Origin of the sequence: Arthrobacter pascens (genome assembly GCF_030815585.1) — a bacterium.
Lineage (GTDB): Bacteria > Actinomycetota > Actinomycetes > Actinomycetales > Micrococcaceae > Arthrobacter > Arthrobacter pascens_A.
In genome coordinates this window covers 2,170,833-2,228,503 of record NZ_JAUSWY010000001.1, presented here as the reverse complement: position 1 = coordinate 2,228,503, position 57,671 = coordinate 2,170,833, and the positions used below count along the sequence as shown (strand labels likewise).

Genomic DNA, 57,671 nt, shown 5'->3' with positions numbered 1-57,671 from the left:
CACCCCCTTTGATGGACCTTGAGCCGGCCGACAAATCGTCGGTAAGACAGTGCCGCCAGGCACGTCAGTTTTTTGCTGAGTCACGCCGGCTCAAGACCTTTTCCAGTATTACCGTCTTTTGGTTGCTGTCCTTATGTTGTTACCGGGCTCAGTTCCGCGGCCGTTGTAGGGTCGTGGCTACCCAGGGGAGGCGGGTATGGCTTTGGTTGCTGTGCCGGACGGTCTCGTGACGGCTTCGAAGGATTGGCCGCCCGCCACCCCGCGATGACCCGACCGCTAATTGAGAGACGCGACATGATCGCCGGATAAGGACACGACGGCGCGGTTATCTGCTGGGCCCTTTCCATCCAACAGACTGGAGGCTGTTCTTGGTGCAAATATGGGCCGGCATCGACGCCGGCAAAGCCCATCACCACTGCGTCGTGATCGACGCCGCCGGAAACCGGCTGCTCTCACAAAAAATCCCCAACGACGAACCAGCCCTGCTCCAACTCCTCGCCACCGTCCTCGAGATGGCAAACGGCGATGACGTGGTGTGGGCGACCGACCTGAATCACGGCGGAGCTGCACTGCTGATCGCACTGCTCATCGGCCACGGGCAGAATATTCTGTATATCCCCGGCCGTACCGTTCACCATGCCTCGCGTATCTACCGCGGTGATGGGAAAACCGATGCCAAAGACGCCGCCGTCATCGCAGACCAGGCCCGGATGCGCCGCGACCTGCAACCCCTGCGTGCCGGGGATGAGATCAGCACCGGCCTGCGGCTCCTCACTGCTCGGCGAGCCGACAAGTCCGCGGACCGGGTCCGGGCGATCAACCGTCTGCAGGCCCAACTGCTGGAATATTTCCCCGCGCTGGAAGGGGCCTTCGAGTACAGCCGATCCAGAGCCGCGCTGTTGCTGCTGACAAAACACCGCACGCCGGACGGGATCCGCCGAGCCGGCCAAGCCAGGATCCACGCCTGGCTAAAGAAGCACGGTGTCCGCTCCTCGGCAGCCGTCGCCGCAGCTGCCGTAGAGGCCGCAAAAACCCAGCACACCACCGTCCCTGCCCAGCACATGGGGGAGGAGATCGTCGCCGCACTCGCCCAGGAAATCCTCACCCTGAACGAGGAGCTCGCCAAACTCGATGCGCTAATCAGCGAGAAAGTAGCCGAACACCAGCACACCGAGGTGCTGTTGAGCATGCCAGGGTTCGGCCCAGTCCTCGCCGCCGAATTCCTTGGCGCCACCGGCGGTGACCTCACCGTCTTCCAGACCGCCGACCGGTTCGCCGGTGTTGTGGGTCTGGCCCCGGCACCCCGGGACTCAGGAAGGATCAGCGGCAACCACCACAGGCCCAGACGCTACGATCGACGGCTCCTCCGCGTCTTCTACCTCTCCGGGCTCTCCGCCTTGAAGTCATGCTCCGCCTCGCGCGGCTATTATGACCGCAAACGCGTGGAAGGGAAATCCCACGTCCAGGCGATGCTCTCGCTTGCCCGACGCCGGCTCAATGTCCTCTGGGCGATGCTCCGCGACGGCACAACCTACCCCGGCGCCTGCCATGGCATCGCCATTGGCAGCGTGAGCCTTCAATGACCCCCGTGGCAGAAGGTATGTTCCGTGGACCTACTCATCACAAGAAGAGTTAGGCGGTGCCAGGAGTCCCTAGTCCGAAAGTCTGATACCCCGTATGGCCGAGGCTACGGAATTGGCCCCGCGTGGGGTGCAAGCTGACCTCGCCACCCGAGCTCGAAGCCACCGATTCCCGCTCTTCTTTTGCAGTGGCGGTAAGGCCATCATGGAAGTCACAGATCTGCGGTCCAGATCGGAGTTGGTCATGATCCAAGCTCTGCTGTGCAAATTGAGTATCCGCCACGATTGGCACGTTGAACACGCCGACGACGGCGGCCTGTATAAACGTTGTCGGCGCTGCGGTAAGGACGACTCCAGCGGGGGTGGCGCAACTGACGCCTGGGCGCTGAGAAAATGGTGGTAGCTCACCCGCTTTCTCATTTCCTATGCAGCGCATCCTGTCCCTGCTGATCCGCGTTGTCCATCGCGCAGAAAGGGAATCAAGGACTTGTCATGACGCCGCCAGAGGATGAAATGAGTTTGAAGGGGCGGGCCGCAAACTACGCCGCCCCCGGTCACGGGATCCCCGGCGCATCAGTCCCAGTACTTCAAACTGAAGAGAGGCCCCGGACCATGTGCTGTAACCGCCTGAGGCCACCCGCTTAGACCTGCAACGCAGGAGAAGGGCAGGATGCACCCGTCCCAGGAAGGTCAACCAATTGGATGACCGTGGCTGCAGGTAGTTTCTCCTGGTAAAAGGTCGTGACCCTGAAGGCAGGTAGCCGACGGAGGGGGAGGGGTATCGTGTGCCACGAAGATATCGTGTGCCAGGAAGAAGAGGCTGCTGTGGCCGTGGGCTACAGCCGCATCCTCGCGCTTAAGCCAAGATGCGTGATGAACACCGGCCTTTACCCCATCATTTTGTGCACTGTGGTTGTTTCTAAATGGATTACTGACCACGGCTGACCGCGACCTTCCCGCACGACCCGTCCCTGCGTTGCAGTGATTTCCGGTACCACGAGTATAGGCTCACACCCCTCCTGGCGACAGGTAAAGTCTGGCTGGTGCTCGATCAGACTGGATGAGCTTGTCTTCGTTTGGCGACGGACTTTTGGGTAGTAGCGCTACGACTTATGTCTTGAGACGAACAGCTTTTCAAGACACCAACTCCAGAGCTCGGATAAGCCGGTGGAGTCGGCCGGAAAGCAGGGCTCCCTGCATCTCGAAAACGCGTCTCACCACCAATCGTCTCGCCGAGGGTGCATCCGGGACTTTTCGAGTCAAAATGGCCTAGAGAGGCAACTGGGCTACACGCGTGTCAGTACTTTCAGTCAGGATGCTCAGCTGCAGCTGGACGCGCTGGTAGCCGCGGGCGTGCAGAAACGCGACGTCTTCGCCGACGTCACCTCGGGCAGCAAAACGGCCATCGAGCGGCCGGGAATGAAAAAACTCCTCGAGTACGCCGAGGAGGGCGACACCGTCGTTGTCTGGCGGGTCGACCGTTTGGGCCGATCGCTGATCGACGTGCTCAACACCGTGACTCTGCTGCGTGACCGCGGCATCCACGTCCTATCCATCTCAGACGGCATCGACCCCGCGACCTCAACGGGCCGGCTGATGCTGAACATGCTCGCCACCCTCGCCGAGTATGAGCGCGAGCTGATCGTCGAGCGGGTCAATGCCGGCATCGCCGCCGCTAGGCAGAACCGGACACGATTCGGCCCGCCGGTGTCCGACCCGGCCGTCATCGCGGACAAGCTGGCGATCGCCCAGGACGCCCGGGCGAAGGGGCGTACAGCCGAAGACGCCGCCCGGCTCGTGGGCTGGAGCCGCGCCACGCTCTACCGCCACCAGCAAGCCCTCGCTGCACGCCAAGACAGCACCCTGTAGGTGCTGCTGAACGGCGGGTGACGGCGGGCGCCGTTTCCCAGCCTCGCCTGTCCAACACTTGGGTTAGGTGATCGGTCCTCGCTTCGCTCGGGCTGTAGAAGCGTCTTTCTGTTTTTTGCTGCTGTCCTGCGGATCGTACGTGCCCGCTCCACCGGCTCAACCGTCCTGCGGACGGCTGCACAACGGATGCCTTGTATCGGCGCTTCGCCTATTTCCTCCCACAATCCATCCGCTGCTTGCCCTTCGGGTTGCCCCGGCTCCGTCGGGCACAGCTACGCGTTGCTCCGCCAGCAGGCAAAAAACAACGGGGGAGAGGGAAGCTGGCCGGTCACCACGAGCCGCCCCACCCACCTGGAAGGAACACAACCATGAGCGAAAAGAAGTCCCGCGAGCCCTACTCGGGAACGCCGACCGAGAGGGGACCGCCCCCTAAACCACCCGCAGGAGTCCGTTGACAACATCATTGAGATTCCTTCGGATTCTAGGCGTCCGCTCCACCCCGTCTAGCCCCTCCTTCGTCGGGGCCTGCGGCGTGCGAATTTCCCTCCGGCGCTCCTTGAGAATGGCCCATTCATCTGCTGAAAGCTGATGGGCCTCGGTCCTCGAACCATTGAGATGTGCACGAGCGGCATAATGCTTTCCCCCCACAACCTGGCCAAAGCGTCCAGCCTTCTGTGGATTCCGGCGTGAACGACTGGCTTACCAACCTAATTGCAGACAGTGTGACACCTGCCGCTGACAGAATTATGGATGCGGGGGCCAACGTCATCGTCCCAGTCTCAAGGAAACGGGACACCCCTGAGACCGAGCGGACAGGTCAGCCGGCAACAGGAATGCTATTCCCGGTGCGGTCAACGGCCGGATATACATACTTCCGGTAGTATCCCTTCCCTGGGACAAAAACTGACGATCCTTGGCTATCAGCCTGAGAGGAACGCATGCCTGAATTCGCTGTACTGATCTACGCCAACGACTCCTTGCACGCACCTAACGCCACGAAAGAGGAGCTCAAGGAGTGCGACGAGCACTTCGACTCTCTCGTCGCCACCGGTCGCATGCACATCGCGTATGCCCTCACGCCGCGGGACCAGGCGCGCACGATCCGAACGGCCGGCCCCGCAGACGGCCCTTATGGCGCGGGCGGTGACGTCGTCGCCGGGTTCTACATCCTGAATGCGACGGATATCGACGAAGCGCTAGACCTGGCCCGCAAAGATCCTTCCATCCTCACCGGCGGTGGAGTGGAGGTCCGTCCTGTGCACAGCGGCGGAGTCGTCGCCCGTACCTGAGGGAACGCTGTCGAAATCCACCCATGCCGTTCGTTGCAAAGGTGACTTGACCGCCAGGACCGCGGGGGAGTGTCCCAATGGGAGGTCCCGTTTCCAAGGAACTGGGACGTTCTCCGGCCGCACCCTAATTGCAGGTGTGCAGTACCTTCACAGCTGCGTCTGTGAGTGCGGGAATGGCCTGACACCAGATGGGGGCCCCGGGCGTAGGTTACATGGTTGCCAAGTCACGCTGAGCGTAGAATTTAAGCGGTCGTGGGAGCGTCCGCCTCAGTACTGACCTGCCTCTATAGAGGGGTTCCATCATGCTCAATACGCTGCTTTGCAAGTTGAACCTAGGGCACCACTGGTTGACCGAGACGGGCCAGAATGGGACCTTTCGCCGGCGCTGCACGAAGTGCGGAAAACTTGATCGTCGTACTTCCACGTGGTCGGGACACCTTGCCGAGGGGGACCGTCATCCCCACCAGGACAGCCGGAAATACTTCTGACAAGCCGGATGCGATACTTTGCCAGTGACATCGCTGCTGGAAACCATTGGCCCGTTATGAGATGACGGCGTCATGGGCGGTGTGGCCTCCGTCCGCGTCGTATGTCCGGATGAGCGACATTTCCTTCCCTTTTGGGGACCTTGACGGGGTTCTCCACGCTCGCTCGGTCATCCTTGCGCTAAGTCCTGGATTCTTAAAACACGCCTGGTGCAGAGGAGTACCGAGCGGCGAGTGTTCACAAGTCATCTGCACAAGCCCCGAAACCACGGGAAGGTTTATGCAGTCAGCTTCTGAAAGTGACAATCCCGACCGAGGGGGGTGTCCCACTGGAACTGTCCCGGTTCTAAGGAAATGGGACAAAATTGCCGGAAGTGGGCCAGGATGCTGCAATCCATACCAGCCGGTTGCTCGTCAGTAGGCTGAGCTATCAGGTATTCTCCAGGAGACGGGAGTTCTCGCATCCACTTCTACTCCCGTGCTTTTAACGCCGATAATGGACGTTATGACCCTCTGACCAGAAGTCATCTAGGCGGTTACGTCAACCTACTCTTGACTTCCGACTTCCGACAGCGGAAATTCCAGGCCCAGAGGCCCGCCTGGTGACGTAATGTACTGGTCTTTCCAAGCCGGGTCTATGATGACGAGAGTCTTGTCATTACTCTCAAACTCTTCGCTGTAGTAATGCTGAATCGCCTTCTTTTCCAGCTCACTTAGGGAAGTGGACGAATCAAGTACATCTATCAGTTCATTGACTGCCCTGAATCCAAAGCTCGACGGTCGCCCACGGAGCACTCTGTATGCCTTGGTTGTGAAGGATTGACCCTTATACCTATCATCGGCTGTGGTCGGCAGTGGATTTATAACTGGGACAGTTAGGGCTTTATCGAAGTCCCGGACTACTGCAAGCAACTCATCTATCTTCTCGGAATCAGTTCTGTCAGGGGTTTTTACACTTGACCTCGCACGTGCCTTAAGGTTTTCAATGGCGGTGGCCAAATCATCCCATTCGTTGTCGATCCGAGCGTCGAGGGTATCCTGGCGGATATTGGGCCCATATTCGTTCAAGGACTTCATGAGCGACTTAAAACCTTCTTTGTCTGCCATTTTCATTTGAAAACTCTTGAAGGGACCAACTACTTGGTTGGTGTCATCGAAGTTGAGCAGGAGAACTCCGAGACGCTTCCTTCGGTCACCGACTTGGCGCGATAGTGCGCCAGCCTCATAGTTAAGCCATTGCTCCATCTGGTTCTCCTTCGAGACGCAAATGATCCCGAAGTCTGTATCCGTCAATTCTTCTTCGATTTGAGCTAGCCACTGCTCGCCCGCAGGTATTTCAGGGCTATAGAACGTGGTGACTGTGTCGAACAGCCGGCCGATGACCTCATTGAGGACACCGGCAAAGTCGCACGTGTTCTTAGACCAGCTAATAAAGACTTTCAAATTCCCCCACTAATGCTTGAGTACTCTGCCAAGGATATCAATCGACCGTCCCTTCATGGCGGCGAAGAGGTGAGAGGTTACCTAGCCTTCGGCCGTCGTGGTATTGATGAAGCCTTCAGGGATGCTTGTACGATCCCATGGTGGATGATTTTTGGGAATGGATCAGTGCCGCATCGTAGGGCTCAGAGAAGGTATCTGGTTATACTATCTAGCACGGCGCCCCAAGCGATTTGGTTGGTAGCTGATGAAGCAGACGCACCTATTCGGTGTCGGTTCGACTGGCAACTTGCCCTGCGGCTGTTGCTGTGAAGTGGCGACCGCTATCGGCTGGAACCGTTCTTGGATTTATGCGACCCGAGTGCGGCGCCCCCGCTTGTCGTCCGCGCCCTTGCCGCGCCTTCGTTGGGTGTGAGTGCCGTGCTGGGGTGCGTACCTTCATTCCGTGCTGCCGCTATTCTGCCTTTCACTAGTTCGTCGCTGGCGGTGCCGGCCAGGGTTGCTGCGGACGCCTGGTGATGGCCGGCCGATCCGTACTCTGCGGCCGAGCTAGTCTCGGCCTTTTCGCCCCGGTCTTTGAGTTGTTTGCTGTCGTCACCGGTGACACGGTTTTCTAGTTCGCGGCCCATCCTTCGATCCGGGCGAATGGTTCCACCTCCGTGCGTTCGTAGCGCTGCTCAATTCGAGAAGACACGGGAGTTCCCGCATCCAATGCAACTCCCGTGCTTTAAGCGCCGATAACGGATCTTTTGTCGTTCGGGGCTCAGCCCGCTCACCCGCATTTCTTACCGTTCGGGGTCATCAGTTTTACGAGTACGCTCCTCATCTTTCGGCCAGCGCCGGCTTGGCCCGTGGCTGGTCACGTCACGAACCAGCCTCGATCCATGAGATGTAGTGGAAGGAGGAATTCCTCATGACGCTCATCGATCTCAAGCCTCTGGCTTGTCCCGTCCACGCAACTTCGGGCGCCGTCGGCAGCGCCCGGTTCCAGGACCTCATGGGCGATACTTCGGGTCAGAAACGCATTGGCCACAAGACAGAGCCGAACCGTTCGTGATTTGTCAGGAAGGGCGTGTTGACAATGTCAACACGTTTGCTTTCGGACTGGGTCGTACATCGGCCGGACTGGCTCGGATTCGGTATGTTTTCTGGAGTTCCCAGTGTTGGCAGGGGCTGGAATGCGGTTCGAGTCCCACTCGGGCACAGTGTTTCCGCAGGTCAGGGGGGTTTTGGGCCTCTGACCTGTTGACAGTGTCAACAGCTTGTCCGCGGGATCGTTTTTGACGGGTGTAGGTCGCGCGGTATGAAGTTGTCGATGGCCTTCTTGTGGCCCGGGGGTCCCCTCTCTTGGATTGGTCGATCTTTTTGTGGTCCCTACTTCTTCATTACGGTGACTGGTCCGGGCTACATGACCTGGCTGCTTTTGGGGAGCAGGTATGTGCTGGCTTGTCGTCTGTTTCTTTGCTCATACCTGTTCATGGTGATGCCACAGGGCTTACTGCATGACCAATGGATTCCGTTTTTCCTCAATCTCCAGGCGGTGAGGCAGATTTCCAGGGACCATAAACCACCGGAGGCGTAACTGTGGGTGGCCCTCGCTGCCCCCATTTACGTATTCGAAGCCAAGATGCTCAGCCCTTTTCGTCCTTTCGGCCGATACCGGCTGTGCTTGGCCGGGTCGATTCTTAGGGGAAGCATCATCCCGAAGACACCAGCAGGTAACCTTGCGTCGACACAATGAGGTAGGGGAACCTATAGGAAAAGTCGAAGGGTCAGATCATGACGGGCACTGATGGCGTTGTAATGTCCTCTTACCAAGAGCTCGTACCGGGGGACGCAGTCGAAGCGTTCTTCAGGAGCACCTTGGTCCACCGCGGGCCTGTTACCGACACCGCCCCGGACCACGGACTGTTCTGGATCCTGGACACATTGACGGGAAGCAGGCGTCTTCTGGACATGTCCGAACTTGAGATCGTTCGACTGCCAGCACACTACCGTGAAGTCCGGGTAAACGCACCTGGCCGGTAGAAGCGAATACGGCCTGTCACGTGCCGTATTTCGGGGTAGCCCGTTTGTTCAAGAGTTCGAGTCGATGGATCCGCATTCAAAGGATGCACGCCCCATTCACCTGCTTATCCCTGGCGCTTAATCTGCCCCGCGGCCTGCAAGACCTCGGCGACCATAAATCCATGGATGTCACCGCTGTTCACTCGCCGTCTAGGCATCATCATCGGTACGGCTCCAGCCGCGGCCGCCCTTCGAAACCCTCACCATCCGGCGACAGGCACTGCCATCTTGCCGGAGGCTCCGGACTGCCCAACGGGGGGGGGGCACCGCGGAGCGCTGTTCCGGGACGAGGCACCTGCAGCTGGTACTTCGTCGCTGTACGGGCCTGGACCCTGCGGGTCCGCCGCGCCGCCCAGGCACCAAGCTCACCGATCGAACCCGAATATCTGGACCACATGACCCAGAGGTTTGCTGACGTCATCCGGTAGCGGAAGCAGTTTTGCGGGTGCTGGATCCCGTACATGGTACGGGGGATACGCGCCTCAGCTTGGTGCTGCGCGCCTGGGGTTCGGTCCGGGCCACTCGAACCTGTATGAGGCCAACAGGGTTGCGGAGTGAACCTGGTTCGGGTTCCGGCCCATGGCGGCATGGACCGGAACCCGGCGGTTGAGATGTGCTCAAGCGCAACCAAGAGCGAGTAGTCCGGGGCTGAAAGACGGGTAGTGCCCGCGAAAAACGAGTACCCGGAAGCCCTCGCCACGCTGGTTGGCCTCTTGTCTCGGACATAGACTGACCGAGTCTCATTCGGCCTCAACAACAATCGGAACATCTCTCGGTCTGGCGCTGGGGACGCCCGCCCTGGCAGAAGGCAGGTCGCCATGTCTGTGCGCAGTCTCCCGAATCGTCATGCTCCGCTCCGCCCGATTCGGGCGCGCAATCCGGAAGACGCCGGACCTCGATGAACCTTGGCCATCATCATGCCGGGCATGGGCCAGTGGCCTCACTGCCACACGCCCAGAATTGCCGCACATGCCCCGGCCGGAATGAACCGGGGGCGACCGAGGTGCAGCCTGCTGACCCCCGCGAAATTTCTTGTCGGTCGCCGGAACTCAGGAAATTCCGGCGAACCAACGTCCGATAACGGCCCGATAGAAGGCTTCGCGCCGTGCTCGAGGGGCACGGCGCACGATCCACCTAAAGTCAGACGCTTGCCGCGACGCCTGACAAGATAAGGGAGAAGAACCATGAACAAACCATCGCCTCGGGAACCAGGGACCACACGAGTTAGTCAGCGGCCCGCTGAGGGAGTGCCCGATGATTACTGAATCCCGAACCTTTGTGGCGTCACTTCTCGCGGCGGTAACGGTTGGCGCCTTTATTTTGTTGGGCCCAGGGGTCAGCGGTGACTCTAGGGCGGTTGCCGCACCCTCAACTGACGGGAATACCGCAGCAGCAGCCCATAACTGGGGGTCCGTCGTGACCGGGGACGAGTTCAACTACGTGGGCGCACCCGACTCGCTGAAATGGAACGTCTACAACAGCGCCGGGCACGCAGGCAACGGCCTCCGCTCACCCACCCAGGTCACCATCGACGGCACCAAGATGGTCATGAACGGGACGCCCAACGGCACAACCGCGGGCATGAGCGCCAAGTTCGCCAACCAGAAGTACGGCCGCTGGGAAGTCCGTGCCGCTGGCTCGGGTGACAACGAGTACCACATGGTCTCCATCCTGTGGCCCGACTCGGAGAACTGGCCCTGCGACGGCGAAATGGACTACGCCGAAACCACGGGTGACTGGAACGTCATCAACTTCTTCCACCACTACTCCTGCTCCAACTCGCAGACGAGCGCCTCGAAGGCACTCGACGTGAGCCAGTTCCACAACTACGCCGTTGACTGGTCACCGGCCGGTATCACCGGGTACGTGGATGGAGTCCAGTGGTTCCAGGACAACACCGTGTCGCACCAGCCCCCGGGTTCCATGCATCAGACCCTCCAGTTGGACTGGTTCCCCGACTCCACCGCTGACGGCGGTGGGGAAATGCGGGTGGACTGGGTCCGGGTATACGCCGCGGCCGGTACGGTCGTTTCCCCGCCTCCGCCCTCCGGTGACTCGTGGGAGTTCGCCGCTGTAGGTGACATGAACCCGGAAGGGAACACGTCCACCTCGTCCGCATCGGGCAAGAACGCTGCCAGCATCACCGCCAGCCTGAACGACGGGTCACTGGACAACTTCATCGGTATCGGTGACTTCCAGTACAACAAGGGCACCTGTTCGGCCCTCGGGGCGTGGAACACCCTATGGGGTGAGGTGAAAGCCAAGACGTTCTGGACGGCCGGGCCGAACCATGACGTGGAACCCGGTGTGAATGATGACTTGGACCGATACATGGACGGCCAGTGCGTGTCCACGACGAAAAGCGCAACGAACACCACTCTTGGACGGTTCCAGGACGCCCTTGAATGGTACTCGTTTGATAAGGGCACCTGGCACGTTGTGGTAGCTCCTACGGCTACGTGGCTGTACAACGCCACAAGGGCACAGGCCATGACCGCCGAGATGGACGCTGATATGAAGGCGGCGAAAGCGGCCGGGAAGCATCTGGCTGTTGTGTACCACGACCCGTACTTCACATCGGACACGTCGGCCCATAGCCGTTTCACTCAGGCCAAGCCGTGGATCGACATGTTCTGGGCGAACCGGGTCAAGGTACTCCTGTCGGGTTCACAGCACAACTATGAGCGAACCTGCCCGGTGAACAACGCGGACCAGTGCGTCCCGGACGGGATGCAGCAGTTCCAGGTGTCCACCGGCGGTATCGTTTTGCGGTCCTTCATCAGCGACCCTGCCTATGTGCAGAAGAAATTCAGCGACACGTGGGGCCATCTGAGGATGAGCCTCAAAGCTGATGGCTCCTACACGTGGGAGTTCCGCCCCGTCCATGGCGGGATGCAGACAGACAGCGGATCGAGGGAGTCGGGTACTACCCCGCCCAGTGATACGACGGCTCCGGTGGTGACGGGTACGTCTCCGGCTGCTGGTGCGACTGGTGTTGCGGTGACGGCGAATGTGACGGGGTCGTTCTCGGAGGCGATGGATGCCTCGACGGTCACGTCGGGCACGTTCACGTTGAACGAGGGGACGACGACGGTGCCGGGCCCTGTAGTGCCCGGCACCGTCGTGACGTACAACAGCACGGACAGGGCTGCGACGTTGAACCCGGGTGCGGATCTGGCGGCGGGTAAGACGTACACGGCGACGATCAGGGGCGGCTCCGGTGGGGTGAAGGATGTGGCCGGTAACGCGTTGGCGGCGGACAAGACGTGGACCTTCACCACGGCTTCCGCGGGCGGCGGCACGTCGGAGACCGTCACTCTCACGGCCACCGCTGACAGCTATGTGTCCAGCGGGGCGACGGGGACGAACTTTGGCACGAGCGTCATGTTGGGTGTGGACAACAGCCCGGTGGAGGTCACGTACTTGAAGTTCGACCTGTCGGCGTATGCGGGCAGGACGTTGCAGAGTGCGACGTTGCAGCTGCGCAGCGCCGGGAGCGGGTCAACGGGTACGCAGAACATCAAGGTCGCGGGTGACAGCTGGACCGAGGGCGGGATCACGTACAGCAACCGTCCGGCGCTCGGCACCAGCATCGGCACGCTCGGCCCGACAACGACCAACACCAGCTACAGTGTTCCGCTGACGGTCGACGGCCGCCTGACCGGTGAGCTCGGCCAACAGCTCTCACTGGGCATGGACTCCAGCAGCAGCGACGGCCTGGACCTCAACTCCAAGGAGGCCGGCAGCACGGTCGCACCCAAGCTGGTGCTCACGGTGAGCGGCGGTGGTGGTGGTGATACGACGGCTCCGACGGTGACGGGTACGTCTCCGGCTGCTGGTGCGACTGGTGTTGCGGTGACGGCGAATGTGACGGGGACGTTTTCGGAAGCGATGAATACCTCGACGGTCACGCCCAGCACGTTCACGTTGAAGGCGGGGGCGACGACGGTGCCGGCCGCTGTGTCGTACAACACCACAACCAGGGTTGCGACGTTGAACCCGGATGCGAATCTGGCGGCGGGAACGACGTACACGGCGACGATCAGGGGCGGTTCCGGTGGGGTGAAGGATGTTGCCGGTAACGCGTTGGCTGCGGATAAAACGTGGACCTTCACCACGGCTGCTGCGGGCAGCGGTGATACGACGGCTCCGACGGTGACGGGTACGTCGCCGGCTGCTACGTCTCCGGCTGCGACTGGTGTTGCGGTGACGGCGAATGTGACGGGGACGTTTTCGGAAGCGATGAATACCTCGACGGTCACGCCCAGCACGTTCACGTTGAAGGCGGGGGCGACGACGGTGCCGGCCGCTGTGTCGTACAACACCACAACCAGGGTTGCGACCTTGAACCCGGATGCGAATCTGGCGGCGGGAACGACGTACACGGCGACGATCACGGTTGGGGTGAAGGATGTTGCCGGTAACGCGTTGGCGGCGCCCAAGACGTGGAACTTCACCACGGCTGCTGCGGGCACGTCGGAGACCGTCACTCTCACGGCCACCGCTGACAGCTATGTGTCCAGCGGGGCGACGGGGACGAACTTTGGCACGAGCGTCATGTTGGGTGTGGACAACAGCCCGGTGGAGGTCACGTACTTGAAGTTCGACCTGTCGGCGTATGCGGGCAGGACGTTGCAGAGTGCGACGTTGCAGCTGCGCAGCGCCGGGAGCGGGTCAACGGGTACGCAGAACATCAAGGTCGCGGGTGACAGCTGGACCGAGGGCGGGATCACGTACAGCAACCGTCCGGCGCTCGGCACCAGCATCGGCACGCTCGGCCCAACAACGACCAACACCAACTACAACGTTCCGCTGACGGTCAGCGGCCTGACCGGTGAGCTCGGCCAACAGCTCTCACTGGGCATGGACGCCAACAGCAGCGACGGCCTGGACCTCAACTCCAAGGAGGCCGGCAGCACGCTCGCACCCAAGCTCATCCTCACGATGACGAAGTAGGCGGACCCCATCGACACGGCCGACACCGTCCACACCAGCAACACCATCTGACCGACGCCGTCCAGACAGAGGGACCATGCGCACCTGGCAGACCAAGACTAAGACCAGTGCGTTGCACTTTGATATCCATGGCCGCGTTAGGATCCGCGTTGACGCGGAGGCGCCGGCTAGGCACCGTACGCGGGAGCTACTGCCTGCGGGGTGTGCCCTCCGTTCGATGCTTCACGCCCGGTTGGAGTCTCGGATTGTTTGTCTGCACAACGAAGGACCGCACCCCGCCAACGTGGGTGCGGTCGGTGGTTGGACAGCCTGAAGCGGCGAATTTGATGGGTGTGTAGAATGCGCACACTTTTCATTTCGGACTGGGCCGTACATCGGTCGGATTGGCTCGGATTGCGTATGTTTTCTGGAGTTCCCAGTGTTTGCAAGGGCTGGAATGCGGTTCGAGTCCCACCTCGGGCACAGTGTTGTCAACAGGTCAGAGGCCCTTTGGGCCTCTGACCTGTTGACAGTGTCAACGCCCTGTCCATGGGGTCTTTTTAACGGGTGGCGGTCATGCCGTGTTTATCGGGGGCCGTGCTTGTGGCCGGATCCTTCCTTTCCTTCTGTCGGCGAATTTTCGGCTTGCTACTCCTTCATTGCGGGGCCGGGTCCTGGCAACATGATTTGTTTCGAGCCGGGGGAGTGACGCTTCGCCGGCTTGTGGTCTCTTTCTCGTCTCACGCATGTTCATGGTGATGGCGTTGGGCTACTGCATGACCAACGGGTTGCATTCGTCTTCTTGTCCAGGCTCGATCGGCAAGCTAGTTGTCCCCTGACCCCAAGCATCGGGATTCCCGCTGGCAGGGCGGCCTGGTACTCGGGCTCTGCCTCCAGGCCTTCCAGTTCGCGGCCATAGGATCGGGGCGTCGTTCTTGTAGCGGAGCTACCGCTTGGGGCCCTGGTTGCGCGCAGGCCCCAGCGACGATGAAGCATCAGAATGACAGGCAGCGATGATTCGTCTGATCACTCGGGACAGTTGGAACAAGGCAGTGTGTGTCGTGCGGTGTAGATTTTTGCAGTGAGAAAGCCATGTGTTAACGGGAGCCAGCCCAGAATGAACCCCTGGTGCTCGTATGAGGCTCGCGGAGTTCTTGAGTCCAGTTGTGGGTTGTCGTCGACTTTCTTGATGCGAAATGGGCTCGATCGCCCGAATTCTGTGCCAGCAAGCCAAAATTCCACCCCTTAGATAGGCTGTCCCAGTGACAGACGAGATAGAGTGGCCCGCCTTGCCAGCTCCTCACGCACGCGGCCAGGGCTGCGGCCGTGACCGTCTCACGCGCTGGCGCTAATCCGCCCACGCGTGCCGAACTCAACTGCATTGAAACCGCCGCAGAGGACGCTCCTGCCGTCGAACTGACGGGTGCGGAGCTTGACAGCAACTGAAAGGCAGCCATGAAAACGCATGATCCATTTGCACCAACATCCGGGATCGAATCCTTCGAAGTCATCAGCGAATCCTTCGAGGATGGACAGGTTCTTCCGGAAGCCCAACGCAGCGCCGTCCTGGGAGCCGGCGGGCGGGACGAATCGCCCCAGCTCACCTGGTCGGGCGCGCCCGAGGGAACCAGGAGCTACGCAGTCACCGTCTTCGACCCCGATGCCCCAGGCGCGGGCTACTGGCATTGGGCTGTGGTGAACATCCCGGCAGACGTCACCTCCCTCCCGGCCGGTGCAGGTTCCCGGGACAACTCCCGGTTACCGTCTGGTGCAGTGCAATTGAAGAACGATGCCGGATTTGTCGGTTTCGTGGGAGCTGCCCCTCCTCCCGGGCACGGTCAGCACCGGTATTTGCTGGTGGTCCACGCCATGGATGTTGAGCGACTGGACCTGCGCACTGATGACACCCCCGCCGCCCTGCAATCCGCGCTCTCCACCCACACCTTGGGCCGGGCGAGGCTGACGGGAACCTTCGAACGCCGCTAGGGTGTGTCTCCCAAGCCCCGAGGCTGTTGTCCGGAATGCTTGATGGGTGTCTCGTATTTCTATGTTTTGACTGCTGGGCAGTGGGCCCTTATTTAGCGTTGCCGTCTTCTATTGGTCGCCGGGGTCGCCCCTTCCGGGACGACCGGCGGGTGGTCGAGGGGCATTATTTACCGATACCGCTGCGGGATCGCTTGGCGGGATGGGCCGGCCGAGTTGGTCCGTGGCAGACGCTTTGGAAGTGGCACCGCCGCTACAGCGGTGACGGAACTTGGGACAGTATCCTGGCCGCGATGTTGACGGTCGCAGATCGGCGTTGCCAACTTAACTGAGACAGGACCCTTGCTGGTACTGTTTTGGTACCATTGGTGGATGGCTATGAATCTGCGTGTTCCCGAAGATCTTAATCGGCGTTTGGACCAGCTGGCCGCAGAGGAACATACGTCGAAGTCTGCGTTGTTGCTCCAGGGTGCAGAGCTGGTCCTGCAGCGTCACCATCGGACCCGTGATATCGGCGAGGGTCTGGATTTCGTGTTGAGCCATGATGCCGAGCTTTTGACGCGCCTTGAGGATGCGTGACCGAGTACCTCGAGATTGAGGACGCTTTGCAGGTCGTTGACCGGTTTGGATTCCATGTCCGTGATATCGGGCTTCTGGCCTCGGCACTGGCGAGGCCGGCAACCACTGTGATGGGGGTGGAAGCCTATCCGCAGTTAGCGATGAAGGCGGCGGCTCTCATGGAGTCGGTTGCGCGGTTTCACCCCCTGATCGATGGCAATAAACGCACGGCCTGGACGCTGATGGTTCTGATGCTCTGGATCAACGGCTACCGGCATGACTTCAGCACTGACGAGGCCTTCAATCTCGTCGTGCGTGTGGCAGCCGGCGACATCACACTGCGGGACAGCGCGGGGACGATTGCGACCCACCTCGTCAGACGGTAGCCGTGCGTTCACGTGCAGTTCGGAGATGCTTCGAAGTGGCAAAAAGAGAGTGTTGACACTGTCAACACATTCGGCGTCGGACTGGGCCATATATCGGCCGGACTGCCTCGGATTGCTTATGTTTTCTGGAGTTCCCAGTGTTTACAAGGTTTGGAATGCGGTTCGAGTCCCACCTCGGGCACAGTGGATCCCCTCGCCAGAGGGGATTTTGTTTTTAACGTGTGTACAAAGCTTGTGGTGGCGTCCCTCTGACGCTAGGTTCGCGGGTTGTGGCCTGGCCGCCGCGGGGCCTGTTTAGGTGTGTGGGGTGGCGGGTTCAAGTCCCTGGCTAGTGGGCCTTGCGCCTGCTGTGGAGCTGTTGAATGGTTCCTCGTTCCTGTTTTTCCTGGTTGGTCGGGGTGGCCAAACACCAGTTCATGGTTCGGGGTTGTGGGCACAACATGACGTCGCCGACTTTGGTGCGAAATTCTTTTTGAAGGGCTCCTCTTACATGTCGCGGGAGCCGTATGTGCTCGTTTTGTCCTGCCAAAGTGTGTGTGGACATTGTCCACACTTACGTCTGCTTTATGGGTCTGCCGGTGGCTAGGGAAGAGCGCCGAAGCGAATACTCTTCCTTCACCGTCGCGCTGGATCCCTTCTCCGGTATGGCGAGGCAAACACGATTCGCGTCGATGCCCGCGTGCACGACGACTCCCGCTGGTATAGCGGCGGGGGTATGTATCGCGACACGCATCTTGGGGCCGGACGGCGTCGTATGCGCGCAGGGAATCGCACCCGTCACGGTCCTGGCCGGAGCGACTCCGTGACCCGGCTGCGGCTGTACGTCCGCTCCGCCGCGCTGTGTGGAGTGGATCATCCGCACCTTTATCGCGCTGTGGTCACTGCGGCACGCGACCACGTAGAAATTGACGAGAAGAGCGCGAGCTTCGGCGGTCGCAAACTTCAACTCGATCCGGTTCAAGGCCTTCGCATCAACGGAGAATCCGTTGTCCTTACCCGCTGGTTAGGGGGTAACGGGCGGCCAGTCGCTCGGCAATGCGGCTGACGATGTAGCGCTGTGGTGCTCGGTTCGGGTTAGGTTGAACAGATCTGAGAGTGGGGGTCGTGCGCCTAGATGGAGCTTTACGTGGTCCGGTAGCCCTTCGACTTCGACGGTGTCAGTGTTCATGTCCACGTCAATTGATAGCCGTGCGTGCCCTGCAAACGGTACGTTGTCCAGGCGGAAGTGGGTGCTTGGCGGTAGTGCGGGAGCAAGCCACAATTCATTCCAGATCAGTATCGGGTCAAACCTCAGCAGCAGTCTGATCAGGTGCACGGGTGCGGCGGAGGCCCAGGCCTGAGGGGAGCAAGAGGCAGGGTAGGGAACGGGCACGGGGTATCTTTCGCGGTCAAGCCCGCAGAACAATTCCGGCAGTCGGCCTCCGAAGTGGTCTGCGGCCTCGAGCAGGGCGTAGGCGAGCCTCTGTGCCTCTTCGACGAAGCCGTATCTCATCAGTCCTGCTGCAACTATCGTGCTGTCGTGCGGCCAGACTGAACCGTTGTGATAGCTTGCGGGGTTGTAGGCACCCATCTCGCTGGACAGCGTACGGATTCCCCAGCCAGTGAACATCTGGGGAGACATGAGGTGCTCAACAACGTCAGCGGCCTTGTCCTGATCGACGATTCCGGTCCAGAGGCAATGACCCATGTTTGAAGCGAGGGCGTCGACTGGTTTCTTGTGCTTATCCAGGGCGACGGCGAAGTAGCCGCGATCCGGTAGCCAGAAGGCTTCATTGAACGCTTGCTTGAGTTTTGCGGCTTTGGCGGCGCAGGTTTCTGCTGTGTCGGTATCTTCGTTGGTGAGCGCGATGAGTGCGCGCCCGAGGTATGCAGAGTACGCGTATGCTTGGACTTCGCAGAGGGCTATTGGGGATTCAGCGAGCGTGCCGTCTGCGAAGTTGATCCCATCCCAAGAGTCCTTCCAGCCCTGGTTGAGCAGCCCTTGGTCCGTGTAGCGCTGGTACTCGATAGAACCGTCGCCGTCCCGGTCGCCGTAGTTTTCCATCCACGCAAGTGCTCTGTCGGCGGCTGGAAGAAGTTCTTGGACTGCTTCGCTTTCCAGTCCCCATCGGTCTAATTCACCCAGGCCGGCGACGAACAGCGGCGTGGCATCGGCCGTGCCGTAGTAGATCCCGTGCCCGGCCAAGGCTTCCCCGGTGCCGACGCCCAGGCGCACTTCGTGGAGTATCCGTCCGGGCTCTTCCTCAGTTAGCGGGTTAACTTCCTTCCCCTGGTAGTCAGCCAGTGTTCTGAGCGTTCCCACGGCAAGCGAAGGATCCAGCAGGAGGGACATGTAGGAGGCGAAAATGCTGTCCCTGCCGAAGAGGGCCATGAACCAGGGTGCCCCGGCAGCGACAACTGCCCGGTCGGGGTGGTCGGGGTTGAAGATCCGCAATGAGCCAAGGTCCTCCTGACTTCGCCGAATCACCTTTTCAACCGCGTCATCACCCAGATCGGCGACCGGCATTGCCGCCCGCCATTCCGTAATCCGGCGAAACGACTCTTCGTGCTCAGGGTACTTTGCCTGCAGGGGGAGCTTATTGTCTAGCTTGCGTTCCCTCGCCGCCGCGGTGCTGGCCCGGTCCGGTAGCGGCACGGCCGTAATTGTCCACATGTATTCGCCGTGAGCGGGGACCGTCGCGGAGGATACAAGGCTGTGGTCTTGAACATGCGCTCCATGGCAGGTCACGAGGACGGCATGGTGATGTCCGTTCCACTCCGATTCCAAGGTCAGATGATCACCGTCAATATGACGCTTCTGTTTCCACAGGCGTGACCGGTGACCCTCCTTAACCTCAAACAGGTCGGCGAAATCGGTGTCGACCACGATGGCCATGCTGCACGGGCAAGGGGTCCGCGAGTAGTTCCGCACCGTAATCGTTTCAGTCAGTCCGGTACCGAGGATTCTTTCCCGTTCAACCAGCAGTGTGCTGTCGGCGCTTTCGTCGCTATGGACTCTGCCGATGAACTGGCCCCGATAGGGCTCCGGCGTGTTGGCTGAGAGCGCCTCGATAGCTCGCCCGTTGATGGTCAGGTTCCATTCCGCAATGAATCGTGTGTCATTGAAGAAGGCGCCTTGGGGGCTCCCCGCTGACATGTCGCCGTTGGCCGCTGAAATACAGAAGGAGGAGCCCTCGAGCAGTGTTACGGCGCCCGGGCCGGGGGATCCCGCGGCGTTGTCGGTGTTCCAGCCAGCCATCTTCGGACCTCCGTCGCCCCTGCACAGTACCGGCGGCCGACACACCCGAGCCCACTCGGAGCCGTTGGCGCCCCTAAATAAGTACTATCCCCACTTCCCATGGGTGAGGCAAGGTTCCTGCGCTACTACCCTCGAATTACCCGGACTGCAGGACCAGCTGGTCCATGCGGTCGCCGCAGCCAACCCTCGCACAGTAGTGGTGGTGAATTCAGGCCCGCCGGTTCTCATGCCATGGCGCCACGAGGTTGCAGCGACTTCGATCGGATACTTCGGGGGACAGGAATGTGGCAACGCCCTTGCTGAATGATCACCGGCCGAACCGAGCCAGGTGGCCGGTTGCCTACCACTTGGCCAGCCACCCAGGATGACGTGCGGGTGCTCAACGTAACTCCGGACGCGTATGGGAAACTCCGGTACGAAGAAGGAATCCACATTGGCTACCGAGCGTGGTTGAAGGCCGGAAGACAGCCCGCCTACGAATTCGGCTTCGGTTTCCTACACCGACTGGACCCTGCACAAAATTGTTGGCTCCGCACGGGCAACGGAACCGGGCGCAGTCGTTCCCGTCACCGTGACCTTGTCCAATACCGGCAGTAGGCCGGGCAAGCAGGTTGTGCAACTTTACGGGGAGCGGCCGGACTCCGCCATCGAACGTCCCGTTCGTTGGCTGATTGCCTCCGCCCCTGTTTGGGCAGAACCCGGACGGACAACCGCGGTGACCCTCAACGTCCCCACCCGCCTATTGGCGTAATGGGACAACGGGTGGACCTATGAACCGGGCGAATACATCCTCCGCGCGGGGTTCTCGGTCACAGACCTGCGGACTGCTCACACTGTGGTCCTCGAACCGTAAGAAGTTGCGGCAATGGAAAGCCCGCCCGGCCCGGTCGAAATTAAGGTCGAGGAGGCCACAGCAGTGGAACGGGCCATCGACGATGCAATCGCCTCAGTCAAAGAGGCAGCCGATCGACACCAGACAGGCGTAATGCTTACCCGAATCGCCCCCGGACGCTACGTCGTGCGGGCACGTCCGGCCGTACCCACGGACTAATCCGGCCACGACAGGCATAAGTCCGGGATCATGGCTCAACTGTCGCAGCCACTTGAAGTGATCGTAGATGGTTGCAGGTTGTTTTGGTATGCCAGGGCTCCCGGCGTCGTCGAGCCAGCGGACGGCGGAACGGCCGAGCGGGACCACCACGGCAAGCGAAATGGTGCTCTTCCCGGCATGTCGAGCCAGGGCATTTGCCTTCGTCTGGCGTCATGGTGGTGAGTGTCGCGGTGGCGGGGCTGACGTTTGTTACGGGGCGACGGCTACGTCACTGTCCGGGGTGCCGGTACAGATCGGGCTTCAGGATTTGGAGCTGGGTCGACCAGGAATATGGCTAAGAATAGACTTAGAGAATCCACCATCGACACAGATGTCTTGCCCGGTGACATAACCGGATAGAGGGCTTACAAGAAACTCGATCACGTTGGCAATGTCCATGGGATCGCCAATTCTTGCCAGCGGGATAATATCTTCCCTTGCCTTCTTGATTTGGGGATCGGCGTACATTTTTCCAGTCATCCGTGTGTGAGTCATGCCCGGGGAGACCACATTTACACGAATTCCGTCGGGTGCCCATTCCAATGCGAGTGTCTGGGCCAGCATCGTTAACGCAGCCTTGCTGGGGCTGTAGGCGCCTGATCCGGCATGTGGTAGCTGGCCGGACATTGAAGAGGTAAAACAGGCGGTGCCGCGGCTCTGCCTCAAATGAGGGTAGCTTGCTTTGGCAAGAAGCCATGGGCCGCGCAGGTTAACGGAGAACATGCTGTCCCAGTCCTCAACAGATAGGTCACAGATGGCAGCAGGGCTAGCGATTCCGGCATTCGCTACCAACGCGTCCAAGCCACCGAACTCCGCTACCGCAGCCTCTACCAGTCGACTTGGCACGTCGGGGTCGCCGAGGTCGCCTGCCAATGCGATGGCGGTACCTCCCATTGACTGGATGGAACGAACGACTCGCTCTTGGCTGCTGTTCGATTCGTGTCCACAGACGGCAATCATCGGGTGCACGCCCCGAGCCAGGGCCGCCTCTGCGATTCTCAGGCACGTAGACGCGCCTATGCCGCTAGTTCCGCCACTGACCAGTGCTCTCATTGCACAAACTCCTTATAACATCGATTTACATGAGAATTATTGTTGACTACCAGGATGTGGTAGAGAATTAGGGGCCGCAAACTAAGATCGCTTTGCAGTTGAATTCGCAACGTAGATCGATTCCTTTATTTTCTTACCAATCAGCGGCAGATGCAGCCGCCACCTCCAACGGCCGGGTCAATTGCCTAGTTCCCAGCCTCGATTTTTGAGATCCTGCATCGCCTTCTTGAATTCCTGCACGGGGTTCTCTTCGCGAATGATCTCAAGAACTACGTTATTGACGCCGCACGTTTCTCTGACGGCATTGCCCAATCTATTCCAGTCGATCACTCCAGTGCCGATTGGATCGTGGCCCCAGCTTTCCGTCCCGGTATCAGAAATATGCATAAGTCCAATTGATTCGTGGTTGGAGAGCAAGCTGTCTACGGGATCTTCTCCTATGTAGGCAGCGTTGGCGACGTCGTACACGATCTTGACTGCATCGTCGTTGATAGTGCTTACGACGCCTGCCAGGTCCTGGATGGTCGGGGTGAAGCAGTAGGGAGTGTTTTCGAAGAGTAGTCGTGTGCCGGCCTGTTTGGCCAGCGGAATTAGATTCTCCAGACTCTCGTACATCCACCCATAGGTCTTTTCGAGTGAAGGTGAGATCATTGGACGTCTTGTGCCGGGGGATATCACGACTTCGGGGACATCCCAGGCTGCGGCCAAGTCAATCACCGATTTAATGTGCTCGACGCTTTTGCGACGCATATTGGCGCCAGGGCTGGCCAAGTTGATGTCATATCCGCCCGCGTTCAGTGACCTGATTTTGGCGCCGTATTCATTGAGCCTTGCATGAGTTGCCGAACGCTCCGGGCCGGAGATTTCATCCGGCCAGCAATGTGGTGAGCTGATCGGAACTTCAAACGTTTTAAACCCGTTGTCGGCCAATTCAGCTATCGCATCAATTGCCGTAGATGACCATAGGTAGGAAAATGTATTAATAATCATTTGGTTCATTTGAAAGCATCCTCTCTGTTCTTCGCCTATGGAGAAAAAGTGTTTCATATATATAGCGCACTGTTTCGATCTTGCGAAGGGCTTCGCAAGCGCGGGCAAGGCGGCTCGACGAGACCTCGGGCAGACGCGCCCCTTCTCGCCTAGTCGAGCCGCCCAACTAATTGGTAATTAGCGTGCCTACCGGGAACGCCTCGCCCCGTCAGTGGCCGACGAAGTGCCCACGAGCAGGTGCTCACCTTCGAGTACCTCAGGGTCAGCAGGCGCCACGGTGGCACGGTCACCGCGGTCACCGGTTTCCGGGAGCGTGAAGTAGACGGCGAGGCAGAGGGCGACAATGACTGTCATGTAGATCGCGACGTACATGGGCTGTCCGGCGCCGACGAACGCAGCGGCGATCAGCGGTGCGGTACCACCGAAGACGGCAATCACGATTTGGTGTGCGAAGCCGATGCCCGATACCCGTACCGCAGCTGGGAACAGCTCGGCCTGGATGGTCGGGTACACCGACTGCCAGATACCGAGAACCACCCACCCGGACGCCGATACCAGAACGTAAACACCGAAGCCCGGCTGGTTCAGCAGCAGGAGCATGGGGTAGAAGAGAACGATCATGCCGATGGCACCGATGATGGGGAAGATTTTGCGTCGGCCGAGTCGATCAGAGAGCGCGCCGCAGGTCGGCACGATGATAACCAGCAAGGCCAGCCCGATAACGCTCCCGGCCAGGGTCGAGGCCAGGTCCCGGCCGGTGGTCAGCTTGGCGTAGGTGGGAAGGAAGGTGGCCCAGGTGTAGTAGGCCACGGCCGGGGCGGAGAGCGCTGCTGCCTGCAGCAGCGCCTTCGGGTGTTCGCGAAGCAGGTCCATCAGACGCGCCGGTGCGGACTTTTGATCGACGAGAGCACTGGCCTCAAACTCGGGGGTCTCTTCTGCCCGGGCCCTCAAGATAAGGCCGACGACGCCGAGGATGCCCCCCACGACGAACGGGATGCGCCAACCCCAGGCGGCGAGGTCCGCTGGAGAAAAGGATGCTGTCACGATCGCCGCGGAACCGGTCGCTGCCAGGGTCGCCAGGCCGCTTGCCATGTTGGTGAACGAACCGAACAGGCCCCTGCGGTTCGCGGGAGCGTGTTCCACCATGAATGCGATGGCGCTCTGCCCCTCACTTCCGGCCGAGATGCCCTGGATGATGCGTGCAACCAGAAAGAGAACAGGCGCTGCATAGCCGATGGTCGCAAATGAAGGTGTGAGGCCGATGATGAGCGAGCCGAGCGCCATCCCGGAGATGGACAGCGTCAGGATGAGCCTTCGGCCGAAACGGTCGGCCAGTGGAGAGATGATGATTCCGCTGAGCGGGCGTACAACAAACCCGACCGCGTAGGTGAGCAGTGCTGCGACAAGGGAGGCGAACGGGTCATCGCTTGGAAATATCTGTGATGAGAACACCGCTGCCAGGAGCCCGTAGATGTACCAGTCGTACCACTCCACGAAGTGGCCGATCGTGCCTGCCACGATGTTGCGGAGGCTACGATCGGGCGCCTTGAGACGATCGGATAGGCCCGGGCCGGCGAGGGCGTCTTGTGAGGTCTTCATTGAACTCTCCATATTTTCGCGTGTACTGAGGAGGGGTATTGGAATATTCCCGGACGTCTGAAACGGTGTGCGGGTCTCGCCCGGCTGCAACTCGGCTCGACGGGACAACTGCTGACTGCCAAGGCCAAGAGCCGGCGCAACGCGTAGGCGCTGCCTGACTTGCAGTGGGAAAGAACTGATCCAGCTTCCCCGTGTTTCATAAATGAGATCGGTTGCTGAGATCGGTTGCAAGCAACGATACGGATGAGGAGTGAGTCTTGTCAACGTTCTATGTGGTGGCGGCGCAGATTTCGAAGATGGGTCTTAGCTTCGAGGCAGACACGCGGGTTCAAGGGCGAGCCTCCTGTGTGCTTCGTTGATCATCGTGCGCAAGTCGGTGCCATTAATTGCCCGACGCCGGTTCACTTCAATCGACCGGAAGGGCCGCCTCATTGTTGAAGTCCTGGAAATGCACTCCGGACCAAGCGCACTCCAAGCTGCCGTATACCGACCAATAGTCATCCCAGTGGGCAAGTTTCCACTGGTCTCGCTCCAGTCCGCGGCGGGTGAGCCGCGTACGTAGAAGGTCTTGAGGTACCCGGACCCGTATGACGGTGATCGCGGGCGACGGCCATTGGAATTCTTCTGCCACACGACTCAGATAGTCTGGGTCTCCGAAATAGGCTCCAAAGGGAGCATCAAGGACCACTGACCGGCCGAGACGCAGGTTTATCCCCGCCACATCCATGAGAGTCTCGTACTCGAGGGGCAGCAAATTGTCGCGATAGTAGTCGTTGGCCTCGCGGTCGGTGGGATCATGCCCGGTAGCGGTCAGCGCGAATTCGACGAAGCGGCCACTGACCCGGTCCTTGTCTAGGTACGCAGCCTCATGCTGTTTTGCTGTTTGCTGGGCAATGGTCGTCTTTCCGGATCCGGCAGGGCCGATGACAATGAAGACACGAGGGGACATTATTTGCGGGCCTCTGCTACTGCTGCAAGGAACGCCCGCGCTGCCTCAGTGACGTGGGTAAAGTCGCCGTCCGGTTGCCATGCTTTTGTCACGTAGCTGCCCACGCCGACGCCGGCCACGCCCGCCGCGAACCATTCGCCTACGTTTTCCAGGGTTACGCCACCTGCCGGCATGATCGGCAGATGTGCGAGCGGGGCGAGGACTGATTTGGCGTAGGGGATGCCGCCGGCTTCGGTGGGGAAGAGCTTGAGGATGTCGGCGCCTGCCTCGGCGGAGTTAACAAGCTCAGTGGGTGTATAGGCGCCGCTGATTGTCGGCACCTGGTATCGGTTCGCGGTACGGATCATCGCTGGGTTCAGCTGAGGACTGACCAGGAACTGAGCGCCGGCCCGAATGCATTCGTACGCTGAGTGCTCGTCCAGCACTGTTCCGGCACCGATTGCCACGCCGGTGGAGCCGTGTTTGGCGGCGAGCCGACGGATCACGTCGACAGCGCCTGGAATTGAAAGTGTGATCTCGAGGGCCCGGAAACCTCCTGCGATGGCAGCTTCCGCAACGCGCTCGGCAACCTCCGCGCTCTCCAGCCGCACGATAAGGACGGCCCCGGACTCGTCGATAGTCTGCAGGGTGCGAAGTTTCTTATACATGTTGGCCTCTCTCTGGCCGGGTATCTCTTACTTCTTGAGCTGCCCGACCCTTGCTGGTGTTTGGTTGTCGTTGACAAACTCTCCCACCATCCATAGTGTTATTGCAACCGATCTCAGCAATCGATCTCATACAAGGGGGTATTGCGGTTGCCTCACACACGCACAATCATTCTTGGTGCTTCCCATTGGCATGTTCCGCTCTGCGCGCCGGCCATTGCCGAAGAGCACGAGGTGATCGGAGTCAGTGACGACGACGTATCCCGCGTGCAGGTGCAGGACCTGGCCGAAGGCTGGCGGTCGCCGGTTGAAGCCGACTGGCAGAAGCTGGTTGATCTCCCCGACGTCGGACTCGCATATGTCTTCGGCCCCCATGAGGGGATGGCTGAAAAGTGTCTCGCCCTGATCGCGCGCGGTATTCCGTTCGTCGTGGAAAAGCCATTGGGCACTTCCCTTGACGAGCTTTCTGCCGTGCGTCAGGCCGCCGAGGCAGCTGGCGTGCCTGCCACTGTCCCCCTGGTCCAGCGCGGCGGACCCACAGATCAATGGCTAGCCAAGGCAGGACGGCCCGCTTACCAGCGAACCTCATTTATTGCTGGTCCACCGTCCCGGTATCTCGACAATGCCAATCCATGGATGCTCGACCCGCTCAAGGCGGGCGGGGGTTGCCTGGCCAATCTGGGTCCGCATTTTGTCGATCTGTTCCTTAGGGGCAGTGGCGAGACTGCAGCACATGTGGACTCCCGGCTCTCATCGGTTCTTCACAGCCAGGCTGTTGAGGATCATGCCAGCCTCATCATCACGACACCGGACGGCCGCGAAGCCATCGTGGAAGTTGGCTACGCATTCCCTGGCTCGCCGCTCAAGCGCTACTGCAGCTTCACCTCGGTCGGTGAGGCAGGATTCGCCTCCGTTGATTCGGACGGTACAGCTACGTTCACGGCATTGGATGGCACCACGGAGGTCGACAAGATCAATGTGGATAGCGACCCTCTTTACGATCCGTTCGTGCGGAGCGTCGCCCGAACGCTGGATGATGGATTCCGGGGCCTGCCGACGCTGGCCCAGCTCGAAAATGTCATGCGCCCCATTTGGCAGGCCTATGACGACCAGCACGGAGGAAGAGAACATGCCTGATCTGAGTATCGACGTCGTTGCAAAAGCTGCCGGTGTCCATCGGTCAACGGTCTCCCGGGCGTTCTCACGCCCTGAGGCGGTGAAGAGTGAAACACGCGAGCACATCCTCCGGGTCGCCGAGGGACTCGGCTACACGATGAGTCCACTCGCCCAGGCGCTTCGCCGAAAGACCAGCACCTTTATCCCGCTGATCGTCCCTGACATCACGAACCCGTTCTTTGCAGAACTTGCCAAGACGATGACACAGGCAGCTGACGACCGCGGATACCAGCTACTGCTCTGCGTCACCAACGGGGACCCGGCCAAAACCGACGGATACTTCACCGCCATGCAGGCCATGTATGCCCCCTTCGGCATCGTCGCGCCGTCCACAAAGGTCGATACCGAGGCCATGAAACGCTTCGACTTCGGCCACAAGGTCGTGGTGATCGACCGGGTTGAAGGAGACGATGCCGTCCCAACGGTCACCGTCGACAGCCGCCGCGGAATCATGATCGCCCTGGAGCACCTGCACTCTCTGGGGCACACCTCGACCGGCTACGTATCCGGCATCGCCGGAACGCACACCGCCCAGGACCGGATGGACGCGTATTTGGAGCTGTCCGCCGAGAGCGGCAGTGCACCTGTCGTGCTAGACAGCGGGTCGGATCTGGATGCGGGCACGCGCGGGGCAGAACATTACCTCGAGATGGACAATCCTCCAACGGCAATCATCGCGGCCAATGACATGGTGGCCTTTGCGGTCATCTCGGCACTCGGCCAACGTGGCGTACGGGTACCGGAGGACGTGTCGGTCATCGGCTTCGACGGTCTCGCTCTCGGCGCCCGGTTCAACCCTCCTCTGACCACGGTTCGCCAGCCGATCGCCGACATGGGACACATCGCCATCGAACTGGCTGAGAAGCAGAACATTGACGGCTCCGTGGACCACATCGTCCTCGAACCTCAGCTTCTGGTCCGCGGCTCCACCTCTGGACCACGCAAATGACCAGGGGACAGGAGTCAGCGCTCCGGCGTCTGCCAGGGCTCCAGCACACAGACCACGTCGGCCTGACAGTGCCAAACCTTGAGGAAGGCATCCGCTTCTTCGTCGAAGTCCTCGGAGCTGAGGAGCTCTACCGCTCCGAACGCGGGCCGGACGAAGAATTCATGCCCACAAACTTCGAAGTCCCGGCAGATGCCAAGCTCACGCTCGCAATGTTGCGCCTGCCACCAAACCTCAACATCGAGCTTTTCGAATGGAGCAGCGCTGAGCGGCGTGATACCCCGCCGCGGCACTGCGACGCCGGCGGCCACCACCTGTGCTTCGTCGTGGACGACGTCGACGAAGCGATCGTAGTACTGCAGGCAACACCTGGAGTACGCGTGCTCGGTGAGCGCAAAGAAGTCGGCGGCGACAGCCCCCGAGTAGCCGGCAATCGCTGGACATACTTCATCACCCCTTGGGGATTGCTGATGGAAATCGTGGATCGATCCCGCGTCGCAGCCCCGCCCCGGCTGGTCGGTCCCACGGACTGGGCAGCACCTCCAAACACTTCAGAAAGGACATAAACAATGCGGCTAGCCGGTCACACACTAGGCACCCCGGACCACACGGTTCCCCAAGCACTTGATCTATTCCGAGCCGCAGGGCTCGATGCCGCCGAAGTCATCTACCAGAATGACTACAAATCAGGATTGCCATTAGGTGACCGGAGTGCCGCGATGGAGGCAATGAAAGCGGCCGAAACCGCAGGGATACCCATCGTAGGTCTGACGCCTTACACGACCGCCATCAACTCGCTGGACGACGCGGAATGGCGCACAGCAGTCGATGAATTCCGCGGCGCCATAGAAACCGCACACCTGCTGGGCGCTGACCGGGTCCGTGTCTATGCTGGTTCGTGGCACCCTGGGGACAACGATCACGCCGCGCGTTGGGGCAAACTGCGTAAGGCGCTGGAGGCCCTCGCGCCCGAAGCCGGCCAGGCCGGCGTTCGCCTTTGCGTGGAAAACCACTTCGGCACCATGACCCAGACCGCGGCAGACACCGCTGCCCTTGTCCGGGAAATTGCCCATCCGGCCGTCCGCGTTCTCTATGACCAGGCGAACCTGACATTCACGCACGACGAAACGTACGAACAGGCCTTCGCAGTTCAAGGTGACCTGATCGGTCACGTTCACGTGAAGGACCTCGTCTTCACGGATCCCAACGCGGCCTTCCGCGCCACGGAAACAGCCCGAGTCAACGCTTCCGAGCGGGCGGTCCGGTCGCGGGTCGTCGGAGGCGGCGTCGTTCCATGGTCGGACATCCTCGCCGCGTTGCTGCAGCATGGCTACGACGACGTGCTGAGCATCGAACTCGAGTACCGTTGGCACCCGCAAGACCTCCCCGCGCCCGAGGACGGATTCCGCGAATCCGCCGCCGTCCTGCGCTCAATGCTCTCTGAAGTGAGGAATGCCTGATGACCACCAACCGTCTCCGTGTCGGAGTTGTCGGCGCGGGCAATATCGCCACCATTGCCCAATTGCCCACCCTCGTCCAACGCGATGATGTCGAGTTGGCCGCTCTGGTGTCCCGGCGTGAGAATCCAGGCAACCTGGTCCGGCGCTGGGGCTTCAACGCCGCCTACAAAACGGTGGAGGACATGCTGGATTCGCAGGAGCTGGATGCAGTATTCGTCCTCACGCCGCGGTCCGAACACGCCCATGCCGTCCAGCTGTGCCTGAACCGTGACGTCGACGTGTTCTGCGAAAAGCCGTTGGCTCCGGCAACCGATGAAGCAGAACGTCTTGCAGATCTCGCCGACGAGCGGGGCCGGATCCTGATGGTGGACTTCAACCGCCGCTATGCGCCGGTCTATACCGCCGGTCGGGAAGTCTTTGGCGCCAAAGGCGCCACCTTCTGCGTCGCCCAGAAAAACCGCCCTGGATCGGAATACCGTGCGACATTCGAGAACGCCATTCACATGGTCGATCTCCTCCGCTGGTACTGCGGCGGCGAAGCGGAGGACGTCGCCGCCCACGCCGCAGGTGATGACCCTTGGGAGGAAGACGGCGTCGCAGCAACTATCCGCTTCAGTACCGGGAACACGGGCGTACTGATGGCAGCCCGTACGGCAGGAGCATGGAACGAAAAACTGGACGCCTACGGCGACGGAAAGACCGTCGAAGTCAGGGCGCCGGAGACGGTTTCGACCACTGTCAAGGGCGTCACCACCTCGCGGGAACTGAGCGCCGAGGCCTACGGTTGGGCTACAGCCACCGAAACCTTGGGGTTCTCGGCGGCCGTTCATCATTTTCTGGACCGGGTTGCTGACAGGGCGCAGCCACTTACCTCAGGCCGGGAAGCTGTCCATACCCAACGCCTTCTCGACCGGATTCTCGCTGCCGCCGGTTTGCCGACAGAAGAGCAAGCCGGCCGGGAATGGGCCAGCCACGCAGTAAACGGAAGCTAACAACCAGCCGAGCTCGCCCATTCTCCACTGCACTTCCAGTCCTTGATGCGGGCACTGTGGACCCGTGGCCTGAACAAGCCTGCGGAAAATAGGAGGTGCCAACATGGCTCGACTTCGCCTCCGTCAGGGCAGCCCACACATCGGGGGAGCAGGGAGACAACCGTTCCGCGGCCGGCTCACCGCGCTTGCCGGCATCCTGCTGGTCGCGTTCAGCGCCAGAGAAGCGGTTTCGGCGGTGTCCCCACTCCTTGGTCCAATCAGCGAGGACCTTCCCCTCGACGCGGTGACGACGGGGATCCTTGGGATGCTGCCGACCGCCGGCTTCGCAGTGATGGGCTTCCTGGCTCCGCCGCTCCTCCGGCGTATCCAGCTCGAACACCTGCTACTGGTTGCGATCCTGCTGACAACACTTGGTCAGGTCGGCCGCGCACTGGGATGGAACATCCCGGCATTTTTGGTCTTCACCTGGATCGCCATGCTTGGGATCGGGATGGTCAATGTCGTGATTCCGCCTCTGCTGATGAAGTACTTTCCCGACAAAACCGGGATCCTCGCAGCGCTCCACATAACCCTCCTGGGCGCCAGCACGGCCGTGGCCGCCCAATTCGCCATACCCTTGAGCAATCCTTATGGCTGGCGGTTCTCCATCGGCATTTGGGCGGCCCTCAGCGTGGTCGCTGCGATGCCTTGGCTGATTGTTCTTGCAGGCAAGCGCACTGTTGCCCGCTCCAAGACATCACCAGCCAACGAAAGGCCATCTCCCCTTACGAACCCGATCAAACCCTGGAGATCATCAATTGGCTGGGGTGCAGCACTGATCTTCGCGGGTTGCTCGAGCAATACTTTTGCGGCGCTCAGTTGGCTTCCGGCTGTTCTTATCGACAGAGGAATGAGTCAGGAAACCGCTGGATCAATGCTGGCGCTCTATTCAATCCTCACCGTGCCTGTCGCCTTGATTGTGCCTCTGGTAGTGGTGAGAATGCCTCGCCCGCTACCCGTTGCAATCCTGTTTGTCCTCGCATTCGCCATCGGTTACGGAGGCATCCTCTTTGCTCCACCAGGCTCTGCAGTGGTCTGGGTCGTCATAGCCGGACTTGGCCAAGGCGCGTACGCCTTCGCGTTCACGATGATCAATAAGCGAACACGAACGCAATCCGGCTCAGGGATCCTATCCGGGTTCGCCCAGGGAGTCGGCTACGCCCTTGCAAGCGTTGGCCCGTTCTTTTTTGGTCTCCTGCATCATCCCGGGGACGGCTGGCTGCCCTCGTTCGGCATGCTCGGAGCGTGGCTCCTGGTGCTTTCGGCAGGAGCGATGATGATCAACAAGCCGCGCTTGCTCGAAGACGCCTTCCTGGTGGTACAGCCAGGCACCAAAGAAGCAAGAAACTGATGCAGAGCCTGACTGCAGCAGATACACAACCGGAATCAGCTTCGCTGACAACCGAGACCGCCGGGCCCCCGAAAACCTGAACCACGTAGATCCTTGACAGACCCTTTTTGCGACCCTATGTTTATTGCAACCGATCTCAGCAACCGATCTCACTAGTTTTAAGAAATGCAACCGATCTCAAAGGAGAGACTTTATGGTCACCTGCTTCGTCCCTGGCAGCATCTTCGGCGGCCCGATATCATGACCGCGACGGCACATGCCCCGCGCGTCGCCGTCGTGGGAGCGGCCGGCTGGGCCGGATCACGGCACGCGCGGGCATTCGCCGCGGCAGGTGCCAATGTCACCATCCTTGTGGAGAAGGACGGGCGCGGCGTCGCCCTCGCTCAGGAGCTGGGCGCACAGTTGGTGCCCAGTACCGCGGAACTCCACCCCGAACACCTTGACCTGGTAGTCGTTGCACTGCCCACCACCATGCAACCGGTCATATGCGCAGATCTGCTTAACAGGGGATTCCGTGTGCTGACTGAAAAGCCGGTGGCCGCAGATGCCGAAGGTGCTGCCGTCCTGGCTGCCGCTTCCGGGGTGCACGAGAGACTCATGGTCGGGTATACGCTCCACCACCATCCCGCCGCAGCACTGGTCTCTCAATGGATCAGGAGCAAGAACGTGATCGCCGTGTCTGTCCGTTCCGTCGCCCACAAACAGAACGTCCACTCATGGCGCGCTGACCCGAAGGAGGGCGGCGTCGCTGTAGTGAATGGCATTCACGCCATCGAATTAGTCTCATCATGGTTCGACGGCGACCCAAGAGTACTGGCCAGCAGCGCCAGCAGCAGCCTCTATGGGTCGCCGGTGCCGGAGCACGTCATCTCCACCCTCGAATTTCCTGAGGGCGTCATGTTCACCATGCAGAGCTACTGGTCTCCGTGGCAGGAGCCTCAAGGACTCAACCAGGGCGACTGGAGCCTCACCATCGACGTCCTGGCCACTGAGGGCCGGATGTTATGGTCCAACGACTCCCTTCACATGTGGGAGCGTGACGGCGGCCAGTACGTAAAGACCTTTGGCCCCTCCGACCTCTTCCTTCGCCAAGCAGAGACGGCGCTGAAGTTTTGCACGGGTGGAACACCTGCAGTCACATTCGCCCAGGCACTCCGCGCGACAGAAATCGCCGATGCACTCCTGGCAGCGGCACCTTCCCGCGCTGAGGATGTGGTCTCCCCGTAACATCTCAAAAACCTGACCGTCGACTGAACAACCATAACTAAGGAATTAGACATGAAGCGAGCAACCCACGGCCGGACCGCAGGAGAACCGCGGCGCAGCCGCATCCAGAGTGGGGAGAACCGATGAGCCTCAAAGACCAGGTGGTTCTGGTAACCGGATCGAGCGGGGGAATCGGCGATGCTGCTGTCAGCGCATTCGTAGCCGCAGGCGCCCTCGTCGTAGGCGCTGATCGTTCGCCCAAGGAGGACCAGGCGCTGGGGGCCTTCCATCCTCTCGACATCACGTCCGAGCAACAATGCGCAACGGTTATCCAGGACATCAAAGCCAGATTCGGCCGCATCGACGTCCTCGTCCATGCAGCAGGAGTGCTCGGCACCACGCCGGACATTATGGAGACAACCACAGAAGAGTTCGACTCCATTCTGAGGATCAATGCCTCTGCAACGTTCTCGATGGTACGAGAGACAGCAAAGTCAATGCTTGAGTCCGGCACGGCCGGCGCCATCGTGGTCTTATCCTCCGTCGCGGCCAAAGAAGCACGCCTGAACTACCTGCCTTATAACGCGAGCAAGCTCGCAGTCCTACACATCATGTGGTCATTCGCAGAATTACTCGGGCCTCAGGGCATCTCCGTCAACGCCGTCGCACCAGGCCCGGTGAACACACCCATGTGGGCACAGTTTGCCAAAGATTCAGGCCCGGATGCGGCTGCCAACCGGGCGAAGAGGGCAGCGCAACTGCCGATGCGCCGGTTTGCCGAACCCGACGAAGTCGCCCGCGCCATACTCTTTCTGACCGATCCCGACAACCGCTACATCACCGGAGTGTCTCTCGATGTGGCCGGCGGAGCACACCTGGGAATAGGAACCTGAACCCCCTGCACGGTGCCTTGCAATCAAAGAGGCCCCGTCACACACCTTTTGCAGGTGGCAACCCAGCGTACACATACGCCAGGCAAGCCCAGCACCGACCCCTCAAGGCTGTGTCTGAGCAATCCCAGCGAAGTCTAAGTCTGAATCTACGAGGAGAAATCGATATGTCCGTTCTTTTGGTCCAGTTCAAGCCCCTCGGGAATGTTTAGGTGAGAGAAATGAAAACTGCGATTCGACATCATCACACTGCCCTGCACGTTACGGACATGGAGCGCAGCGCCCGGTTCTACGTGGAAGGGCTTGGCCTTGCCCGCTTGAAAGCGTGGACATCGGGCCCATACGTCGGCGAACTTTACGGCCGTCCGGACGTTAAGGTCAAAGCACTAATGCTCTCAACGGGTGACGGTACCTTCAACTTGGAGCTGGTCCAGGTTGAGGATCCGCCACCGGCCGTCAACCCATCAGAGGCGCAGCCGGGGACTGCACATCTTGCTTTTACCGATATTGACCTGCGCAAGGTTTACGCCAGAATGACAGCGCTCGGGTACAGCGCTTTGTCCGAACCGGTCGCACCCACGTCGGGCCCGGTTGCAGGAGGCTTGCTGATCTACCTGCTCGATCCAGACGGAAATCGTGTGGAGCTAATTCAGCCGCCAGACTGGCTGCCAAGCGACAACTCTTGAGCTGTCCGCACCCGGGTAAAGATGCTCGGAGTGCCTAGCGCCAGGTGACTAGACTGGGAAAACCAGGGAAACAGCGCATGGAACGAGGAGCGCGGCTTTAGGATTCCGGCCGAAACGGGTCCGCCACTCATCAACCGAGCCTTGAGTCTTTTCGATAGCAATGACACCTTTGCCGAGAAAGCCGATGTATTGGCAAGTCCGTGGCATGGACTTGCTGCGACACCAAGGCAACGAGACACCCCTTGTTTCCGCAAATACACGGAAAATCTATGCCGCGTGGAATGGGGATGTGTCCAATGGCGCCAGCAGTGCCCTTCATTCCGCGAAGCAGAGTGCCACGGTCAATCAGCCCCGCGCCAATGCCGGTGGGAGAATCAAACAGCGATCATTTTCGTCGCGGCAGGCCTCAACAGGTGTTCGCCGTGCCCCAAGAGCGGGAGCCGACGTTGGCTTCGTGGCGGAATTCGAGCTCATACCAGCGCCAGGCCTCAAGACGGTCTCCGGAGACGGCGATTTAAGGGCCGTCGTAGCCCCATCCTGAGGCGAGCTTGCCGTCTTCGTCGAGGGGAAGATTGGCCCACTGGCAGGTGGGCAGGGCGTTCGGGCGGTGCATTGGTCAGGCTCCTTCGCCGGCGTTGGTGTTGATGTTGGTGTTGAACGAGATTCCATGAAGGGACAGGCGGTGGGGCCTGGCTCGTCTACACGTTGAGCTCTTGCCCGTGAGTTCCAGCGCATTCGGCCCCCGCGGGTACTTAAGACGCGGGCTGAGGGGCTTGTCAGAGTTTAGGGATTGCAGTTCCGGTGAGTTGGTCGCGAAAGGGCACGCCACATGACCGCTTGGAAGCGGCCATGTGGCGTGCTTTTCTAGGTTGGGCCTGGGCAGCAGAACTCTTGCTGTAGTTATCCCTTGACACCACCGGACGTCATGCCGGCAACAAACCAGCGCTGGAAGGCCAGGAAGATTGAGAGAACGGGGATGAAAGCAACGACGATGAATGCAGCGAAGAGTCCCCAGAAGCTACCGAAGCCAGTGGTTATATACCGCACGATGCCGTTCTGGACGGTCTTCATGTCTTCTGTGGTGGCGAGGACGGTGCCTACAAGGAAGTCGTTCCAGACGAATACGAAGATGAAGATGGCTACGGCTGCAATGCCGGGACGGATGAGCGGGAGGATGATGCGCCACAGGATCTGTGGCCGGGAGCAGCCATCGATCGCAGCCGCTTCCTCTATCTCAACGGGAATGTTCTCAATGAAGTTGCGCAGGAACAATATGGTCTGCCCACAGATAATGGCCGTGTAGACGAGAATCAGCATCGGATAGGTGTTAATCAAGGCTGTCCTGACGAACATGGAGTACAGGGCGATGAAGACCACGATCGCGGGAACCATCGACAGCACCAAGATCCCGGTCATCAGAGTTTCCATGCGGCGGCTTCGGTACCTGGTGGCGACATATGCTGCCGGGATGGAAATCGCCAACGCGAGGGCGATGGAACCGCCGGCGTAGATGAGGGAGTTAACAAAAAATCGAATGTTTGTCGAAGTCAGTATGCCCGCAAAGCCCTCGAATGAGATCGGGTCCGGAATCCATCGTGGCGGGAACTCAAGGGTGTCCGAGCCGGTTTTCAGCGAGGTGGATACGATCCACGCGACCGGCGGTAGTACGATCGCGGCTGAGAGGAAGACGTATGCCCAAGCCGGAACGGCCCGAAGGAGGGCGCCTACGCGGCCTTGGCGGCGCGAGGTTGTGGTGCTCACAGGCTTTCCTTCCGTCGGAAGCGAATGGCGACAAGAGTGAGGAGAATGTTTACGGCGAAAAGAAGGATAGCCGTTGCTGATGCCCCGGAGAGATCGAACTTGTCGAACATCTGGTTGTATACCCGCATTGACAGCGTCTCGGTCGATCCGATGGGGCCACCTCGTGTCGTTACCAGGATGATGGTGACCATCTGTACATAGAGCATGAGCAGAACGATCACCACGGAGACGATGGTGTTGCGCAGGTAAGGCAACGTGACGTTGACAAATGCGTGCCGAATGCCCCCTCCGTCCACTTTGAGGCTTTCGTACAATTCCACTGGAATGGTTTGAAGGGCGCCTAGAAAGAGAAGCATGGCTTGCGGGTAGGACCACCACGCCGTCATCAGAGTCACCGCAACGAGCGCACTATTAGGGGACGAGAAGACATCAGTAGGACCGAACCCAAGGGATTGGGTGATAGCTGAGGCTGGCCCGTAATTAGGGTTGAGGAACCAAAGCCAGATTGTTCCTGCTGTGGCCTGGGACATAAGCCACGGCAACAGGAAGAGGCTGCGGACGGAGCGCTTGAACCGATGCAGGTTGTTCAGCACAATCGCAGACAAGAGTCCCGCGGGCAATGCAATGACCAGCGCCCCGAGCGAAAATACAAGGGTTGTCCAGATGCGGGCGGGCAGGTCGGAATCTGAGAACAGCTTGGTAAAAGAGTTCAGACCAGAGAATTTGCCGATCTGGTAATACGAAGTCTCGTGAAGCGCCGTCCATGCAGTGTAGATGAGCGGTCCAACAAAGACAAAGAGAAACACGGCACTGACGGGGACGACGTACAACCAGACCATGCGGTCCTTACGAGCCCGGCGGAAAGCCTGGATGCCTGTGGGTGGAGTGGCCGTCTGAGATGAAGTGCGGGTCGGGCTGTTTGTTGACATTATCTCTCCCTTCCGGGGGGAGCCTGATTTTTCAGACTCCCCCCGGACGTTGGGGGCTATTACTTGTTGGCCGCATCCTGGGCGGAACGGATAAACTCGCTGCCCGATAGATTGTTGAGGGTCAGTTTCTGTCCGGCCTGGGAGAGCCCGGTGGCCAGCGAGGTCCAGTTATCGGAATATGTGCGGGGTTCGCTGTTGCTCTTGACATAGGCGGCGATGTCGTTCACAACCTTCGCTTCGGGCGTGGAGAAGAATGGCTGCTCATAAGTGGCAGCGCGTGTGGGAACCTCGCCGCCGGTGGCCATCTTTGCGCCGGCTTCGGGTCCGGTCATGTATTCGATGAACTTCCAGGCAGCCTCTGTATTTTTGCTCCCGTTGCCGATTCCGAGTGTCCATCCAATGGTGGTGCCCGTGGTGTCTCCAGTAGTTGCCTTCGGCAAGGTGGTCCACTTGACGTCCGGGTTCTGGGATGCGAACGAAACGATACGTTCGGTGCCCATGACTGACATTGCGACAGTGCCGCTGGCCATGCCGTCTGCTACGGTGCCGTACGTGTCGGAAACGACGTTGCTACCCAGTGCCTTTGCGTCCCGGAGCTTGGCAAGGAAATTGCCAAACTCCTCGCTTTTCTGGGTGGCGAAATCTGCCTTCCCGTCTCGAGTCCATATTTCCTGATCGACCTGCGTCATGAAGCAGTTGAAGAAAGTGCTGATGATGGCTGAGTTGTCAGTGTCCGAGAATCCGGTTCCGAACCCGGTGAATCCAGCTGCGGCAGCTTTCTGTGCAACGTCCACGACTTCGTCGTAGGTGGTCGGAGTGGCCGCACCGATCTGAGACAGGATTTTCTGGTTGTAGTACAGGGCGCAGGTGCGGTATTCATACGGCACCGCGACCTGCTTGCCGTCAGGTCCCGCAAAAGTGTCGGTGGGGCGGAGCCAGTCAGTGACCTCGGACGCAGCATCAGGCAGCGGCGAGTAAACGCCAGCGGAGGCCATCTGGGGCACGATCGGGGTGAACATCTTAAACACATCCGGCGCCTGACCGGCCGCTGCTGACTGCGGCAGTCTGTTCAACATATCGCCCAGGGAAACCACCGAGAGATTGATCTTGATGTCAGGGTTTGCCGCCTCGAAGTTGGCGATGTTTTCCTTCAGTGCCTTCGATCGCGGATTGTCTTGGCTGGGATCGAGGAAGTCCCAGTAATTGAGCGTCACCGGCCCCCCAGATTCCGGAGTTGAGGGGGAGCAGCCGCTGAGGGCAAGGCTAGCTACGACTGCTGTGACGAGTGCCAAGCCCCATCGCTTCTTGATCATGAATCTCTCCTGTGTGCCGGGTTGCTGATGCGGGAGCATGCCGTACTCAAAACGACGCCTGCTGAATGTGGGGCTACCGAAGGTCCGGGGATGAGCCAATTGATCATCGAGTCTCTCCTTTGAGATCGGTTGCATTGACGAGCAGTGAGATCGGTTGCTGAGATCGGTTGCAATAAACATAGGACTGCAGGAAGGCTCTGTCAAGGATTCTTTTAGTGCGGATCTTGGGGGTCCGGAGTTCTCGATCGTCATCGAATATTCTTGTTTGTGTTCTGCTGCGATCGGGCTCTATCCGTTTCTTGCTTCCTTAGAGGGCGTGCCAGCTCCCGTGTCGGTGTGCGGATCCAGGAAATCCCTTTAGTTACGTGCGCGGCTGCAACCTCGACGACGTAGCCAGCGAACTCATGGCCGAGGCTATGAGGCCCTGTTTCAGGTTCGGACCAGTCATGGAGACGGTGTGTATGCGTTGTTCGTGCCATGAAAATCCTGTGGTCGACGTCGGCGTCCATGCGGTTGGATGTCCTGCTGGTGAACTCATGTGGGTCCTTGGCTGTGCTGGTTACTTCGAATCAGTGGGATTGGTGGCGACCGCGGGCGGGATATCCTGCGGCGGCACGGCTGACAGTTGGTTGCAAGAGCCGAAGAGTGGCTTGGTATGTTGTGCCGCTGGCTGTGTGCTTGCCAACCGGATAGGTATCACTACTCGCAAGCGGTTACTATGCGGCAGCCCAGGGAAGCGCCGCTAAACAATGCAACTGAGGTATGTGTTCGCAGGAGCTTCAGCGCACTTCTGTGCTCTGTGCTGTGGCGCGTCTCGCCGATTTTGGGGCGATGGCTCTTGGGACGGTGCGGGCGGCGACGGCCAGGGTGAAGGCTGTTGCGAGGCTAAGAATCGTCCAGGCGCAAATTCCCCTGCCGGGGAGGTCGGTTGTTGCAAGCCAGCGGATGGAATAGTTCGGCGTGCAGCAACGGGAAAGGTGAACACCCAAAACATTTGCGTGAAGGGAAGCTTGCGGTACTCGGGGAGGAGCATGAGCTGCATCAGCGCCATGATCAACAGCACGCCTGTTAGACAAAGCTGGATATGAGCCCCACGGGTTCTGGATGTGACAGCATCCAGGCAATGTTGGCCGTTGCGGGCGCGGCGAGATAGGCGGACAGTCCGGTTGTAGCGGCTGGTGACAATTCGCCGCCGGTCATCAGGCGGACGGTGACGATGGTTCCTATGACCAGCCAGAAGAACGCGCCAATGCCGAACGCGGCAATGGCTGCGTTATGGGCGTGGATGCTTGAGAAACCGATGCTGGCAACGAAGAATCCGGGCACGACGGGCAGAAGGTAGCCGGGGTGGATGGACTGCATTGATACCCCGCCGGTGACCCAGTGGGCGAGGAGCTTGCGCGGCGACGATGGCAAGGGCGGCAATGAAACCTATACACAGCCAGGCGCCCCCATGGCGGCAGATACTGGCTGTAGTGGGACGAAAGCAGGATCCCCACGAGCGGGATGAAGGAGGTGAAGGGCCACGGCGGGGTCACCCCGCCACTTCATCTCGCAGGTCGGCCCGGAATGCTCCTTTTCGGCGAAGGCCCCGAAATACGTAGATGCGGTCAGGATCAGCCACAGCGAGTTGGCTTCCCCGTAGAGGATTTCCTCCGGCCACATCGGGGACCCGAGAGAGCTCCTCGCGGCGGACCAGCCGCCGCCCAAGACTGGCAAGCCCCTAGGGAACGCCGAAGCGGCTCAACGCCGGCATTCCCAAAAGGAGGGCCGGGGGCAAGGCGCGATCCTGAGCGGCAGGCATCAGGGCAAGGGCGGTGCCGGTATCAGTCATGTTGTCAGAGCGCCCGGTTGGTGGGGGAAGATGAGCAGCGTGCTCGTGGCGGTGGCGAGGAGTTCTCCGTCGGCGGTGCTGAGGCGGCCTTCGGTGAAGATCACCCGCGAGCCGGTTTTTACGACTGACCCCTCTGCGCGCAGAGCACCCTTCTGGAGCGTGATGGGTCGCATGTACTTGACCGCCAGATCGATAGAGGTGTAGCCGATCCCTGCTTCCAAGGTACTGTGTGCTGCGCAGCCGAGGACTGTGTCGAGGAGCGTGCAGGCCAGGCCGCCGTGCACTATTCCGAGGGGGTTGTAGTGCGCTTCTCCCGGCCAGCACTGGAACTCGACGTGTCCGTACCTCGCATCGATGAGATCGAAATTCATGAGGGAAGCGATCGGCGGCGGCGCAATGCTGCCGTCGCGGAGGCCGGAAAAGTAGTCCAGACCCGACAGCCGGGGCAGCTGTTCGAGGGCGATTGCCGGATCAATCCAGGTGAATGTTTCCGAGCGTTGCGCCGAGGTGTTGGTTGTCACTGGTGTTGCCTCCTTAGGTTATCTGCAGGTCTTCAGTGTTTGTCGCGGTCAGACCGGGGTGTTGACGGCGAGGGCCGGGTAAAGATCCGAGATCGAGCCAGACAGGCCGAGCTTCACTCCGGCGCTGATTTCGTCCACGATGACCTCGTAATCCCCCTGCTCGAGCCCGTCGAACGACTTCCGCGCGACTTCCTCGGGGGAGGTCTTCGGGGCATTCACGCCCTTGGCCATGGCTGTATCCATGTAGCCGAGGTGAACACCAGTGACTTGCGTGCCTTGGGGGGCCAGTTCCACGCGGAAGGAATTGGTCGCCGACCACAGCGCGGCCTTTGATGCACTGTAGGCGCCGGTGAGTGCGATCCAGCTAAGCACCGAGTGAATGTTGAGGACCGCTGATGTCCCGCTGGCGGCGAGCACCGGCGCGAATGCCCTGGTCAAGGCGACCGGTCCGAAGAAGTTGGTCTCCATGACTTCACGGATCTTCTCGTCGGGGAGTGCCAAGAACGTGTCCGATTCGACGCCCATGCCGGCGTTATTGATAAGGACGGTGACGTCCCGGGCCAGGGTAACGGCGGCCCGGATCGAGTCAGGGCTGGTGACATCGAGGGCGAGGGGGACGACCCGGGAGTCGTTCCACTCTTGCGGGCGGCGGGCCGTCGCATACACCTTCGCGGCACCGCGGGCGAGGGCCTGTTCCACGAGCTCGCGGCCCAGTCCTCCATTCGCACCGGTAACAAGGACGACGGCGCCAGATAGCAGTGACATGGATTCTCCTGATCTCAGATAGGCGGTGACGCGGTTGTCGCGACCTCAGAACATTAGAGTAGTCGAGTGAGTTGGATTTTCCAACTGACTTGTATGCTTGAAGAAACTACCGAAAGCAGGTGAACGATGAACCGGCCGGCCCAGAAAGCAGTAGATGCGCCCAGGGCGTGTTTCATCGCGGCCGGCCTCGACGTGCTCGGAGAGCGGTGGGCGCTGCTGGCGCTTCGCGAGATGTCCTTGGGCGTTCACCGGTTCGATCAGATCGCGCTAAATACCGGCGCGTCCCGAGACATCCTGACGGGCAGACTACGCACGCTCGAAAGCCAAGGCGTGATCGAGCGCGTCCAGTACTCCGAGCGCCCCCCGCGCTACGAGTACCACCTCACAACTTCCGGGGCCGAAGTCGCGCCCATCCTCATTTCACTCGCAGCATGGAGCAGTACATGGATGCGCGACGAGACACCCCGTGCCTCTTACCGGCACAGTTGCGGGGCCGACCTGAAACCGGTGGTGTCGTGCGCGGAATGCGGTGAGGAGTTCACCCCAGGAAGTCTGATGTTCGGACCGCTTGTGTCAGCGGCCGGTTCGGACCCGGCGTCTGACCAGTAAGAACAAGAACCGGGCAGAGGACGACGGCGGTACCTCCCGCCATCGTCCGCCGGCCATCGTTGCGCCCGGCGTTCCGCCGGCCTGATTCCTTGGTGTCGTAGGGCGAATAGCCCCGGTGTGTATCTCTAGGCGATCTTCGGGTACAGGGCTTCTGCTTCCGGTTGGTTGCCGCCGGTTTGAAGAATTACCCGCCTGGCGCCAGCCGCGGCTGCCATCTGTTCCAGTCTGGCCACCAGCCGAGTCGCCGCACGAGGCCACGCGCTGCCGGGTCCACAATGACACGCCTGACTTCCTAGACGAAGTGCCCCACACCCTATGGTGTGCCAAGGGAGACGACGAGGACATTCGCGACCAAGGTCACCATGCCTTCTCCTGCTCTCGCCAGCGCCCGCTCGCGGCGGACCCTGCCCTGTCTGGAACTGTTCGGCGTCCCGCCTTTCCCACGACAGCCCTATGCCGGCCGCTACAGGTATGCGCCGCCCTGCGGCCTGGGCGACGGGCGCGCTGCAACATTTCGATACTTCGGTCTCGGCGTTTCGATCTGAGAGCCTTCCCAAGCCAACGAGGGAAACGAAGAATCGAACCTCATTCTGACCACGCCTGGCCTCCGACCCTGACGTCAGCTTGGGGTGTAGCCCAACGGACACGAAAAGAGATGCCGATTTCGTGAAGTCAGCTGCAGCGCACCGCTGGCAGGAGGGGAGCATATGAGAAGTCGTCAAGGAGCGGCATGAATTGATTCTCGGGGGTTGTGACGGTCGTCTCATTTTAGAGTAACCGTGAAACAGGCAAGCCATTGTTACCTCTGTTGCCTTCTGATAAGTTCGTCGCTGTGAAGACGATGATGTTTGGCACTGGTAACGATGTTCAACTCGAAATGCTTGCCGCGGTTCCTGCTGGTGCGGCCGGGCCCCGTCCTGCGCTGCTCTTTGTGCATGGGCTCGGCCATGACGCCGCCTGCTGGCACAACTGGATGCGCGCAGCTTCCGAGGATGGCAATGCGGCGTACGCGATCTCGCTCAGGGGTCACGGCGGGAGTGGAGGAAGCCTCCGTTCGGCGCGGCTGAAGGACTATGTTGAAGACGTCCTACGCGCGGTCGAGGCTGTTGATGCTGATGAGCTCGTCTTGGTTGGGCACTCACTTGGTGGCTTGATCGTGCAGCGGGTGTTGGCACTGCAGCCGGCGAAGGTGAGCGCGGGTGTGCTTGTTGGCTCCATCACTTCCGGTCCGGCCTTCGGGACGGTTGTTTCGGTGCTGAGAAACCTTCCCTGGCAGGCGATGCGGTTTCTCGCGGGTCGAAGCCTTCGGCTGCCGCCGGACATGCTGTTCGAGCGGATGGGCAACGAGGAGGCGGCGGAGATTTCTCGATCCCTTTGTGGCGGGTCACCCTGGGTCCAGTACCAGCTGCTTTTCCACCTCCCGTCGAGGGTGGAGTCTGAATATCCGCTTCTGTCCGTCTACAGCAAGCACGACCGAATGGTGCCCGTGCGGTCGGCGCGCGCAACCGCACGACGCTATGGCGCCGATGTGCGGGAGCTCGCCGGGATCGGGCATGACATGATGCTCGACGGCGGCTGGGAACAGCCCTGGAGCCTGATCAGTGACTGGTTGAAGGCGCTGCGGGTCAAGGCGATCTCCCATGAAGGGAGGCAAAGTGGTTGAGTGCCAAGACATCGGATGCGAGGCCTACAGAGGAGGAGCAATGTTGCGTGGCTGGCTGTACCTTCGACCGACCGTTAGTTAGTTGCATAAGGGATTCCGTAGTCGTGCGCGCACTATGTCTCATCTGGTAGCGGGGCCTAATTGGATACACCGAAAACCATTGCTTGAAAGAGCTGTATGGCCTAAGCTTCTTTCAATCGCAGAATTCCCATTGTGTCCCCGAACACACAGATCAAGGTTCGGTTGCCATGAGCAAGGCACAGGGGAACGACCTAGACGGCAACCGCTCATAGAAGACTGCGTGCCCACGATTCACGCGCACTACGAGCTTCGCATCAGCTCACGCACGCCAACGACGGCGTGCATTAGAAAGGCGAACAACATGGCAATTGCCAACGAGGCGTCAAAGACGACCGGCCTCCGGACCTCAGCTTCCTCCCGCTTGACCGTCCAGGAATTACTCAATCAGGCGCCGTTGGGCAACAGGCGACGCGTGATCATCCTCCTCGGATTCCTGACCATGACCCTGGAGGGAGTTGAAATCGGCTTATGGGGATTCATCTACCCTCAAATCGTCACCCAGTGGGGCACCTCGCTGGCAACGGTGACAACCATGGTCACGCTGGGAGTTGTGGGGCTCACGGTCGGTTCGATGGTTGCCGGCCCACTGTCTGACCAGATTGGCCGAAGGCTCCCGATTATCGTGGGCACCGCAGGATTTGGGCTCGCCACCTTAGGCGGGGCCCTGGCACCAAACGACCTGACGCTAGGAATCTTCCGGGTGGTGGCGTGCCTTTTCCTCGGAGCCGTGATGCCCCTGGTCATCACGCTCGTGGCCGAGTTCGCGCCTGAAAAGCGGAAGGCCGCCATTGTGGCCATCACGTTCACCGGTTTCCCACTAGGGACAGTCATCACCGGCTTCCTGGCATCCACCATTATTCCCACCCTGGGCTGGCAGTGGCTGCTCGGGACCGGAACACTTCTTGCCTTGATTCTTCTGCCCGCGCTGGTGTGGGGCCTGCCGGAATCCACCGTATTCATGATTCGACGGGGAGGCCGGGCAGAAAACGTGACGAAGGTGCTGAGCGCCATCATTCCCGCGTTCGAGATGAAGACGGTGGACCTGACAGGGGCACCCCCCACGGGCGGCGCCAAGCCGGTTGGCGGCGTCAGGGCGGTACTGTCCAAGAAACTTGTGGTTGTATCGCTGCTGATCTGGCTTTGCTACTTCATCTGCGCCGCAGTGGTCTATATGTTCCTGAACTACCTGCCGCTCATCGTCAAGCAACTTAATATCGACGCCGCAGGCACAGGCAATGTGGTGTCGATGTTCGGCCTCGGCGGTGTGATCGGAGCTTTGGCCATCGGTTTTGCCATGGAGAAGCTGGGCAAATATGTATCCCTCGGTGCGGCCTTCACGCTGGCCGCCGGAGCGGCCTGGATCCTTGCGTCCGTCAACCTGACCTTGCCCCTGCTGCTTGTTCTGGGCTTTACCATCGGCGTTGTGCTGGTGGGTGCCAACAGCGGCATGAACGCACTGAGCACATCGGTTTTCCCCACTGAAGCCCGCGCAACCGGTGTGTCATGGATGCACAGCTTCGGCAAGGCTGGTTCCATTGTCAGCGGTCTGCTGGGTGGCGTGATGCTGGGCGCAGGATGGGGCGTGGACCAGATCTTCTTCGCCCTGGCCATTCCGCTCCTGGCGGGAGCTGCGGCCGTTGGTGCGGTCAAGGCTATGACCACACGGCGTTCGCGCGCAGGCGCATAACGCAGATGCAGTTCCTCGACCCGACGTCGGCCGAATAGCGCCACAGGTGACCGTTCGCATGGTCACCTGACCGCAGGGATACAGAGTCCAGTCCGAGCCGCCTTGCTCCAGCTCCGTAGCAAGGCGGCTCGGACTGTTGGCGGAGGCAGCCCCTGCATCAAATGCCGCTTCCTGCAGATGGAGCCTGCACAAGCCGTGCAGGCGAGGAGACTCGGCCGAGCTGGGACCTGACGCTGGACAACAGCGGAGTCTCGATTCTGCTCTTACTGTTTACCTACTGGAGACTGATCGACGTCTCTGGGTAGTAGGACTGGCCTAGATGATCCTCACGCAGGGTGCCGCTGATGTGCTATGGCGGGATTACCGCAATGAAGTGCTGCACCAAGCAGACTCTAGCTATCCCGTCCAATGAGAAGCAACCCAATCCATGCCAGCGATAGACGTTAGTGTCTGTTGTCATGGAACTTCGCCGCCTCTCACTTCACGACGTGCATGAGGCAAAGCGAGCTCATGCAGAACTCGCACGTGAAGGCTTTGAATTTCTCCATGGCTATGAGCCCGACATGGACTGGGCCGATTTTCTGGACAGAACGGAACGTCTTCGTCAAGGCATCGGTCTGTCCGAGACATGGGTTCCGGAAACGTTTTTGGTCGCGGAGGTAGGAGGCCAGATAGTGGGTCGGGTCTCGATACGCCATCACCTCAATCCTTCACTGCGCTTGGTGGGTGGTCACATTGGATATTCAGTGCGTCCAAGATTCCGCAGGAACGGTTATGCAGGGCAAATTCTGGAGCTGGCACTGGTGGAAGCCCGGAACCTTGGGATCCGCAAGGCACTGCTCACCTGCAACGCCGACAACCTTGCATCCCGGCGCGTGATCGAAAGCCACCGCGGCGTTCCGGAAGTCTTCAACAGCCAGGACACAGTGACAACGTTCAAATTGAGGTACTGGATAACCTCCTGAAACCGCGCAAGCGATCGGCTTGCGCTCATTCGGTCATTGCGGCGATGCTCGAAACGTGGAGGACAAGATGATCGTTAGATCGGCCCAGCCCCAAGACGTTCCGAGGCTGGCCGCCTTGAAGGAATCCTGGGCCCAACTCTCCCGCCCGGTATCCGAATCCGAGCGGCGAGAGTTTGCTGAACATCTTGCTGCCTGGATGCGTTCACAAGGGCAGGCATTACTCTGCCATGTGGCCGATATCGGCGGTGAGCTCGTGGGCATGGCGTGGCTGGTGCTCTTCGAGCGGGTTCCCGATATTCACGATCGAATTCGCCTCGCAGGTGACATTCAGAGCGTGTACGTGCTTCCGCAACACCGAAAGCGCGGGATCGGCAGCGCGCTCGTTCGCTCATTGATCGACGCGGCTGACGAACGAGGGGTTCCGAGAGTGACTGTGAGCGCGAATGCAGCCGCCGCTGCGATCTATTCAGCAGAGGGCTTTGTGACTGCACCATACCTACTTGAACGTCCTCAAATGAGGCCCTGATGAAACCCCAATGTCTCCCCAGCAAGCCGGAACCGTTTCCCGCAACCCCAGCCCCCGACGTCGGGCATTGAGTTACGCGCATCCCCGCCGGAATATCCTGCGGTTAGGGGTGTGCGGAAGCGTCAGCGCGTCGGTTGGCCGGAGAGCGGTGGACGAGCGTCCGGATTCCGATGCCAAGGACAAAAGCCGTGGCAAGGCCTACGAGGGCCCAGGAGATCACTTCCGATCCGGCGACGCCGAGGGTTCCCAGCCATCTGACGCCGTAGTTCGCCGACGTTGACACCGGAAAGGTGAAGATCCAGAACGTCAGCGAAAATGGCAGTCCGGCGTACTGCGGAATCAGCACAACCTGCATCAGAATCATCATGAAGAGGATTCCCGTGAGACCCAACTGGATGATTCCGGAACCGTCCGGGCGGATGACTATCCACGCCACGCAAGCGGTGGCGGGGGCGGCCAGGTATCCGGCCAGGACGGGCTTCAAATCGTCCGGCATTTCAATCCCTGCCATGAAACGGACAGTCACCACCGTTCCGATCATCAGCCAGAAAAAACCACCGGTACCCCACGCCGCGACAGCCGCTTGGGGCCAAGCCATGGTGGAAAAACCGATGCTGGCTATGAAGGGACCCGCAGCAACCGGCAGCAGGTAACCAGGGTGAACCCAGTCCAACGTCACTCCGCCGGTCACCCAATGGACCAGTAGCCTGGCCCCGAGGAGCGTGAGGGCGATGATGAAGAACAGGCACAGCGCGGACCAGAACACCTTGTTGTATTCGATGTAGTGACTGCTCAGGAGGATGCCCACCAGGGGAATGAAGGACGCCGACGGGCCAGTTCCCGGGTGCCTCAGTTCTTTGTCGAAGTATCCCTTGGACCCGGCCCGGAAACTTTTCGCCAGATACCAGACGAGCAGGACGGACCATATGGCGGCACTGATCCCGTAGAAGACTTCCGCCGGCCATGCGGGAGCCTGAAGCGTGAGGCGGGCTGCCTGCCAGGCACCCCCCAACCCGGTGAAGCCCAGGGGAACGGCAAACAGGTTGAAGGGGTGCGTCGGAGGCTTGGGCGAAGGTTCAATGAGGAGATCGGGCTGGACGACTGCTTCCGAAGCCGGCGCAGCGGGCTCCATGGTGGGCGCCTGGCCGCTGGTCAACTGAGCAGTTTCAGGGCTGCACCCCACAACGCGCCGGGGTTTATCCGGTCAGGGTAAACCGCGAGCATTGCCGAGAAGAACTCCTCCGGCGTTGGTTCCTCGGCCAGGAGCTTTGATGCATCCAGAAGGTAGCCACGGGTCTCCTGGATCTGTCCGGGCAGATCGGGTAATGCGGGGTTCTTGTGTCCGGCCACCACAAAGCGGGGCTCAAGGCTTTCGGCGATATCCAGCGCCCGCAGCCACGATTCGATGCCACCGTCCTGTGATTCGGTCAGGTAGGGGTGGACCCCGTTATAGACGGCGTCCCCGGCTACCAGGAGCCCCATGGATGGAACGAACAGCATGGTGGTGTTGTCGGTGTCAGTATGGCCCACTTCAACAATCCGCAGTTCATGACCCTCAAGTTCAAAGGACCCAGTGTCAATTTGCTGGGTGACTGTGGTTGTGGGCGGAATCTGGTCCGGGAAAATCGAGTCCCAGAAAGAGGAGCGGAACCCAGGGGACCCGTGCGTCGCCATTTCCTGGAGCGTGCCCGGGGTTGCCAGTACTGTGACGCCCGGAAACCGCTCCACAAGCGGACCTGCGCCGAACCAGTGGTCACCGTGGCCGTGGGTGATGTAGATGTGGCTGAGTTTCTTCCCCGATGCCGCAATCCAGTCCCCGACCCTCTGTGTCTGTTCCACCGTCATGGGCGGGTCAACCAGTACTGCGTTCTCCTGTCCGGAGATCAGCGTGGATGACAGCGGGGACCAGATGCGCGGGTCCCCGTTCGGGAGTGTTCCTCTTCCTGTTTGAGGCAGGGTGCCGGAGACGAAGACGTCGTAAGTCAGCTCGTTTGTGGGTGCCATAGTATGTGTCACTTTCCCTGAAGTTCGTGGTGTTTAGAGATGCTGCAAAAACCAGCTGAGGGCGGCGGAACTTGAATCCTCAAAGTTCTCGACGTACGGCTCGAAGTGGCCCCCCGGAAGCATCACCAGGGATTTGGGCTCCTGGGCCTGTTCGTAGGCTTCCAGGGCCAGGTCCGTGCCGGTCAGTTCATCGTCAGCGGCCACGATGAAAAGCAGCGGCTTCGGCGACACCCTTGAGGCCCAGACCCCGGGCTCGTAGAGGCGTGCTGCCCGGGTGGACTGCAACGTGACGGTGTTGTCCCAGCCAAATTCTTCCGGGCCGGGTTGCGTGTAGAAGCGGACGGCGGAGGGCACCCGGTATGCGGCTGGCTGACTTGGATCACTGCTCACCACTGCGATCATCCTGGGTGCCTTACCAGCGGCCTGGTCCCTTTCGTCGTCAACGAAGGACTGTTCCAGCGCCGTCTTGGCATCGCCTATCGCGCGCCGGGAACCGGCCACATGGCCGTTGATGGCGGGTACCTGGGAGACCACTGCCTTGAGCCGCTGTTCCGTGGCTCCAAGAACCAGGGCGTGCCCGCCGGAGTAGCTGGACCCCCACAGGCCTATGCGGGAGGCGTCTACCTCGGGCCTGCCCTCAAGATAGGTCACCGCCCGCCGCCAGTCCTTGATCTGCTGCCAGGGATTGATGTCGTGGCGGAGTTCCCCCTCGCTGGCGCCGAAATTCCGGTGATCGTGGACCAGAACCACAAATCCGTTGTCGGCAAAGCGGGAGGCATATGCGGCGAGTCCGTGGGCGCGTGTGCCCGCATAGCCGTGGGCCATGGTGATGGCGGGATGAGGCCCTGGCCCCTCCGGGATGTAGAGCCAAGCGCGGAGCCTGATGCCCCCCTCGGCCGTAAATTCAACATCCAGTCGTTCTGCCATGAGTCTCTCTTTTCTCTCCAGCGCTCGTGGCCGGGTAGGTGTCAAACCGCGGGAGCCACGCCGCGCGCCGCGGGGAATCTTGGAACGAATCAGTTGCGTGGTGGTTGAAGGGCCTGAGCCCCGGTTTCAGCGGGAAGCTTCAGCCTTACGGGTGCATGATGTGAAATAAGCGTACAGCTTTAGACTATGTCCTGCAACGATTTTTAGGCGTATGCTCCTTTCACGGCCCCAAGCCGACCCCATTCCCAGATTTCTTCACCTATGCACGGCGAAAGGCAAAACGATGGCAGGCAGTTTCATCTATGACGGGATCCGCACCCCCTTCGGAAAATTCGCGAAGTCATTGGCGGGCATCCGCCCCGACGATCTGGCCTCCCATGTCATCCGGGAGGTAGTCGAAAGGCAGCCGGGGCTGGAAGCGCACAGGATTGATGAGGTGATTCTGGGCAACGCCAACGGTGCGGGAGAAGATAACCGCAATGTGGCGCGAATGTCTGCACTGCTCGCCGGCCTTCCGACGTCGGTGCCTGGCGTTACGGTCAATCGGCTGTGCGGTTCAGGCCTCGAGGCTGCCATCCAGGCCAGCCGAGCGGTGGAAATCGGCGATGCCGACCTGGTTGTCGCCGGGGGCGTCGAATCCATGAGCAGGGCGCCCTGGATCCTCGCAAAACCCGAACGGGCCTTTCCTGCCGGCCCGGAAACTCTCCACAGTTCAACGCTGGGCTGGCGAATGGTCAACCCCAGGATGAACCAGGCCTGGACCATCTCCAATGGCGAAACGGCAGAAAACCTCGCCGACAAGTTCGACATCTCAAGGACAGAGCAAGACCAGTTTGCCGTTCGCAGCCACCGGCTGGCCGCGAAGGCCTGGTCCGAAGGCATCTACGACGACGAGGTGGTGCCCCATCCGGTTTCACAGCTCCTCAACGACGAGGGTGTCCGGCCCACCACCTCGGGGGAGGCCTTGGCCGGTCTCGCTCCGGCATTCCGTGACGGCGGTTCAGTCACTGCAGGCAATTCATCTCCGCTCAATGACGGGGCAGCAGCCATGCTTATCGGCCGGGAGGGCGCCCTGGAAACGGAACCCCTGGCACGCATCGTTTCACGCGGGGTGGCCGGCAATGATCCAGACATCTTCGGCATTGCGCCCGTGGAGGCCGCCAACCAGGCCCTGGCCCGGGCAGGGAAGACCTGGGCCGACGTCGATGTTGTGGAGCTCAATGAAGCCTTCGCGGCCCAAAGCCTGGCATGCCTGCGGCTGTGGCCTGACCTGGATCCGGAGAAGGTGAACATTCACGGTGGCGCGCTGGCCGTGGGACACCCGCTGGGCGCGTCCGGCTCCCGCGTCCTGATCCACCTGGCACGGGAACTGAAGCGCCGTGGGGGAGGGGTTGGAGTTGCCGCCATTTGCATCGGGGTGGGGCAGGGCCTCGCCGTTGTGCTGGAGCGCTAGTTGCCGTCCCTGCTCCGGGGCGTGACCCCACCTTGAGCCATTTTCGAATTCTGTATCTATGCTCTTGAATGACATAGGTAAACTAGGTACGCTTACTTCAGCTGATTCTACAAAGCTCCAACACTTCCACCACCGCGGGTCGCGCCGATGCAGCCCCAGGTCGCGTTTCCTCTAGAAACGCCCCCACACACCGACAGGGAAAGATACAGGCCCTCCATGATCATCAACAGCGCGGATCTCGACGCCGCAGACTCCTACAAACTCCTCATTGGAAGCATCATTCCGCGGGCGATCGCTTGGGTGAGCACCATCTCTGAAGAGGGTGTCGCCAATCTTGCACCTATCTCCTTCTTCACGGCGGTGGGACGAAAGCCGCCCATGGTGTCCATCTCGCTGCAGCCGCGCTCAGACGGCAGGACCCTTAAGGACACGTTCGTCAACATCCGCGAAACGGGTAACTTTGTAGTCAACGTGGCCACGCTTCCGCAGGCTCACGCCCTGCACTCCTCCGCCTTCGAATTTCCCTCGGGAATCGACGAGTTTGAGGCGGTGGGGCTCGAAAAAGAGGCTTCGCAGGCCGTGACAGCACCCAGGATCAAAGACGCCCCTATCGCGATGGAATGCATCGTTAACCGCATCATTCCCGTGGGCGACATGAACGACCATGTCGTCTGGGGCGAAGTGGTCCGCTTCCACGTCAAGGACGAGCTGTACCTGGAGCGGGGCCGGATTGACACTGCGGCGGTCACGGCTGTGGGCCGGCTGGCGGCTGAATACACCCTGGTTGAAAACGTGTTCACCACACCCCTTGAGGACGACCTTCTGAAGTCCAAACACAAGCAGCGCATGGCACGCCTGGACGGTCAGCCGGATGACTGGTCGCCCATTAACACAGCAGCCTGGTCGCCGTCGGGGTCCACCCTCACCAAGGAGCAGTAAGTGACTACTGTAATGGAGCAGTTGCAGGAGCAGGATCCCTCCCTGACAACCACTGGCAGCGGCGATGTGGCCGTGCTTTTCATCCACGGTTTCTTGGACGATCAGAGTGTCTGGGACGACGTCGTCTCCGAACTCGCCACCGCGGACGCCCAACTGCTGAGGCTGGACCTGGCAGGGATGGGGGACCGGAGCGGGGATGAGGGCCCCTACAGTCTGCAGCGGTATGCCGACGACGTCGCTCGCGTTGTGGCTGGGCTGGACAAGCCCGTAGTACTCGTCGCGCAAAGCATGGGAACGCTCGTGGCCGAGCTCGTGGGTGTCCGCCACCCGGACAAGGTGCTGGGCGCAGTATTCGTTACGCCCGTGCCCTTGGCAGGGACGCACCTTCCCGAGGAAGCTGTCAGCTCCTTCCGGCAGCTCGGTGGGGACGTAGAAGCACAGCGCGGGGTTCGGATGTACCTGGGCGGCGGGCTGAACGAATTCGGGCTGGACAAGCTCACCTATATAGGCAGCCGCATCCGCCCGGAAGTGGTGACCCACCTCGTTGACTGCTGGAACGAGGGGATCCCGGACGCCCCTCAGAAGAGTGAATTTAGCTCACCTGTATTGATAATCCGCGGTGAAGCCGACGGTTTCGCCACCGCTGAACTGGTGTCTTCAGCGGTCGCCCCACGATTCCAGCACGTGAAGGAGGAAGTACTCAGCGGGGCGGGCCACTGGCCTCACGTCCAGCAGCCCCAGAACGTCGCCGGACTCATCGGCCGGTTCCTCCTAGAAATTTCTGAAGGATCTGCCACTGCACCCGGCGGAGCCGGCGCTCAAGGCTGGATCAACGCCTTTGCCAGCAAGTCCGCGGACGACTTTGGCGAGGCCTTCCACCGCGACGTTGTCCTTGAGGCGTCTGTCATCCGGTCTCCGATCACCGGCCGGGAGAACGTCAAAACGGTGATGAGTGCAGCCAGCTCCATCTACGAGTCCCTCGAGTTTACGCAGCAAACCGTTAACGGTCCGCGCACCTATCTTGAGTGGCAGGCGACGGCGTTCGGCGGACTCAGGCTCTACGGAGTCACCATCCTCACCAAGGACGAGAACGGTCAGATAGTCTCAGCCGCCATCCACCACCGCCCGCTTGACGCAGTGCTCCGCTTCTCGGCTGAACTCAGTAAGCGGATCGGGAAGGCAGTGGGTGAATCCCGTTTCTACTCCGCCGACTGAATCCTGCGGCACTCAGCCGGTTCCAACTACTTCCTCAACGAAAGGGCCTAAGCCAATGACCCACCTTACGTTCACTGTCCAGGATCAGATTGCCACCATCGTCCTGGACAATCCGCCCCAGAACCGAATCGACCTTCAGATGGCGGATGAGCTTTCCGAAGCTGTAACTGCCATCGGTAGCAGTGACGCCCGTGTGGTCATCATTCGGTCTGAAGGTGCGGACTTCAGCTTCGGAGGTGACATCATGACGTGGCCGGGCGCCGAAACGCGGGAACTGCGTGCCTTGTTTGAGCGCTACATGTCAGTCTTCAACCAGCTTGAATTGCTGCCGATGCCGGTCATTGCCGAAGTTCAGGGTCTTTGCTTCGGAGGTGGATTTGAACTCGCTCTCCGTGCCGACCTCATCTTCGCCGCAGAGTCAGCGGAGTTCGGGCATCCGGAGCAAACTCTTGGCATCGTTACTCTCCTGGGCGGCATCTACCGGGTGGCAGAAAGGGCAGGCAAGGCCCGGGCAGCAGAATGGGCCATGACCTCGGAAAAAGTGCCGGCGTCGGAAATGAGCCGCGCCGGCGTAGTGAACCGCGTCGTTTCCGAGGACAAGCTCCGGGAGGAAGTCTTGGCTTTTGCGCAGCGAATCGCTACCGGTGCCACGCGGGCACACGCTGCGCACAAGGCACTGCTGAGGACCTGGTCACTGGGCGGTGTCGCTGCGGCAGACCAGGCGATGTTTGATATCGCCATGCCCTTGTTTGAACGCGAAGACACCCAAGTGGGGCTGAACTCGGCAGTGGAAGCCCTTAAAGCGGGAAGGCCACGCCCCGTGTTGGAATTTCAAGGCCGGTGATCGCACTTAACATAGTGGATGACCAAGTGCCCTGGAAGTCGGCGAAAGAGGATGCAGTGAGCGACTGGAACGCGACGCAGCGCTATGACATGGAAAGTGCTCCTGGAGGGCTCGGTTTTGTGCATGACCTGCTCAACACGAAATCCGCTGGAAAGCCGCGAAGGTCCGACTTATTTCTTGACCTTGGGCTCGCCCAGGGCTGGGTGGATGCTGGGCTGAAACAGTGGGCACAGGCCACCGGCCGGCGCTATGTCGAAGTCAAACTTACGGAACGCGACCTGGAACATCTGCGGTACTTTCGTGATGAACTTGCAGGCACGCTCAACGCCGAAGGGGACCCCGCCGCCGTCGTCAGTTCCGACGTCGACGCCCTGCCCACAGTCTGGACAACCGCCACGTCCCTGAAGCTCAAATCCAATGGAATGGTCCAGGCAGAACCGCAGGGAGCGGGAGCCGGGCATATTGAATCCCTGGCCATGACAGAGATTTTCCAGGCCCAACTCGCAGGAACCTGGCACCGGCTCAAACTATGCCGCAGCGAAAAATGCAGGGTTGCGTTCTTTGACCGTTCACGCAACAACAGCGGCGTTTGGCATGATGTGAAAATCTGCGGCAACCCGGCAAATCTTCGAGCGCACCGGGCGCGAAAACATGAATCAAAGCTCGTGAATTGACCTCATTCCTGTTCATGGATGAACAAGTTGGCAGGTGGAGGTCTTTTCGCTGACGGGCTATCGATCCCATCAAAGGACCTCAATGCAAGCTTTACCTCCAGGCAATTCTGACCGAATCGCAGAGTACGCACATCCCGACAGGGTGGTCACGGCCGAATGGCTGGTGCGGCACATGGCCGACGACAGGCTGGTCATCGTGGAGTCTGACGAGGATCCGCTGCTGTATGAAGTGGGCCATATACCGTCGGCCGTGAAAATCGATTGGCATACAGACCTGAATGACCAGGTGATGCGCGACTATTTGACGGGCCAGGAATTTGCCGATCTTATGACGTCCCGCGGTATTTCACGGGACAGCACCGTTGTCATTTATGGTGACAAGCACAACTGGTGGGCCGCCTATACGCTCTGGGTATTCAGTCTCTTTGGCCATCCTGACGTCCGCTTGCTCGACGGCGGGCGTGAAAAGTGGATCACCGAAGGACGTCCTCTCGGGACCGCGCCCGCGCCCGCTCGGACCGCAACGCCGTATCCGGTGGTCACGCGCGACGACGCGTCCATCCGGGCGTTTAAGAATGACGTCCAGGAACACATCGGGCTACCCCTGATAGACATCCGCAGCCCTGAGGAATACACGGGTGAGCGCACGTCAATTCCCGATTACCCGCAGGAGGGCGTCCTTCGCGGCGGGCATATCCCGGGGGCGCGCAATGTCCCGTGGGCGCGGGCTGTTTCCGACAACGGGACGTTCCGGCCCCGAAGGGAACTCGAGGAGATCTACTTCAACGAAGTAGGCCTGCTAGCCGACGATGAAGTCATCACCTACTGCCGCATTGGCGAGCGTTCAAGCCACTCGTGGTTCGCTCTGACTTTCCTGCTCGGCATGGACAGCGTGAGAAACTACGACGGCTCATGGACCGAATGGGGCAACGCTGTACGGGCTCCCATAGCAGTAGGTAATTGAAGTTCCTGTTTGGGCGAGTAGTTCGGCTACCGTCTCCGGAGCCATAGATGGCCGGTCTACACCGCACCTCCAGCCTCGGCGCCGTAACTGACTAAGTAGCCTGGTGCCAGTCGTTCATGATCCGAATCTTCTATACCTGGATAGGGTTCACGCCGGCGATGGTGGCGAACACGGCCTCGGAACGAACCCGGCCTAGATGCGACCAGGCCGTGTAGACCACGGCGGCGGTGACGGGGCCGCCGATGCCGGTCTCCTCCAATAGGGGAGCCGCGGGGCTTGCCTCGAGGAGTTCGGTGGTGCGGGTGTTGTTGTCCTTGAGCTCGGCATCGAGCACGGTGATGCGCTTAGCGAAGCGGACTGCCTCTGTCCGGGCGGTGGCGGATTTATGCTCTCCGGCCAGCGGCTGTTCCGGTAGTAGCCAAGCAGTGAGGCTTTGGCGGACTGTGCTGCGAGCAGCACAGTCCGGCCCGGCAGGTGGGATCGATGCTCAACGGCTGCCTCATACGCTGCTTTGGGAGCTCGATCGCCTCGAACCCGATACCGCCGACTCCTCAACTGGAGGACTTCTGCGGAACGTTTCCTTCTTCAGCGGCTTCGAGAAGACGTCCGTTTGAAAACGCCTCATAACCCCCCGCTACTCACGTTGTACCGGATCACTTCCCACGTTGTACCCTAAGGACAGGCCCGTATATTCAGGCCATGAGGCGGGGGAAGGAGTGGCGTGTCTGTCACGATCCGGGATGTTGCACGAGTCAGTGGTTTTTCCATTAAGACGGTGTCCAATGTGATCAATGGGCATCCGCAGCTGAGGCCGGAGACCCGGAAGCGTGTTGAGGACGCAATTGAGCAGCTGGGTTACCGCCCAAACCTGTCGGCGCGGAATCTGAGGTCCGGGCGTTCGGGCGTCATCGGCCTGATCATTCCTGACCTCACCACTGCCTACTTTGCCGAACTCGCCGATGCGGTGATGCGCGCCGCCGCAGAACGGGGGCTCGCGGTGCTCATTGAGCCGATCGGCAGCGGCCGCGAAAACGAACTGGCCGCCCTTCGTGGCCAACACCGGCACATGGTGGACGGCGTCATCTACAGTTCCCTG

Annotated in this window: 50 protein-coding genes and 4 pseudogenes (1 of these 54 only partly in view); 35 read left to right on the top strand and 19 right to left on the bottom strand. The window is 60.4% G+C overall.

Features of this window, described 5'->3' with window-relative positions; all coding sequences use genetic code 11:
• The first annotated feature begins 368 nt into the window (after positions 1-368).
• The 3 genes from QFZ30_RS10385 (at position 369) to QFZ30_RS10375 (ending at position 4,738) form a co-directional block, all read left to right on the top strand.
• Entirely contained in the window at positions 369-1,583 is a 1,215-nt protein-coding gene (locus tag QFZ30_RS10385) for an IS110 family transposase (RefSeq protein ID WP_307075904.1), read from the top strand.
• A 1,278-nt stretch (positions 1,584-2,861) separates the two neighbouring features.
• Complete coding sequence (locus QFZ30_RS10380; RefSeq protein WP_307080192.1) at positions 2,862-3,449, top strand: recombinase family protein; 588 nt, start codon at positions 2,862-2,864, stop codon at positions 3,447-3,449.
• A 938-nt stretch (positions 3,450-4,387) separates the two neighbouring features.
• Positions 4,388-4,738, top strand: a complete 351-nt coding sequence (locus QFZ30_RS10375; RefSeq protein ID WP_307075902.1) for a YciI family protein — start codon at positions 4,388-4,390, stop codon at positions 4,736-4,738.
• 1,031 nt (positions 4,739-5,769) lie between these two features.
• On the opposite strand, the gene QFZ30_RS10370 is transcribed toward QFZ30_RS10375, so the two are convergent.
• Positions 5,770-6,666: a TIR domain-containing protein gene (locus QFZ30_RS10370; RefSeq protein ID WP_307075900.1), complete on the bottom strand. Its 897-nt coding sequence runs from the start codon at positions 6,664-6,666 to the stop codon at positions 5,770-5,772.
• Between the two features lie 910 nt (positions 6,667-7,576).
• Here QFZ30_RS10370 and QFZ30_RS10365 point away from each other — a divergent pair.
• The 8 genes and pseudogenes from QFZ30_RS10365 (at position 7,577) to QFZ30_RS10335 (ending at position 16,592) form a co-directional block, all read left to right on the top strand.
• Positions 7,577-7,720: a hypothetical protein gene (locus QFZ30_RS10365; protein WP_307075898.1), complete on the top strand. Its 144-nt coding sequence runs from the start codon at positions 7,577-7,579 to the stop codon at positions 7,718-7,720.
• Positions 7,721-8,442: 722 nt separating this feature from the next.
• Positions 8,443-8,691, top strand: a complete 249-nt coding sequence (locus QFZ30_RS10360) for a hypothetical protein (RefSeq protein WP_307075896.1) — start codon at positions 8,443-8,445, stop codon at positions 8,689-8,691.
• 1,293 nt (positions 8,692-9,984) lie between these two features.
• Positions 9,985-13,686, top strand: a complete 3,702-nt coding sequence (locus QFZ30_RS10355; protein WP_307075894.1) for an Ig-like domain-containing protein — start codon at positions 9,985-9,987, stop codon at positions 13,684-13,686.
• A gap of 1,275 nt (positions 13,687-14,961) precedes the next feature.
• Positions 14,962-15,111, top strand: a pseudogene (locus QFZ30_RS21985) (carbohydrate kinase); the annotation flags it as partial.
• A 9-nt stretch (positions 15,112-15,120) separates the two neighbouring features.
• Positions 15,121-15,651 carry a YbhB/YbcL family Raf kinase inhibitor-like protein gene (locus tag QFZ30_RS10350; protein ID WP_307075893.1) on the top strand — a complete coding sequence of 177 codons (531 nt, stop codon included), beginning with the start codon at positions 15,121-15,123 and terminating at the stop codon, positions 15,649-15,651.
• Positions 15,652-15,749: 98 nt separating this feature from the next.
• Positions 15,750-15,959: pseudogene (locus tag QFZ30_RS10345) on the top strand (transposase); the annotation flags it as partial.
• Between the two features lie 61 nt (positions 15,960-16,020).
• Positions 16,021-16,227, top strand: coding sequence for a ribbon-helix-helix protein, CopG family (locus QFZ30_RS10340; protein ID WP_307075891.1), 207 nt, complete (start codon positions 16,021-16,023; stop codon positions 16,225-16,227).
• On the top strand, positions 16,224-16,592 hold the full coding sequence (locus tag QFZ30_RS10335; RefSeq protein WP_307075889.1) for a type II toxin-antitoxin system death-on-curing family toxin: 369 nt from the start codon (positions 16,224-16,226) through the stop codon (positions 16,590-16,592). The genes QFZ30_RS10340 and QFZ30_RS10335 overlap by 4 nt, the downstream gene beginning before the upstream one ends.
• Before the next feature lie 1,003 nt (positions 16,593-17,595).
• Here QFZ30_RS10335 and QFZ30_RS10330 read toward each other — a convergent pair.
• The gene (locus QFZ30_RS10330; protein WP_307075887.1) at positions 17,596-19,830 is read right to left on the bottom strand and encodes an amylo-alpha-1,6-glucosidase; all 2,235 of its coding nucleotides are present in this window, start codon (positions 19,828-19,830) and stop codon (positions 17,596-17,598) included.
• On the opposite strand from QFZ30_RS10330, the gene QFZ30_RS10325 reads away from it, so the two are divergent.
• From QFZ30_RS10325 to QFZ30_RS10315, 3 genes are all read left to right on the top strand, one after another.
• Positions 19,727-20,137 carry a glycoside hydrolase family 3 C-terminal domain-containing protein gene (locus tag QFZ30_RS10325; protein ID WP_307075885.1) on the top strand — a complete coding sequence of 137 codons (411 nt, stop codon included), beginning with the start codon at positions 19,727-19,729 and terminating at the stop codon, positions 20,135-20,137. The genes QFZ30_RS10330 and QFZ30_RS10325 overlap by 104 nt on opposite strands.
• A gap of 264 nt (positions 20,138-20,401) precedes the next feature.
• Complete coding sequence (locus QFZ30_RS10320; RefSeq protein WP_307075883.1) at positions 20,402-20,581, top strand: fibronectin type III-like domain-contianing protein; 180 nt, start codon at positions 20,402-20,404, stop codon at positions 20,579-20,581.
• Between the two features lie 114 nt (positions 20,582-20,695).
• Entirely contained in the window at positions 20,696-20,881 is a 186-nt protein-coding gene (locus tag QFZ30_RS10315) for a hypothetical protein (RefSeq protein WP_307075881.1), read from the top strand.
• Between the two features lie 300 nt (positions 20,882-21,181).
• Here QFZ30_RS10315 and QFZ30_RS10310 read toward each other — a convergent pair whose 3' ends face one another.
• From QFZ30_RS10310 to QFZ30_RS10290, 5 genes are all read right to left on the bottom strand, one after another.
• Complete coding sequence (locus QFZ30_RS10310) at positions 21,182-21,973, bottom strand: SDR family NAD(P)-dependent oxidoreductase (protein WP_307075879.1); 792 nt, start codon at positions 21,971-21,973, stop codon at positions 21,182-21,184.
• A 177-nt stretch (positions 21,974-22,150) separates the two neighbouring features.
• The gene (locus QFZ30_RS10305; protein WP_307075878.1) at positions 22,151-22,972 is read right to left on the bottom strand and encodes a sugar phosphate isomerase/epimerase family protein; all 822 of its coding nucleotides are present in this window, start codon (positions 22,970-22,972) and stop codon (positions 22,151-22,153) included.
• Between the two features lie 177 nt (positions 22,973-23,149).
• Positions 23,150-24,562, bottom strand: a complete 1,413-nt coding sequence (locus tag QFZ30_RS10300) for an MFS transporter (RefSeq protein ID WP_307075876.1) — start codon at positions 24,560-24,562, stop codon at positions 23,150-23,152.
• A gap of 406 nt (positions 24,563-24,968) precedes the next feature.
• Positions 24,969-25,511, bottom strand: coding sequence for an AAA family ATPase (locus tag QFZ30_RS10295; protein WP_307075874.1), 543 nt, complete (start codon positions 25,509-25,511; stop codon positions 24,969-24,971).
• Complete coding sequence (locus QFZ30_RS10290) at positions 25,511-26,158, bottom strand: bifunctional 4-hydroxy-2-oxoglutarate aldolase/2-dehydro-3-deoxy-phosphogluconate aldolase (protein WP_307075872.1); 648 nt, start codon at positions 26,156-26,158, stop codon at positions 25,511-25,513. Before QFZ30_RS10290 ends, QFZ30_RS10295 begins: the two co-directional genes overlap by 1 nt.
• 231 nt (positions 26,159-26,389) lie before the next feature.
• Here QFZ30_RS10290 and QFZ30_RS10285 point away from each other — a divergent pair, with 231 nt between their 5' ends.
• From QFZ30_RS10285 to QFZ30_RS10245, 9 genes are all read left to right on the top strand, one after another.
• Entirely contained in the window at positions 26,390-27,292 is a 903-nt protein-coding gene (locus tag QFZ30_RS10285) for a Gfo/Idh/MocA family protein (RefSeq protein ID WP_307080189.1), read from the top strand.
• Positions 27,285-28,280, top strand: a complete 996-nt coding sequence (locus QFZ30_RS10280) for a LacI family DNA-binding transcriptional regulator (RefSeq protein WP_307075870.1) — start codon at positions 27,285-27,287, stop codon at positions 28,278-28,280. Before QFZ30_RS10285 ends, QFZ30_RS10280 begins: the two co-directional genes overlap by 8 nt.
• The gene (locus QFZ30_RS10275; protein ID WP_307075868.1) at positions 28,277-28,843 is read left to right on the top strand and encodes a VOC family protein; all 567 of its coding nucleotides are present in this window, start codon (positions 28,277-28,279) and stop codon (positions 28,841-28,843) included. The genes QFZ30_RS10280 and QFZ30_RS10275 overlap by 4 nt, the downstream gene beginning before the upstream one ends.
• Positions 28,844-28,846: 3 nt before the next feature.
• Complete coding sequence (locus QFZ30_RS10270) at positions 28,847-29,737, top strand: sugar phosphate isomerase/epimerase family protein (protein WP_307075865.1); 891 nt, start codon at positions 28,847-28,849, stop codon at positions 29,735-29,737.
• On the top strand, positions 29,737-30,729 hold the full coding sequence (locus QFZ30_RS10265) for a Gfo/Idh/MocA family protein (protein WP_307075863.1): 993 nt from the start codon (positions 29,737-29,739) through the stop codon (positions 30,727-30,729). The genes QFZ30_RS10270 and QFZ30_RS10265 overlap by 1 nt, the downstream gene beginning before the upstream one ends.
• Positions 30,730-30,868: 139 nt before the next feature.
• The gene (locus tag QFZ30_RS10260; RefSeq protein WP_307080188.1) at positions 30,869-32,119 is read left to right on the top strand and encodes an MFS transporter; all 1,251 of its coding nucleotides are present in this window, start codon (positions 30,869-30,871) and stop codon (positions 32,117-32,119) included.
• 240 nt (positions 32,120-32,359) lie between these two features.
• Entirely contained in the window at positions 32,360-33,346 is a 987-nt protein-coding gene (locus tag QFZ30_RS10255) for a Gfo/Idh/MocA family protein (protein WP_307075861.1), read from the top strand.
• Positions 33,347-33,468: 122 nt separating this feature from the next.
• The gene (locus QFZ30_RS10250) at positions 33,469-34,218 is read left to right on the top strand and encodes an SDR family NAD(P)-dependent oxidoreductase (RefSeq protein WP_307075859.1); all 750 of its coding nucleotides are present in this window, start codon (positions 33,469-33,471) and stop codon (positions 34,216-34,218) included.
• 218 nt (positions 34,219-34,436) lie between these two features.
• On the top strand, positions 34,437-34,901 hold the full coding sequence (locus tag QFZ30_RS10245) for a VOC family protein (protein WP_307075857.1): 465 nt from the start codon (positions 34,437-34,439) through the stop codon (positions 34,899-34,901).
• Between the two features lie 130 nt (positions 34,902-35,031).
• Here QFZ30_RS10245 and QFZ30_RS10240 read toward each other — a convergent pair whose 3' ends face one another.
• From QFZ30_RS10240 to QFZ30_RS10205, 8 genes and pseudogenes are all read right to left on the bottom strand, one after another.
• Positions 35,032-35,262 (bottom strand): ROK family protein, encoded by a 231-nt coding sequence (locus tag QFZ30_RS10240; protein WP_307080186.1) that lies wholly within the window; start codon positions 35,260-35,262, stop codon positions 35,032-35,034.
• A gap of 63 nt (positions 35,263-35,325) precedes the next feature.
• Positions 35,326-35,514, bottom strand: a pseudogene (locus QFZ30_RS10235) (sugar phosphate isomerase/epimerase); the annotation flags it as partial.
• 287 nt (positions 35,515-35,801) lie between these two features.
• A complete protein-coding gene (locus QFZ30_RS10230; protein WP_307075855.1) occupies positions 35,802-36,662 on the bottom strand; it encodes a carbohydrate ABC transporter permease in 861 nt (286 codons plus the stop codon).
• Entirely contained in the window at positions 36,659-37,591 is a 933-nt protein-coding gene (locus QFZ30_RS10225) for a carbohydrate ABC transporter permease (RefSeq protein WP_307075853.1), read from the bottom strand. The genes QFZ30_RS10230 and QFZ30_RS10225 overlap by 4 nt, the downstream gene beginning before the upstream one ends.
• Before the next feature lie 59 nt (positions 37,592-37,650).
• On the bottom strand, positions 37,651-38,904 hold the full coding sequence (locus QFZ30_RS10220; protein ID WP_307075851.1) for an ABC transporter substrate-binding protein: 1,254 nt from the start codon (positions 38,902-38,904) through the stop codon (positions 37,651-37,653).
• A 1,068-nt stretch (positions 38,905-39,972) separates the two neighbouring features.
• Positions 39,973-40,320 (bottom strand): SLAC1 family transporter, encoded by a 348-nt coding sequence (locus QFZ30_RS10215; RefSeq protein WP_307075849.1) that lies wholly within the window; start codon positions 40,318-40,320, stop codon positions 39,973-39,975.
• A 414-nt stretch (positions 40,321-40,734) separates the two neighbouring features.
• Positions 40,735-41,259 carry a PaaI family thioesterase gene (locus QFZ30_RS10210; protein ID WP_307075847.1) on the bottom strand — a complete coding sequence of 175 codons (525 nt, stop codon included), beginning with the start codon at positions 41,257-41,259 and terminating at the stop codon, positions 40,735-40,737.
• Between the two features lie 48 nt (positions 41,260-41,307).
• Positions 41,308-42,024, bottom strand: coding sequence for an SDR family oxidoreductase (locus QFZ30_RS10205; RefSeq protein WP_307075845.1), 717 nt, complete (start codon positions 42,022-42,024; stop codon positions 41,308-41,310).
• A 126-nt stretch (positions 42,025-42,150) separates the two neighbouring features.
• Between QFZ30_RS10205 and QFZ30_RS10200 the strand changes: the two genes are divergently transcribed.
• The 5 genes from QFZ30_RS10200 to QFZ30_RS10180 all read left to right on the top strand — a co-directional run bounded on the left by QFZ30_RS10200 (position 42,151) and on the right by QFZ30_RS10180 (position 47,555).
• A complete protein-coding gene (locus QFZ30_RS10200) occupies positions 42,151-42,633 on the top strand; it encodes a winged helix-turn-helix transcriptional regulator (RefSeq protein WP_307075843.1) in 483 nt (160 codons plus the stop codon).
• Positions 42,634-43,474: 841 nt separating this feature from the next.
• Complete coding sequence (locus QFZ30_RS10195) at positions 43,475-44,296, top strand: alpha/beta hydrolase (RefSeq protein WP_307080184.1); 822 nt, start codon at positions 43,475-43,477, stop codon at positions 44,294-44,296.
• A gap of 382 nt (positions 44,297-44,678) precedes the next feature.
• Positions 44,679-46,064 carry an MFS transporter gene (locus QFZ30_RS10190; protein WP_307075841.1) on the top strand — a complete coding sequence of 462 codons (1,386 nt, stop codon included), beginning with the start codon at positions 44,679-44,681 and terminating at the stop codon, positions 46,062-46,064.
• A gap of 458 nt (positions 46,065-46,522) precedes the next feature.
• Positions 46,523-47,029: a GNAT family N-acetyltransferase gene (locus tag QFZ30_RS10185; RefSeq protein ID WP_307075839.1), complete on the top strand. Its 507-nt coding sequence runs from the start codon at positions 46,523-46,525 to the stop codon at positions 47,027-47,029.
• A 55-nt stretch (positions 47,030-47,084) separates the two neighbouring features.
• Positions 47,085-47,555, top strand: a complete 471-nt coding sequence (locus tag QFZ30_RS10180; RefSeq protein WP_307075837.1) for a GNAT family N-acetyltransferase — start codon at positions 47,085-47,087, stop codon at positions 47,553-47,555.
• A 103-nt stretch (positions 47,556-47,658) separates the two neighbouring features.
• Here QFZ30_RS10180 and QFZ30_RS10175 read toward each other — a convergent pair whose 3' ends face one another.
• From QFZ30_RS10175 to QFZ30_RS10165, 3 genes are read right to left on the bottom strand one after another with little or no spacing between them, the layout of a single operon-like run.
• Positions 47,659-48,711: a TDT family transporter gene (locus QFZ30_RS10175; protein WP_307075836.1), complete on the bottom strand. Its 1,053-nt coding sequence runs from the start codon at positions 48,709-48,711 to the stop codon at positions 47,659-47,661.
• Entirely contained in the window at positions 48,708-49,559 is an 852-nt protein-coding gene (locus QFZ30_RS10170) for an MBL fold metallo-hydrolase (protein WP_307075834.1), read from the bottom strand. Before QFZ30_RS10170 ends, QFZ30_RS10175 begins: the two co-directional genes overlap by 4 nt.
• A 33-nt stretch (positions 49,560-49,592) precedes the next feature.
• Positions 49,593-50,486: an alpha/beta hydrolase gene (locus QFZ30_RS10165; RefSeq protein ID WP_307075832.1), complete on the bottom strand. Its 894-nt coding sequence runs from the start codon at positions 50,484-50,486 to the stop codon at positions 49,593-49,595.
• Positions 50,487-50,769: 283 nt separating this feature from the next.
• Here QFZ30_RS10165 and QFZ30_RS10160 point away from each other — a divergent pair, with 283 nt between their 5' ends.
• The 6 genes from QFZ30_RS10160 (at position 50,770) to QFZ30_RS10135 (ending at position 56,575) form a co-directional block, all read left to right on the top strand.
• Entirely contained in the window at positions 50,770-51,939 is a 1,170-nt protein-coding gene (locus QFZ30_RS10160; RefSeq protein WP_307075831.1) for a thiolase family protein, read from the top strand.
• A 216-nt stretch (positions 51,940-52,155) separates the two neighbouring features.
• Complete coding sequence (locus QFZ30_RS10155; RefSeq protein ID WP_307075829.1) at positions 52,156-52,878, top strand: flavin reductase family protein; 723 nt, start codon at positions 52,156-52,158, stop codon at positions 52,876-52,878.
• Positions 52,879-54,093, top strand: a complete 1,215-nt coding sequence (locus tag QFZ30_RS10150) for an alpha/beta fold hydrolase (protein ID WP_307075827.1) — start codon at positions 52,879-52,881, stop codon at positions 54,091-54,093.
• Positions 54,094-54,148: 55 nt separating this feature from the next.
• The gene (locus tag QFZ30_RS10145) at positions 54,149-54,937 is read left to right on the top strand and encodes an enoyl-CoA hydratase/isomerase family protein (protein WP_307075826.1); all 789 of its coding nucleotides are present in this window, start codon (positions 54,149-54,151) and stop codon (positions 54,935-54,937) included.
• 56 nt (positions 54,938-54,993) lie between these two features.
• Positions 54,994-55,611 carry a CGNR zinc finger domain-containing protein gene (locus QFZ30_RS10140; protein WP_307075824.1) on the top strand — a complete coding sequence of 206 codons (618 nt, stop codon included), beginning with the start codon at positions 54,994-54,996 and terminating at the stop codon, positions 55,609-55,611.
• Between the two features lie 82 nt (positions 55,612-55,693).
• Entirely contained in the window at positions 55,694-56,575 is an 882-nt protein-coding gene (locus QFZ30_RS10135) for a sulfurtransferase (protein ID WP_307075822.1), read from the top strand.
• A 139-nt stretch (positions 56,576-56,714) separates the two neighbouring features.
• On the opposite strand, the pseudogene QFZ30_RS10130 reads toward QFZ30_RS10135, so the two are convergent.
• Positions 56,715-56,948, bottom strand: a pseudogene (locus QFZ30_RS10130) (IS110 family transposase); the annotation flags it as partial.
• A gap of 348 nt (positions 56,949-57,296) precedes the next feature.
• Between QFZ30_RS10130 and QFZ30_RS10125 the strand changes: the two are divergent.
• On the top strand, positions 57,297-57,671 hold the 5' end (the start) of the coding sequence (locus QFZ30_RS10125) for a LacI family DNA-binding transcriptional regulator (RefSeq protein ID WP_307075821.1). Its footprint extends 672 nt past the window's final position; only the first 375 of its 1,047 coding nucleotides appear in the window; it begins with the start codon at positions 57,297-57,299; the stop codon falls past the right edge of the window.

Excerpts from the sequence above, each read along its gene's own strand:
- QFZ30_RS10365 (WP_307075898.1), top strand. The coding sequence starts at position 7,577 with ATGACGCTCATCGATCTCAAGCCTCTGGCTTGTCCCGTCCACGCAACT.
- QFZ30_RS10300 (WP_307075876.1), bottom strand. The coding sequence starts at position 24,562 with ATGAAGACCTCACAAGACGCCCTCGCCGGCCCGGGCCTATCCGATCGT.
- QFZ30_RS10185 (WP_307075839.1), top strand. The coding sequence starts at position 46,523 with ATGGAACTTCGCCGCCTCTCACTTCACGACGTGCATGAGGCAAAGCGA.
- QFZ30_RS10280 (WP_307075870.1), top strand. The coding sequence starts at position 27,285 with ATGCCTGATCTGAGTATCGACGTCGTTGCAAAAGCTGCCGGTGTCCAT.
- QFZ30_RS10245 (WP_307075857.1), top strand. The coding sequence starts at position 34,437 with ATGAAAACTGCGATTCGACATCATCACACTGCCCTGCACGTTACGGAC.
- QFZ30_RS10350 (WP_307075893.1), top strand. The coding sequence starts at position 15,121 with ATGAAAACGCATGATCCATTTGCACCAACATCCGGGATCGAATCCTTC.
- QFZ30_RS10205 (WP_307075845.1), bottom strand. The coding sequence starts at position 42,024 with ATGTCACTGCTATCTGGCGCCGTCGTCCTTGTTACCGGTGCGAATGGA.
- QFZ30_RS10375 (WP_307075902.1), top strand. The coding sequence starts at position 4,388 with ATGCCTGAATTCGCTGTACTGATCTACGCCAACGACTCCTTGCACGCA.
- QFZ30_RS10290 (WP_307075872.1), bottom strand. The coding sequence starts at position 26,158 with ATGTATAAGAAACTTCGCACCCTGCAGACTATCGACGAGTCCGGGGCC.
- QFZ30_RS10360 (WP_307075896.1), top strand. The coding sequence starts at position 8,443 with ATGACGGGCACTGATGGCGTTGTAATGTCCTCTTACCAAGAGCTCGTA.
- QFZ30_RS10355 (WP_307075894.1), top strand. The coding sequence starts at position 9,985 with ATGATTACTGAATCCCGAACCTTTGTGGCGTCACTTCTCGCGGCGGTA.
- QFZ30_RS10135 (WP_307075822.1), top strand. The coding sequence starts at position 55,694 with ATGCAAGCTTTACCTCCAGGCAATTCTGACCGAATCGCAGAGTACGCA.
- QFZ30_RS10265 (WP_307075863.1), top strand. The coding sequence starts at position 29,737 with ATGACCACCAACCGTCTCCGTGTCGGAGTTGTCGGCGCGGGCAATATC.
- QFZ30_RS10160 (WP_307075831.1), top strand. The coding sequence starts at position 50,770 with ATGGCAGGCAGTTTCATCTATGACGGGATCCGCACCCCCTTCGGAAAA.
- QFZ30_RS10225 (WP_307075853.1), bottom strand. The coding sequence starts at position 37,591 with ATGTCAACAAACAGCCCGACCCGCACTTCATCTCAGACGGCCACTCCA.
- QFZ30_RS10295 (WP_307075874.1), bottom strand. The coding sequence starts at position 25,511 with ATGTCCCCTCGTGTCTTCATTGTCATCGGCCCTGCCGGATCCGGAAAG.
- QFZ30_RS10330 (WP_307075887.1), bottom strand. The coding sequence starts at position 19,830 with ATGGCTGGCTGGAACACCGACAACGCCGCGGGATCCCCCGGCCCGGGC.
- QFZ30_RS10220 (WP_307075851.1), bottom strand. The coding sequence starts at position 38,904 with ATGATCAAGAAGCGATGGGGCTTGGCACTCGTCACAGCAGTCGTAGCT.
- QFZ30_RS10310 (WP_307075879.1), bottom strand. The coding sequence starts at position 21,973 with ATGAGAGCACTGGTCAGTGGCGGAACTAGCGGCATAGGCGCGTCTACG.
- QFZ30_RS10170 (WP_307075834.1), bottom strand. The coding sequence starts at position 49,559 with ATGGCACCCACAAACGAGCTGACTTACGACGTCTTCGTCTCCGGCACC.
- QFZ30_RS10325 (WP_307075885.1), top strand. The coding sequence starts at position 19,727 with ATGTCGCCGTTGGCCGCTGAAATACAGAAGGAGGAGCCCTCGAGCAGT.
- QFZ30_RS10250 (WP_307075859.1), top strand. The coding sequence starts at position 33,469 with ATGAGCCTCAAAGACCAGGTGGTTCTGGTAACCGGATCGAGCGGGGGA.
- QFZ30_RS10315 (WP_307075881.1), top strand. The coding sequence starts at position 20,696 with ATGGAAAGCCCGCCCGGCCCGGTCGAAATTAAGGTCGAGGAGGCCACA.
- QFZ30_RS10340 (WP_307075891.1), top strand. The coding sequence starts at position 16,021 with ATGGCTATGAATCTGCGTGTTCCCGAAGATCTTAATCGGCGTTTGGAC.
- QFZ30_RS10190 (WP_307075841.1), top strand. The coding sequence starts at position 44,679 with ATGGCAATTGCCAACGAGGCGTCAAAGACGACCGGCCTCCGGACCTCA.
- QFZ30_RS10195 (WP_307080184.1), top strand. The coding sequence starts at position 43,475 with ATGATGTTTGGCACTGGTAACGATGTTCAACTCGAAATGCTTGCCGCG.
- QFZ30_RS10155 (WP_307075829.1), top strand. The coding sequence starts at position 52,156 with ATGATCATCAACAGCGCGGATCTCGACGCCGCAGACTCCTACAAACTC.
- QFZ30_RS10145 (WP_307075826.1), top strand. The coding sequence starts at position 54,149 with ATGACCCACCTTACGTTCACTGTCCAGGATCAGATTGCCACCATCGTC.
- QFZ30_RS10305 (WP_307075878.1), bottom strand. The coding sequence starts at position 22,972 with ATGAACCAAATGATTATTAATACATTTTCCTACCTATGGTCATCTACG.
- QFZ30_RS10275 (WP_307075868.1), top strand. The coding sequence starts at position 28,277 with ATGACCAGGGGACAGGAGTCAGCGCTCCGGCGTCTGCCAGGGCTCCAG.
- QFZ30_RS10165 (WP_307075832.1), bottom strand. The coding sequence starts at position 50,486 with ATGGCAGAACGACTGGATGTTGAATTTACGGCCGAGGGGGGCATCAGG.
- QFZ30_RS10255 (WP_307075861.1), top strand. The coding sequence starts at position 32,360 with ATGACCGCGACGGCACATGCCCCGCGCGTCGCCGTCGTGGGAGCGGCC.
- QFZ30_RS10200 (WP_307075843.1), top strand. The coding sequence starts at position 42,151 with ATGAACCGGCCGGCCCAGAAAGCAGTAGATGCGCCCAGGGCGTGTTTC.
- QFZ30_RS10270 (WP_307075865.1), top strand. The coding sequence starts at position 28,847 with ATGCGGCTAGCCGGTCACACACTAGGCACCCCGGACCACACGGTTCCC.